Genomic DNA, 57,671 nt, shown 5'->3' with positions numbered 1-57,671 from the left:
CGACGGGGTCTGCACCATCGCGTTGCATCTCATCGGCCGGAATCTCGTCGAAGAAGCGACTAGGCTTGAGCCGGATGTGCTCGCCGAATTTGCGGGTCAGCATGCTGTAGCTCATCCACAATTGCTCCTTGGCACGGGTGATACCCACGTACAGCAGACGGCGTTCCTCCTGCAGGTTGCCTTCTTCGAGGCTGACCTCGTGCGGTAGCACGCCGTCTTCGCAGCCGACGATGAACACGTAGCGGAATTCCAGGCCCTTGGAGGCGTGCATGGTCATCATGCGCACCTGATTGCCGCCGTCGTCCTTGTCGTTGCGCGACAGCAATGCCAACTGTGCGGCCAGGTCGCCGACACTGGCGCCGCGCGGGCCGCCTTCGAACCACTTGGCCAGTTCCTCCAGATTGCCACGGCGACGCTGGAAGCTGGCGTCGTCCTTGCACTGGTTGCGCAGTTCGCGGATCAAACCGGATTGCTCGGCGAGCTGGCGTACCACGTCGGCCGAGGAGATGGTGGTCGAAGCCGCGCGCAGCTCGTGCAGAATATCCACGAAATCGCTCAGTCCATTGGCCGCACGTGGCGGCAACTGTTGCAAGGCACCGACCGATGCAGCCGCGCGCGACATCGGCAGATGTTTGGCCGCCGCCAACTCGGCCAACTTGGCTAGCGAGGTCGCCCCGACCTCGCGCTTGGGGGCCTGCACCGCGCGCAGGAACGCGGCATCGTCATCGGGATTGACCATAAGACGCAGCCACGCCAGCACGTCTTTGACTTCCTGCCGTTCCAAAAACGCGGTGCCGCCGCTGATGTGATACGGCACAGCGGCCATCTGCAACGCTTTCTCCAGCGGCCGCGACTGAAAATTTCCCCGGAACAAGATGCAGAAGTCGCTCCACGGCACTTGCTTGGCGGTCCCCAGATACGCGATCTCGGCGGCGACCTTCTCCGCTTCGTGGTCACTGTCGCGGCATTCCCACACACGGATGCGCTCACCGTCGGCCTGGTCGCTCCACAAGGTCTTCAGGTGTTCATGCGGGTTGTGTGCGATCAGCGCATTGGCTGCGCGCAGCACGCGGTTGGAACAGCGATAGTTTTGTTCCAGCTTGATGATCTGCAGCGTCGGGTAGTCCCGGCCCATCTGCATCAGGTTTTCCGGATTGGCGCCGCGCCAGGCGTAGATGCTCTGGTCGTCGTCACCCACGCAGGTGAAATTGCCGCGCGGACCGGCCAACATTTTCAACAAACGGTATTGCGCATCGTTGGTGTCCTGACTCTCGTCCACCAACAGATAGCCGATGCGCTCGCGCCAGGCCATCACGATGTCTTCGTTGCCCTCCAGTACCTGCACGGGGAGCCGGATCAAATCGTCGAAGTCCACCGCGTTGAACGTCGTCAGCCGTGCCTGATAGCGTGCGTACAGGCTGGCTGCTTCCTGTTCGCGGTTGCTGCGTGCCGCGGCCATCGCCTGTTCCGGCGATAGCCCGGCATTTTTGGCACGCGAGATCAGATTCTTGGCATCGTCGACGGCATCGGGCTTGGCGCCGGGCATCAGATCCTTGATCTGCGCGGCGGCATCGTCGGCATCGAAGATCGAGAAACCGCGTTTCAGGCCCACCGCGGCATGCTCGATCTGCAGGAACTTCAGTCCCAGCGCGTGGAAGGTGCAGATGGTCAGGCCGTCGGCGGCATCGTTGCGGATACGCTTGGCCACGCGTTCGCGCATTTCCTTGGCGGATTTATTGGTGAAGGTGATCGCGGCGATGCGCTTGGCCGGGTAGCGCCCGCTCGCGATCAGGTGCGCGATCTTTTCCACGATCACCCGAGTCTTGCCGCTGCCGGCGCCAGCCAGCACCAACAGCGGTCCCTCATCATGCAGGACCGCGGCGCGTTGGGGAGGATTGAGACCTTGCATAGAAATTTCCCTTGAGCGCGTATTGTAACGGGCGCCGGCCTGCGTCACCGCCTGCATCGTCGCGCGCTGGCTGAACCGGTTTCCAGTGCTAGCTGGTGCATGGAATGCGCCGCGTCCGCGCTAGAATCCAAGACATGGCAAAACTGTATTTCTACTATTCGGCGATGAATGCCGGAAAGACCACGACGCTGCTGCAGTCGGCGCACAACTACCGCGAACGCGGCATGCGCACGGTCATTCTCACCCCAAGGCTGGACCATCGGGCCGGCAGTGGCGTGGTCGCCTCGCGCATCGGCCTGCGTGCCGATGGCAAGGGCTTTGCGAACGAGACTAACCTGCTGTCCTTGATCGAAACCGACATCGCCAGCCATGGCACGCTGCATTGCGTGCTGGTGGACGAAGCCCAGTTCCTCAACCGCGCCCAGGTCTGGCAACTCAGCGAGGTGGTGGACCGGCTGCGAATCCCAGTGTTGTGTTATGGCCTGCGCACAGATTTTCGTGGCGAACTGTTCGAAGGTAGCCAGTCCTTGTTGGCCTGGGCGGACGAGTTGCAGGAAATCAAGACCATCTGCCACAGCGGTAGCAAGGCGACCATGACTGTGCGTGTGGACGACAATGGCCGCGCGGTACAGGATGGGCCACAGGTGGAAATCGGCGGCAACGAACGCTACGTGTCGGTGAGCCGTGCCGAGTTCAAAAAGATCATGCGTGGCGAGGACCGCATCGATCCGCTGCAGATCGCGCCGTCGCGATCATTCTGATCATAAGCGGCCAGGCAACAGCAACAGCGCACAATACGCCAGTTTTCCTGCGGATCTCTATGCCATGAGTTATGGATGCGCATGCGCCAGATGTGTGTAGAATCGCTCCCACCACACTCATAGGAAGAGAAAAATGCAATCCTGGAAGAGAGGGGTACAACCGTTCAACGCAATGGTTCTTAGCAGCGCGGTATTGGCCTGCGCACTTTTGCTTGCCTCGCCCGGCGCATTTGCTGCGGCCACGACAGAGCGCACATTCGACGATATTCCGGCACAGGTGCTGACCGATGGCTTCCTCGAAGCGCACCTGGATCTGTTCTATCGCCGTGCAGGCATCCGCGCCGACAAAAAGGGCGACTATGCTGAGGCTAAGAAACAGTATCAGTTGGCTGCCCGCTACGCCGACAAGCCATCGCAGGCGCGGTTGGGCGAGATGTATTGGCAAGGCCAGGGCGTGGCGTCCGATCATGCAATGGGATTCTTGTGGATGGCATTGGCCTCCGAGCGCGGCTACGAGGCTTTCAGTGCGCGCAAGATGGAATACTGGAACCAGCTCACGCCGGAAGAGCGCAAACGCGCGACCGACCTCGACAAGCAGATGCTTGCCGAATATGGCGATCAAGTAGCCAAGCCGCGCCAGGAGGCTGTCCTGCGCCGTGAAGCAATGAGCAGCACCGGCAGCCTGCTCGGTCATTCCGGTGCTGGTGCCTTGTCGATCAACGGCCCGCGCGGTGGCAGCATCGATCCAGAAGTGTTCTACGCCAAACAGTTCTGGGAGCCGTCGGCATACTGGAAACTACAGGATCGGGTCTGGGACGGGCGCACGCCAGGTCGCGTCGATATTGGCGACGTCGAAGACATCAGCCAGAAAAGCGCCTCGCCACCGGCACCGAGTAAACCCTGAGGCGGTTGCGTCGCCATTGGCCGCGCGTTTGCACGCGCGGCACCTCAGCCTCCACATTGCTTCGCCCTCCTGTCGTGTGAGGAGGGCGACTTCAGCCGCGACCACCAGTGCGTCAGCGCAAACGACGATCCGCACGTTGTTTTGTGTAATGCCTTTCCTCGTGCCGGATCAATACAGCTTGCGCTCGGCGGCAGGCGGCGGTGTCCATTGGTACAACCAGGTTTCGGTTAGCGTGCTGCTGCCACTGCGCAGGAACAGGCGAATATCGATCTGCTCGGTACCGTCATCCGGCGGTACGACATCGAACATCGCGCGATAGCCGGCGATCTCGTGCAGCGGTCTGGCCGATACGATTTCGCTGCGACCTCGGCTGAGCTGCAATACGGCTTCGACCTTGGCGTCTTTTTCTTTGCCGAGCTTGGCTAGTTCGCCACCGGCGAAATCCACGGCAAAACGCCAGGAAAAATACTGGCGCTTCTGCCCCGCGACCCCACCCAGGCCGGTACGGCTGGCAACGCAATGCGCCAACGACGAGGATGCCGGCGGCTGCGCACCCCAGTACAGGCGGTAGCCGAACAGCAGTTCCTGGCCTGGTTGAGGTTTGTCCTGCGGATTCCAGAACGCGACGATGTTGTCGAAGGTCTCATCGACTGTCGGAATTTCCACCAGTTGCACGGAACCCTTACCCCAGCCGTGCTTCGGTTCCACCCACAGGCATGGACGTTTCTCGTAAAAAACCCCATCGTCCTGGTAGTGATCGAAATTGCGGTCGCGCTGCAGCAGGCCAAAACCGCGCGGGTTCTGGTCCACAAACATGTTGAAGCGCAGATGCGGTGGATTGCACAACGGCCGCCAGATCCACTCACCAACACCTGTCCACATGGCTAGACCGTCGGTGTCGTGGATTTCCGGGCGCCAATCCCAATCCATGCGGCGATCGTTCTCGGCGGTCTGATACATGCTGGTGCAAGGCCCCAATCCCATCCGTTCGATGGTCTTGCGCGGATACAACGCGGTGTCGATATCCATCAGCAACACATCGCCGTTGGTGATCGCGAAACGGTATGCACCAGCCACGCTGGGCGAATCCAGCAGCGCGTACACCACCACCGTATTCGAATTGGCCTTGGGTTGCTCCAGCCAATACGCGATGAAATCGGGAAATTCTTCCGGCGTGCCGGTCCCGGTATTGATTGCCAGACCGCGTGCGGACTGGCCGTACTGGCCTTCCTTACCCACTGCGCGGAAATAACTGGCACCGAGGAACGCAGCGAAATCGCGCTCGGTGTCCTGCTTGGTATTGAGACGGAAACCAGCAAAACCCAGGTCATTGGGCAACGATTTGCCTTTTAGGCCACTGCGGCCGTAATCGAACGCCGCGCTATCGTAGGCCAGTTGCTGCGCCTGCCCATCGACCAGGTCGAACATCTGCACCGGGGTTTTGAAGTACAGCCCCAGATGGAAAAACTTGACCTGAAATTTTGGGCCTTGCTCTGCCGCCCACAACGCATGGTCCTGGCGGTAGCGGATCGATTGATACTGGTCCCAATTCAACGCCGCCATTGACGCCGGTAGTGCCCGTTGATGGCTCTGGTATGGCGCGTTGGCGATGGCCTGGGCATGGCCCTTGAGCCAGGCATAGTCGAATGCTTGCGGCTTGCCCAGGCGGCGCAGGCCAACGGCATCAGCGGCCTGTCCCAACATCGGCATCGCTGGCAAACCCATGGCGGCGAAGGCGGCGGCGGCATTTTTGAGAAAATTGCGTCGTTGCATGAGCCTGGTCGATAAGCCAAGGAGAGACGTCCATCATAAGGTCATCGCCTCCTTAGCACCTCACCACGGTTTAACCTGAGCGTGCGGGTGCTGCGCATCGTCACCGAAGCCTGCGCATGCGCAGCAAGCTCGCCGCAGCATGGTTTCCGGATCGGCACCGCGAGTGCTGCTTCGCTAGGTTGCTGCGTGAGCGTGACCGTCAGTACCAACGTCGCCTCAGCGCTGGCAGTGCCCGCACCAGACGCTGGCGCGCTGGCCGATGCTGGCATGTCGCAGAAGACGTCCGCAGCGCTTGCAGGGTTCACCCTCGCGACCGTAGACCGACAACTCCTGTTCGAAATACCCCGGCGCGCCATCTGGACTGATGAAGTCGCGTAGCGTCGTTCCGCCGCGCTGGATCGCGTAACCAAGAATCGCCTTGGCCGCCTCGGCCAGGCGCGCGTAGCGTGCGCGCGACACCTCGCCGGCGGCGCGTAATGGACTGATGCCCGCCTGAAACAGACTCTCGGCGGCATAGATGTTGCCGACGCCGACCACGATGCGTTGATCCATCAAGAACGTTTTGACCGGTGCCTTGCGGCCGCGACTGAGCTGGAAGAGATAATCACCATCGAACGCATCCGATAGCGGTTCTGGCCCCAATTCGGCGAGCAGTGGATGCAACGTATCAGGCGCTTGCCACAGCAAACAGCCGAACCGACGTGGATCGTTGAAGCGCAGCACACGGCCATCCTCCAGGCTGATATCCACATGATCGTGCGTGCGCGCTGGCGTATCACCGGGCAGCACGCGCAGGCTTCCGGACATGCCTAGGTGCAAGAGCGCACTACCTGCTGCGGTTTCCAGCAACAAATATTTGGCTCGGCGATGGATACCGACGATACGTTGTCCCGGCAACTGCTGCGTGACCTCCGGCGGGATCGGCCAACGCAGATCCGGTCGCCGCAGAATCACGCCGTGGATGCGCCGGCCTGCCAAATGCGGTTCCAGGCCGCGCCGGGTGGTTTCGACTTCGGGGAGTTCAGGCATGAGCGTGCGGGTTGGGCAAGCGATGAAGAGACATTATCCGGGCACTGTAGCACCGGAGGTTTCGAAGTGAACGTACCGCATAGGCTCTGGGCGAGTGATTTCATGTTTATTCGTACACACGATGTCTGAATATATCTAGCGGTTGTGCTCGACTTTTTTCGAGGCAAGTCGTCGCCTGGGCGATGTGTGATCGCGCCGATACCGACTTCGTCTTTCAGGCTCTCAAATCACCGGGCGATTCACCCCTCGCCTGACACCCGCCCACACGATACTTTGGTATAGCGCAGACATGCTGATGTGCATGCGCAGATGCCTCACGCATGCTGGTGCACCTCTGCCTGGCATGCCAGACTTTCCGTCTCGCAACGCAGCGTGACGCGGGCCGTCAGCCACAGGTCGTAAGCCCCCATTCGTCGGCAATGCGTCATCTGACATGGCCGCTGTTGCGGCCACTTTCTTTCAGCCCACCGGAGATCGCCATGGACCCCGACCCGCATCGACGCGGCGCCATCGCCGCACTCCGCTCGCATTCTTTTCGCCTGGTAATAGCCTTGCGCTGACCCGGAAGACGCCCGTTGCCGTAGTGGTCGCGGTGTCCTTGCCGGCTATGCGCCGCAAGGAGGTCGTCATGTTCCTGTTCTTCTCCCGTCGTTTCCGCCTGCAACGCGGATTGCAGCGCGCTCTGCGCGCGGCCGTCGCCATGCGTCGCACCGAGGCGCTGCGCTATCTGCTGGCCGCACATGGCCCGCGCGCTTTCGCCAAGGCCATGTCCGCACAGTCCGCGCGGGTGCTGGCCGATGCGTTGTCGCTGCTGCCGCTCGATGATCGCATCCGTGTCCGTGCGCGCTTGTCGCATGCGGCGCAACGTCGCCTGCATGCGATCGGTGTATCCACTGTGACGTCGAAATGGAGTCACGCGGCGTTGGCCTGGTGGCCTTGTGCATCGCTCCTGCGTCGCAACTGAACCTCGCAGCGCCATCGCTGCTGATCGTATCTCGTCAGTCTCTCTTCCCACGCCAGATCGCCATGCGGCGCTGGCTCTTGCCATGGTGAGTGCCGTTTCAATGTATTGCTCTCGTGTTTTGTTGCTCATCGCGTGCGTGGTTCCGTTGCTCGCCGCCTGCCACGCGCATCCGCAGGCGGCGGACAGTGCCTCTGCCGTGTTGCGTCGTGGCACGCAATTGCGCGTTCCACCACAATCGCCGTTGCGCGGCGCGCTGCGCATCGGCACCGTGGTACGACGCCCGATGACGCCGACCATCCAAACGCCTGGGGTAGTGGAAGCGCTGCCGGAACGGCTGGTGAAACTGGTGGCGCCGGTCAGTGGACGCATCGTCAACCTGGCGCATGGACTCGGCGACTCGGTGAAAGCCGGCGAGCCGTTGTTCGTGATCGACTCGGTCGATCTGGCCAATGCCTATGCCGAGGATGGCAAGGCGCAGTCGGCGCTGCGCCAGGCGCAACGTGAGGCGCAGCGGCAACAGGCTTTGCTGAGTGGCGACGTCGCCACCAAGAAAGATGCCGAGGCGGCGCAACTGGATCTGGCCCAGGCACAGGATCAGGCGCGTGCCGCACGCGAACGTCTGGCTCAGCTTGGCGTCGATCCGCTGGCCACTTCGCACCGGCGCTATGCGATGCGCTCGCCGATCAATGGCCGCATCAGCGATATTGCCGTGTCGTTGGGCGGTTACTGGAACGACACCACGGCGACGGCGATGACGGTCGCCGACATCTCCAAAGTCTGGGTGAATGCTCAGGTGACTGAGCGCGATATCGGCCAGGTGTTTATTGGACAGCACGCGCAGATTCATGTCGATGCTTACCCGGATACGGCATTCGAGGGCACGGTCCAGCACATCGCCGATCTGCTCGATACCGATACCCGCACATTGACCGTGCGCATTGCCATCGACAATCGCGATGGTCGCCTCAAACCAGGCATGTTCGTGCGTGTCGGCTTGGCGGCGCGGTCGCGCTCGGCGCTGCTGGTGCCGACGACCGCTTTGATCCAGTCCGGGTTGACGACGCGGGTGTACGTGGAGACGGCGCCGTTCGTTTACGTCTCGCGTGTGGTGACCACTGGCGCAACGCTGGGCAGCGACACCGAGATGATGACCGGCCTGACCCAGGGCGAGCGCGTGGTGATCGGCAATGGAGCGCTGCTCGATGATTAAATCCATCGTCAGCGTCTGTTTCCAGCGGCGCGGCATCGTTTGGTTGGTGTTTCTGGCGGTCGCGCTCTATGGAGCGTGGAGTTGGACGCAATTGCCTTTGGAAGCCTATCCGGACATCGCCGACGTCACCTCGCAAGTGGTCACCCAGGTTCCGGGGCTGGCGGCGGAGGAGGTGGAGCAGCAGATCACCGTGCCATTGGAGCGCGCTTTGCTGGGCACGCCCGGCATGGAGGTGCTGCGCTCGCGCAGCGTGTTCGGCCTGTCGCTGATTACGGTGGTGTTCGCCGATGGCACGGATGGTTACTTCGCCCGGCAACGCCTGCAGGAGCGGCTCAACGAGGTCACGCTGCCCTACAACGCCGCGCCTGGCCTGGACGCCTACACCTCGCCGACGGGCGAGATTTATCGCTATACGCTGGAGTCGAAGACCCGCAGCCTGCGCGAGCTATCCGAATTGCAGACCTGGACGGTTATTCCACGGCTGAAGAAAGTGCCTGGCGTGGTCGATGTCAGCAACTTCGGCGGCCTCACCACGCAATTCATGCTGGAGCTGGACCCGCAACGTCTCACCCAATACGGCTTGAGCCTGCAGCAGGTCAAGGATGCGATCAACGCCAACAATGCCAATGGCGGTGGCAGCGTGATCGATCGCGGCGAGCAAAGCTACGTGGTGCGTGGGGTTGGCCTGCTGCATTCGCTGGAAGACATGGGCGCTGTCGCGGTGACAACGCGCAATGGCGTGCCGGTGTTGGTACGGCAACTGGGCACGTTGCGCTACGGCAATGTCGAGCGTCGCGGCATTCTCGGTAAGGACGCCAATCCCGACACCATCGAAGGCATCGTGTTGCTGCTCAAGGACGCCAACCCTTCGGCAGTGCTGGACGGCGTGCATGCGGCGGTTGCCGAACTCAATGCTTCGCTGTTGCCCAAGGACGTGAAAGTGGTGGCCTACCTGGACCGCACCGCCCTGATCGATGCCACGCTGCACACGGTTGGCTCGACCCTGGTCGAGGGCATGCTGTTGGTCAGCGTGGTGTTGTTGCTGTTTCTCGGTAGTCCGCGCGCGGCCGCCATCGTGGCCTTGACCGTGCCGCTTTCGCTGCTGATCGCCTTCGTGTTTATGCATCACCTGAAGATTCCAGCCAACTTGCTATCGCTGGGCGCCATCGATTTCGGCATCCTGGTCGATGGTGCGGTGGTGTTGGTGGAGAACATCCTGCGCCAACGCGAGGCCGATCCGTCGCGGCCGTTACAGCCGCAGGACGCCATCGCGGCAACCTTGCAGGTGGCGCGGCCGATCTTCTTCGGCATGGGCGTCATCATCTGCGCCTACCTGCCGCTGTTCGCGTTGCAGCGCATCGAGTACAAGCTGTTTTCGCCGATGGCCTATGCGGTCGGCGCGGCCTTGCTCGGTGCGCTGGTCGTGGCGTTGACGTTGATCCCGGCACTGGCCTGGCTTGCCTTCCGCCGTCCGCGTCCGGTGGCGCACAACCGCGTATTGCAAGCGCTGACAGATGCCTACGGGCGCTTGCTGGCGCGCAGTGTCGGCGGCAGGCGTTGGCTGCTGGTCAGTTGCGCTGGTGCGTTGTTGGCGTTGGGCCTGCTGGGCGGCAGCATCGGCCGCGACTTCCTGCCGTATCTGGACGAAGGCTCGCTGTGGTTGCAGGTGCAGATGCCGCCGGGAATCACCCTGGACAAAGCCGCGACGATGGCCAATGCGTTACGGCGTGCCACGCTGGCGTTTCCGGAAGTCAGTTACATGGTGACTCAGACCGGACGTAACGATGACGGCACCGATTACTGGACACCATCGCACATCGAGGCCAGCGTCGGCTTGCGCCCGTATGCGCAGTGGCGGCCCGGGCTGGACAAGCAGAGTCTGATCGCCGCGCTCGCCGCGCGTTATGCGCGCATGCCCGGTTACACCATCGGCTTCATGCAGCCGATGATCGACGGTGTCCAGGATAAGTTGTCCGGCGCGCACGGCGATCTGACGGTGAAGGTGTTCGGCGACGACGTGACCCAGGCGCGGCAGATCGCCGAGCGGATCGCCGGGACGCTACGCACGGTGCCGGGTGCGGCGGACGTGACGGTGGATGTGGAGCCACCGCTGCCGAACTTGAAGATCGAAATCGACCGTGCCGCCGCCGCGCGCTACGGCATCAATGCCACCGACATCGCCGATCTGATCGCCACCGGTATCGGCGGTAGTCCAATCGGCCAACTCTACGTCGGTGAACGCAGCTACGCGATGACCGTGCGCTTTGCAGCGGCCACGCGCGACACCGTGCAGACGATCGGCACGTTGATGCTGACCACGCCCAGCGGCGCCAAGTTGCCGCTGTCGGCGGTGGCGCATCTGCGCACGGTGTCGGGCGAGAGCGTGATCGTGCGCGAAATGGCCCGACGCAACATCGTGGTGCGGTTGAACGTGCGCGGTCGTGATTTATCCGGATTCCTGCAGCAGGCGCGCGGCGCGATCGCGCAGCAGGTGCGGTTCGATCACCAGCGCTTCCAGGTAGTGTGGGGCGGTCAGTTCGAAAACCTGGAACGCGCCCAGGCACGCCTGCTGGTGATCGCGCCGATGACCCTGGGCATCATGTTCCTGCTGTTGTTCGCCAGCTTCGGCAACCTGCGTCAGCCGTTGCTGGTGTTGGCCGCGGTGCCGTTGGCGATGCTCGGCGGGCTGGCCGCATTGCACCTGCGCGGGATGACCTTGAACGTGTCCAGCGCGGTTGGTTTCATCGCCTTGTTCGGCGTGGCCGTGCTCAATGCGGTGCTGTTGCTGGCGCAGATCAACCGCTTGCGTAACGAGGAAGGCAAGCCGCTGCGCGAGGCAGTGATCGAAGGCGCGCGCAGCCGCATGCGGCCCGTGCTGACCACCGCCACCGTGGCCGCGTTGGGGCTGACCCCGGCGATGTTGGCGACTGGCCTGGGTAGCGATGTGCAGCGTCCCTTGGCGACGGTGGTGGTCGGTGGACTGGTCACCGCCACTGTGCTGACCCTGCTGTTGCTGCCGTCGTTGTATCACTTCATCGAAAGCATGGCCGCCGCCCGCGCACAGCGTGCTGCGGTGAGCGCAGGAGATGCCTCATGAGCACTTGCCGCATCGCGCCCGCGTTGCTGTCCCTGGCCCTGCTTGGCGGTTGCCGGGTGGGTCCGGATTTCGTGCGCCCGCCGCTGCCGAACGTGGACCGCTACACTGCCGCGCCGTTGCCGCCGCAGACCGTCGCGGCAGCGGACCCGGCGGGTGCCGCGCAACACTTGTTGCCAGGTGAAGCGGTGCCGGCACGTTGGTGGAGCGCGTTCGCCTCGCCCGCGCTGGACACGCTGGTGGACGCCGCACTGCAAGCCAATCCGGATCTGCAGGCGGCCGACGCCGCATTGCGCGTGGCGAACGAAACCGCAGCGGCGCAGCTCGGTACTCTGGTGCCGGCGGTCGATCTGCAAGTCAGCCCGCAGCGCCAGCGGCAGGCGGGCAGTAGCCCATACACCTTGCACACCGCGCAGGTGAACGTGAGTTACGTGCTGGACGTGTTCGGCGGCAATCGCCGGCAACACGAGGCACTGGCGGCGCAGGCACAGGTGCAGGGTTTTCAACGTCAGGCCGCGTACATGAGCCTGACCAGCAATGTCGTTGCCACCGCGATCCAGGAAGCCGGCTTGCGTGCGCAGATCGATGCGGCGCAGGCGCAGATCGCGCTGGCGCAGCGGCTGCGCGTGTTGTTCGCGCGTCAGTACGCCGCCGGTCAGGCCAGCGGTGCCGATCTGGCCGCGCAGGATGCGGCGCTGGCCCAAGCGCAGGCCGTCTTGCCGCCGCTGCAGCAGCAACTGGCGCAGCAGCGCGCCCGGCTCGCGGTTTTGGCCGGGCGGCCGCCCAGCCAGGACATCGCGCAACGCTTCACGTTGGAATCGCTGCACTTGCCGAGCGCGCTGCCGTTGAGCGTGCCGGCGCAGGTACTGGAGCGCCGCGCTGACGTCGCGGCGGCGCAAGCGCAATTGCATGCGGCTTGCGCACAGATCGGTGTTGCCACCGCCGCGCGTCTTCCCAGCCTGTCGCTGAACTGGAACATCGGCAGTTCCGCCGCAGAAGTGCAGCATCTGTTCGAGGGTGCCAGCGCGCAGTGGTTGCTCGGTGCCGACTTGATCGCCCCGCTGTTCCATGGTGGCAGCCTGCGTCACCAGCAGCGCGCTGCCGTGGCCGCCTACGATCAAGCCAAGGCCCAGTACCGCAGCGTGGTGCTGACCGCACTGCAGGACACCGCCAATACCTTGCAGGCGTTGCTGAGCGATGCGCAGACGTTGCAGGCCGCGGTCGCGGCGCGCACCGCCGCCGCGCGCAGCTTGGCGTTGGCGCAGCGTCAGCACGCGCTGGGTGCTGGCAGCGGCCTGCAGGTGTTGCAGGCCGAACAGGTCGAGCAACAAGCGCTGGCTGCGCTGGTGCAGGCGCAGACCCAGCGCTATGCCGACACCGTTGCGCTGTTCCAGGCGCTGGGCGGCGCGCCCCCGGTGGCCGACGATCCAGCGCCGCAGACCGCCGCGCGTTGAATCACGCACACCTAGCGCTGCAGATGCCACACCAACCCGGCATCATAGGCATCCCGGAACTGCCCATTTCTTATCCCGGAGCCATCATGATCGATCCTCTCGTCCTGCGGAATGCGCCCTGATGGAAGCGCTGCGCCTGTTCAATCCCGGCTCTTTGCTGGATACCTTGGTGAGCCTGTCGGCCGCGTTCGTGCTCGGCGCGATCATCGGCTTCGAGCGCCAGGTGCGTCAGCGCACCGCCGGGTTGCGCACCAATACCCTGGTCGCGGTCGGCGCGGCGATTTTCGTCTCCCTTGGCGACCGCTTGTTCGAGATCCACGGTGGCCCCCAGGGCGCGGTGCAGGTGGTGGCGTATGTGGTTTCGGGGATCGGCTTTCTCGGTGCCGGGGCGATCATGAAAGAGGGCGCTAACGTCACCGGGCTCAATACAGCGGCCACCTTGTGGGGTTCGGGCGCGGTCGGTGCCTGTGCCGGTGCCGGGCTGATTGCCGAAGCGGTGCTGGCGGCGGCCTTCGTGTTGCTCAGCAATACCTTGCTGCGACCGATGGTGAACCGGATCAACCGGCATCCGTTGAAAGAATCCTCGGTCGAAGCCACCTACATGTTCTATGCGATCTGTGCGCGCGAGGTACATGGCGAGGTGCGCGAACGCTTGATCGAATTGCTGGAGGAGGCCCATTACCCGGCGCGCGAAGTGGAACAGCATCCGTTCGGACACGAGGACGTGGAGATTGCCGCGACCTTGTACGCCACTGCGGTGCGCGCCGAGGAATTGGACGCGGTGGTCCAGCGCCTGGAAGGTGAGCGCGGTGTCCAACAGGCGTTCTGGAACGCCGGTGCCGAAGGCTGAGCAGCCGTGTCCGCGTCCGCTCCTTCAACCTTGCCGTGGTGCCGATGATCGCGTGTTTCAAGCCATTGCCGATCCACCGTCGCCTGCTCGGTCTGGCCGCGCTGAGCGTAGTGTTGGCGGTGATCTTCTTCGCCGACACGGTCACCGATTATGCGGTGGCCGCACCGCTGTTCTACACCGTGGCAATCCTCGGTGCGGCGCGGTTGCTGGCGCCGGCCGGGCTGGCACTGCTGGCTGGCACCTGTGTGGTGCTGATTGTGCTCAGCTTCCATCTGACCCATGCCGGTGCCTACCGCGTCGGCGTCATCAATTCGGCCATCAGTATCGTGGTGGTGGCGGTGACCGCCTCCATCGCAATGCAGATGGAACACGCCAAGGCCGCCGCGCATGCGGCGCAGGCGCAATTGCTGCGGTTGGCGCGCGTGCGTAGCTTGGGCAACCTGACCGCGTCGATCGCGCACGAGGTCAACCAACCGCTGGCGGCGATTGTCACCAGCGGTCATGCCTGCCAGCGCTGGCTCGACCAGCAGCCGCCAAATCTGGACAAGGCGCGCGCGGCGTTGATGCGCATCCTCGCCGATGCCGAGCGTGCCGGCGAGGTGATCGCGCGGGTGCGCAGCCTGACCAAGGGCGAAGCGCCGCAAAAGCGCGCTTTCGACCTCAATGCCGCCGTTGCCGAAGTGCTGGCGCTATCGCATGGCGAACTGGAGCGTAATGCGGTCACGGTGCAAACCGAGTTGGCCACCGCGCTGCCGCTGGTTTCGGCCGATCCGGTGCAAATCCAGCAAGTGATCGGCAACCTGCTGCTCAACGCGGTCGAGGCGATGGCGGCCACGCCGCCGGCACAGCGCACGCTGCGCATCGTCACCGAACGCGAGGATGCCCGCACGGTACGGCTGAGCGTGGCCGATGCCGGCGAGGGCCTGTCGGCGCAAGCGCAGGCGCATCTGTTCGATGCGTTCTGGACCACCAAACAAGGCGGCATCGGCATCGGTTTGAGTATCAGCCGCAGCATCGTCGAAGCTGGCGGCGGACGGATCTGGGCCGAGCCGGGCCGCCTGCGTGGCGCGGTGTTCTGCGTGTGTCTGCCCGCTGCTGCGAGCGGAGCGCGATCATGAGCGCCGCCGCGCCGCGTCCGGTGGTGTACCTGATCGACGACGACGCCTCGATCCGCGCCGCCCTGGAAGACCTGTTCGCCTCGGTGGACTTGCAGGTGCATGCGTTCGCCTCCACGCGCGATTTTCTGGCGCATCCGCAGGCCGATGCACCGGCCTGCCTGGTGCTGGACATCCGCATGCCCGGGCAGGGCGGCATGGAGTTCCATCGGCACATGCGCGAGGCGGGACTGGCATTGCCGACGATCTTCATCACCGGCCATGGCGACATCCCGATGAGCGTGGAGGCGATGAAAAACGGGGCGATCGAATTCCTGACCAAACCGTTCCGCGATCAGGAGCTGCTCGATGCAATCGAACACGGCATCGCCCGCGACCGCGCGCGGCGCGACGCCGAAGCCGCGCAAGCCGAGTTGCGCGCGCGCTGGGCGCGGTTGACGGCCGGCGAGCAGGACGTGGTGCAACTGGTGGTGCAGGGCTTGTTGAACAAGCAGGTGGCATCGCGGTTGCAACTCAGCGAGATCACCGTGAAAGTGCGGCGTGGCCATGCCATGCGCAAATTGCAAGTTGGCTCGTTGGCGGAACTGGTACGGCTGGCCGAGCGGCTGGGGTTGTAGACGTACAGTACGCGGTGTCATCTGGCATCCTAATACTGCACGGTGTTCGCCGATACTTCCCCCTGTTTCGTCGCTCTCGAGGTCTACATGTCGTTCCTGTTCCGGCGCAAATCATTCGATATGGTCACCGTCCACGAAGCCGGACGCCGACTGGTCCCAACCCTGCGCTGGCCGCATCTGGTGGCACTGGGCATCGGCGCGATTGTCGGTACCGGCATCTACACTTTGATCGGGGTCGGTGCGCAATTGGCTGGGCCGGCAGTGCTGGTGTCGTTCGCGGTGGCCGGTGCGATCTGCGCCTGCGCCGCGTTGGCTTATGCGGAGATGGCCACGCTGATGCCGGCCGCTGGCAGTGCCTACACCTATAGCTACGTTGCGCTCGGCGAGAGCATCGCCTGGGTGGTGGGGTGGAGCCTGATTCTGGAATATTCGCTGGTGGTCAGCACGGTGGCGGTTGGGTGGTCCGGCTATTTCGTCGGCTTCCTGCATTGGGCCAGCGCGCAGTGGGGCGTGGATCTGACCTTGCCGGCTGCGCTCGTCGCCGGGCCGCACGCCGGCGGCATCGTCAACCTGCCGGCGGTACTGATTACCTTTGCGGTGGCTGGCCTGCTGATGGCGGGCACCAAGGAGAGCGCGACGCTCAACGCGGTGCTGGTGACGCTGAAGCTGATTGCCTTGGGCATTTTCGTGGCGGCGGCGCTGCCGGCGTTCAACAGTCACAACCTGCAGCCGTTCATGCCCTATGGTTTTCCCAAAACGGTCGGGGCCGATGGCGTTGCGCATGGGGTGATGGCGGCGGCGGCGATCATTTTCTTCGCCTTCTATGGGTTCGATGCGATCTCCACCGCTGCCGAAGAGACCATAAATCCCAAGCGCGACTTGGCGATTGGCATCGTCGGCTCGATGATCGGCTGCACCCTGATCTACATGCTGGTGGCATTGGCGGCCATCGGTGCCATGCGTTACAGCGTGTTCGGCGCGAGCGCCGAGCCACTGGCGTTGATTTTGCGTGAGCTGGGTCAGGTCAAGGCGGCGGCGGCCATCGGTGTGGTCGCGGTGATCGCGCTGCCGACGGTGTTGCTGGCATTCCTGTACGGGCAGAGCAGGATCTTCTTCGTGATGTCGCGCGATGGCCTGCTGCCGCGCGGCCTGTCCAAGGTCAATCCGCGGACTGGCACGCCAGTGGCGACGACGCTCTTCACCGCCGTGCTGGTTGCGGCGCTGGCCGGGGTGGCGCGGCTGGATGAAATCGCCGCGTTGGCCAATGCCGGCACCCTGGCCGCGTTCATCGCCGTGGCGGCGTGCATGTTGGTGCTGCGCGTGCGCGAACCTGGGCGTGCACGTAGCTTCCGCACGCCGCTGCCGTGGGTAGTCGGGCCGCTGGCGATTGGCGGCTGTGTGTATTTGTTCTGTAGTTTGCCGCAGACCACGCAGGTGTGGTTCATGTGCTGGAATGCGCTCGGCTTGGTCGCCTACCTGCTATATGGCCACCGCAACAGCCAATTGCAGCCCGCGCAGATGCGCTCGTAACCGCGTTGCCCGATGGTGGTGTTCGCTGCGTTGTTCAGGCGTTCGCCAGTGCCGTCGCCGGCGAACGCGCCCACACCTGCGGCGGCGCTTTGCAGTAGTGGGCGATGAACTGCGCTTGCGATGGCATTTGCGCCACGCTGCGTTCGATTGGCGCACGGATCGCGGCGAGGAAGCGTTGCAGTTCCTGCTCCGGTAGTGCGCGCGCCAGTGGATGATGCGCGTTAGGCATGACGCCTTGGCCGAGCAGCACGTAGGCCCACGAATCTCCACGGAACAGTTCATCGGCACCCTGCCAGACGTGCGCGCGTGTGCGCCAGGCGTCCAGGCGCTGCTGCAACGACGCTGGCAATGGCATCTGCCGGCAGGCGCGCCACATCGGTTCCTCGCGCCGGGTCGCGTGGTAATGCAGGATCACGAAATCGCGCACGTGCTCCATCTCGGCGCGGCTGGCCGCGTTGTACAGCGTCTCCAGCGACGGAGCGATGCCGTCGCTGGGAAACAGCGCCAGCAGACGCATCACCGCCGTGATGGTCAGATGGATGCTGGTGGATTCCAATGGTTCGATGAAGCCGCTGGCCAGGCCCAGCGCGATCACGTTCTTGTTCCAGGTCTTGTGCCGGCGACCTGTGCGGAACGGCACCAGTGATGGTTCTTTCAATGTCGGTGCGGCGACGTCGCGCAGTAACTGCGCACGCGCCGCGTCGTCGGACAGGTGTGCGCTGGAATACACCAGTCCGCAACCGACGCGATGCTGTAGCGGAATCTGCCAACGCCAACCAGCGCCATGGGCGATGGTGCGGGTATACGGCACCGGTGGTGCCACGGCCTCGGTCTGCACCGCGACCGCGCGATCGCAGGGCAACCAGTGGCTCCAGTCTTCGTAGCCGCTGTGCAGGGTTTGCTCGATCAGCAGACCGCGAAAGCCGGTGCAGTCGATGAACAGATCGCCGTCGATCACTTGCCCGTCTTCCAGTTGCAACGCGGTGATCGCACCGTTCTGCGGATGCTGCCGCACCTGGCAGATCTTGCCTTCCACGCGGCGTAGCCCATTTTGCTCGGCGTGTGCGCGCAACAGCCGCGCATACAGGCCGGCATCGAGGTGATAGGCGTAATTGAGCGGCGATGACGCTTCGCGTGCGAAGCGATCCGCGCGTGCCGCCACGCTTTCCAGGCAGTAATCGCCCAGTTCCGAATGCAGGCCACGCCGCTGCGCCTCCAGCCAGAAGTGGTGGAAGGCGCAGACCAGCGTGCTCTGCCCGGTGATCCCGAACGGGTGCATGTAGCGCTCGCCCGCTTGCCCCCAGTGCTCGAAGGAAATCGATAACTTGAAGGTGCCGGCGACCGCACGCAGGAATTGCTGCTCGTCGATCTGTAAGAAGCGGTGGAACTGACGCAGCGGCGGCAGCGTGGCTTCGCCGACGCCGATGGTGCCGATCTGTTCGGATTCGATCAGGGTGATGTCGAGCATGTCGCGAAACTGATGCGCCAGCGCACAGCCGGCGATCCACCCCGCAGTGCCGCCGCCGGCGATCACCACCTTGCGTATCTGGGTCATTGCGATTTCTCTTCCGTCATCGTGATGTGCGCTGACCAGGGACGTTGGATGTCAGCGGTTGAGCCGGGACAGCAACATGGCGCGCAATTGCCGCCCCTGCACCTCGTCGATCGGCCCAAGCACCTGCCGTGCCTGCGCCGGCAGATGCGCGCCGGCCCGCTCGGCCGCGCCGAACACGTAGTAATCGAACAACGCACGCCAGGCCGCCTTCTCCGTCGGTGGCCGGTCGCGCAGCGCCCATAGCGCATGCTGCAACGCCGGCATCGGTGCCGGCAACTGCGCCGGTGCTTGGCTCCACCAGTAGTTCACGAGCACGTTGAACGACGCCAATGCTTGCACATGGTGCCACCACAGTGCTGGCAGGAACAGCGCATCGCCAGGTTCCAGCACTGCACTGCGGGCATGGGTCAAAGCCTCGCGAAAACGCGGGTAACGAACGAAATCCGGCGCGGCGAAGTCGACCACGCTGATCGCCTGACCACCGGGATTGAGTTCCAGCGGCCCCGGGTACAGGTTCTCGATCTGCTCCGGGGGAAACACCGTGAAACGGCGCCGTCCAACAGCGCAGCAGGCCAGATTGTGCGGCACGTCGTAGTGGCAACTGGCAGTGATCCGGTTGCCGATCCAGATGTTCGGTTGCGCGACGATGCCATGCGCGGCGAAGTCCACCGCGTTGCTGGCGCACAGCCCCGGCAAGTGCGCGTCCATCGGCAGTGAGGCCAGGTAATAGGCCGGTGGCTGCGCCGCGTCCAGATGCGTGGCGATGGCCTCCAGCAATCCATGCAGGTCCTCGTGCCTGACCTGGAAGTTCAACGCGGTGAAGTCAGCGTTGTAGAACGGTCGGCCACAAATTTCTGGACCGCCATAGGAATACGCCAGCACCTGCGGGGTGGCATGCGCGCGCAGCAACGCCATCGCCGCATGCGCCCCGTGCAGACCTGCCTGGACTAAGCTCCAGTCACGCGTCAGACCGCGCAGCACCACGGGTTCGCCGGCATCGCACAACGCTTGTAGCGGCAGTGCGTCGGCGCGGCAATCGGTACGTTCGGCAATCGGTGTCAGCATGCGCTGCGGCAACGCGTTCATCCTGCGGCCATGGCGCTGCCTTGCTGCAAGCGACGCTGTTTCTCGGCCATCAGCCAGCGCATGGCCTGCAGCGATGCCAGGATCAGGTAGGCGCCTTCCAGATAGCCGGCGCGATGCAGGCCGTGCAATGCGGCGGCATCCAGCGCGGCCAGGCGTTCGCGGTCGATGCCATACAAGCCGGCCAGATTCACCGCGTGTGCGCTGTCCAGTTGGACGTCGATGCGTAGCGGCTGGATCAGGCCCAGTGCATCGAAGGCGGCGAACATCGCATCGCTGCCTTCCACGCCATCGTGGATGCCACGCAGCACGCTGACGATGTGCTCCAGGTAGGCACTGTGTCCGCCCTGCGGCAGAAAGATCGATTCGCCTTCGCTGCGGCTGATTCGCGGATGTTCCAGATCGACATGGATCACCGGTTCGCGTCGCGCGATGCCGTCTTCGCGCCGTTCTTGAAAGCCGATCAGGAACGGACCCTTGGCGATGGCTCCGGGCAGGTACGCCGCGTTCCAGCGCTCGTCTTGCAGGAACAGATTTTCCTGTGCTTCGAAGCCCAGCAGCGCTACCGCGTGGAAACCACTGCCGCTGGCATTTTTACGCAGGAAAATTGGATATTCGCGTTGCAGGTCGGCGAACTCGGTCGGAAATGCCTGCACCATCCCGATGGCGTCGCCGAACGCGGCGCCAAAGCGCAGGATCACGCGCAGATCCTGATGGGTCACATTGTTGAGCAGTTCGAATCGGGCCATCGATGTTCTAGCTTGGCGTTAACCCTGCCGGTGTCGCTCAAAAGGTATAACGGACACCCACCGTGTAGCGCGGGCTTTGGTCGATGAGCTTGATGATCTGCTTTTGCGAACGCCCATGCCAGCGGACATCCTCGCTGGTGAGGTTGATTCCTTCAAAGCCGATCGACAGCTTGTCGGTGATCGCGTAACTCACGCTCAGGTCCAGTTGCTTGTACGGTTCGACGTAATACGGGTTGCGGTTGGAGCCGTCCTGGTTGGCGGCGATCAGGTACTTGTCGCGCCAGTTCCAGGCCAGGCGCGCGGTCCAGCCGTGTTTTTCGTACATCAGCATGGCATTGGCGGTGTTGCTGAGGCCGAGCAATGCGAATTGGTCGCGGTCCAGCACGGTATTGTTGAAGCCGACATCGCCCTTGACGATGGTGTAGTTGGCATAGACGCCGAAGCCGGTGTCGCCGAAGAAGTACTGCCCGCCCAGTTCCCAACCGTGGATATGCGCCTTGTTCTGGTTGACCGGGCGTGAGACATCGAATTCGTACAATGGATCGTTGGCCTGGCCGACCAGGTCGTAGGCGTTCTCCAGCGCCAGGCTTTGCGCCGAACTGCCGTTGTAGGCGGCTAATCCGCCTGTCTTCGCCGCATTGCGCAACAACGCCACGGTGGAGAAGAGCGAGGTGTCATTGGCCGAACACGCCGAAGTGGCGTCGCCACCGGCGGCGGCGACCTGCGCTGCACAGGCACCGCTGCGCAGGAACGCCAGCGCAGTCTGCGCGTCCGGGCCGGAGGTGGGATCGCGCAGCCCGTACAAGTTTTCGCGGTTGACGCTGGTGCCGATGAAGTTGGACACGCGCTTGTCCCAGAACGTCATCGAGACATAGCTGGTATCGGCGAAATACCACTCCAGCGCCAAGTCCACGTTGTTGGATTTCAACGGGTCCAGGCTGGGGTTTTGCGCGCTGCCGGCGGCACGCGTGGAGGGATTGATGAGGACCGAGCCGCTCGGAGTGCCAGGCGTCGGCCCAGGCACCAGGTTGTTGTATGGCGCACGCGCGATGCTTTGGCCGAACGAAGCGCGGCCCTTCAGCGCATCGGTGAAGTTGATGCTGAAGTCCAGATTCGGCAGCACGTAGCTGTAGCTGTGCTTCTCGCTGAAGGGTTGCACGTCGCTGGAACGCAGCAACTGGAAATCGTTGTTGGATTGCCACTCCAGCGCCACCGGCGTGGCGACCATGGCTGTGGCGACGACATCGGTTTTTTCGTAACGCACGCCGACGCGGGTATTGGTGCTCATGTTGCCGAGATGGCCGTCCAATTCCACTTGCATGTACGCGGCACGGGTTTTCTCGGTGACCTGATTGTCGGTGCTGAAGTGGTTGTTGTAGCGCGTACCCACACCGTAGGCATTGGCGCCCCACTGCGCCAATTGGTCGGCGTTGCCGCGCCAGGCGCTGGAGGCAATGCCGGCGGTATTGAAATCGTTGAACAGGCCGGTGATGCTCACCGGCTGCAACAGCGCCACCATGCCGGGTTCGTTGCCGGCATTGGACACGCTCCAATCGCCCAAGCCGGCGTAACTGTCGCTGATGCGCCGATGCGTGGTGGTCTTGGCGTCGTCCACGCCGAACTGGAAACGGCCGTTGTCGAAATCCCACTGACCATCGACGCGTCCTTCCTTCACCTCGGTCACTTGGCTCTGGTAATAGATACGCAGCACTTGCGAGCCCAGTTCGGCGGGCGTGAACGGCTGGTTGACCACCCCGTTGGTGCCGGCCAGCGAATCGGCCGCGCTCGGATACCACGTGCGGGTCCCGATCGGCAGGCCGTTGTTGAAGCGCAGTTCCTGCGCCCATTGCCCACCGCATTGCGGGCCGTTGCTGCAGTTGTTGGTGCCGGCGAAGCTGAAGTAGGTGGCGCTGCCGCCGGTGAGTGGGTCGTTGGGCAGGCTCTGGCTTTTGGAGTCGTGCGCATCGAAGGTCAAGCGCAGGCGGTCGGCGGCCTGCCAATCGGCGTTGAAACCAAGTGAGCCCAGTTTGTATTTCTGCATGCTGCGCTCTTGTTCCATGCCGAAGTCCTTTGCACCGTCGGGCACATCGCGCAGATACACCGGGGTGGCCACCGCCTGACCGGTGTCGAAGGTCAAATCGGTGAAGCTGTTGGCACGCTGCAGCCACATGCCCTGTTCGCCGCGGTTCTCGGTGATCTTGTTGGTCGAGTAGGTGTAGTCCAGGGTCAGGGTCAGGCTATCGGTCGGTGCGAACTGCAGCACGGCCTGGCCGTTGAGGCGTTCGCGCTCGAAATCGGCGAAGGCATAGCGCACGTCGTTGGGCATGCCGTAGAGCTGGCCGATCTGCGGGGCGTTCTGTACGTTCGCGCCCGGCCGCAGCGCCGGTTCGTTGCCAGTCCAGCGCTGGATGTTCCAGGCGTTCTCGGTCGACTGCACCGAGCCGCCGCGTCGCTTCTGGTAACTGCCGCTCAGGCCGATTCCCCAGGTCTTGTCCGGGTTGGTGTAGCTGAAGATGCCGGACAACTCCGGGGTGAGCTTGTGGGTGAACGGCTGTGAAGTGTCGTAGGCCGCCTTGACGCCGGCGCTGGCGACGGTGCCCTGATGATTGAATGGCCGGTCGGTGAGGATATTGATGGTGGCGCCGATACCGCCGCTCGGCGCGTTGGCGCGGCTGGTCTTGTAGACCTCCAGGCCGCTGATCGCTTCGGAAGCCAGTTGGGCGAAGTTGAACGCGCGGGTGCCGCCATCCACACCACCGATCGGCGCTGCGCCGGGCGCGCCGAACGCATCGGCACCGGGAATCTGACGTCCGTTGAGGGTCACGGTATTGAACTGTGGCCCGAAACCACGCGCAGTGACCTGGGCACCTTCGCCATCGCGGCGTTCGATCGAGATGCCGGTGATGCGCTGCAACGATTCGGCCAGGTTGGTATCGGGAAACTTGCCGATGTCCTCGGCGCTGATCGCATCGACCACGCCGACGTTGTCGCGCTTGATCCCCATCGACTGATTCAGACTGTTGCGCATGCCGGTGACGCTGACCGTGTCGAGCGTGGTGGCATTGGCGGGCGGGGTGGTTGTTTCTGCGGCCGGTGTCTGCGCGGCCTGCTGCGCGAATGCCGGATTGATCACCAGCACACCGCCGATGAAGGTGAACATGGCGCTGGAGCGGAACTTCTTCAACGGCTGACGCATTTGAATGTCCTCGGTGCTGGAGTCGAACGAGCAAGGCCAAGTGCGGCGATGGCCCGTATCGCGGCTGTCACTGGTACGCGACGCGCATTGCCCGACATGCCTGCGTGTGCATCCCCTTACTGTCCATTGCTGGATGGCGCCTTCCCCCGAAGCGCAGCGTGCGCATCACGCGCACGCTTGCAACACGAACGCCACGCGAGCCGTCCGTTCCTGCCGATCACAACGTACCGCTCGGCGCACAGCCGAAAGTGATAGCGCTATCAAAGGATGCGGCAAACTTAATCTTTCATCTCGATGCTTGTCACACTGCGCCGCAACAAAGCACGCAATGACATCCGATAGCTGTGATACAAGCCACGTTGTAAGCGTTATCAGGTGTTGGGCACGGTGATTCCACGTGTGCGCCCTGGCAATCGAATGCGCGACTACCTCGGCCTGGATTGCTGCCGCCGGTATGGCGCGGGGTGTCGATTCGGCGCGCATCGGCGCGCGCTGCTCTGGCTGGAAATGCCAGCCATCTTCTGCGGTGAGCGACACACTTGGTGTCGCCGCTCACCGATCAGACCGACCCATTGGATCAGTCCAGCACCCGGCAGAACACCGCCTTGAGGTAGCGCGATTCCTGCACGTGCGCCATGAACGGATGGTCGGCGCCAGCGCCGGCGACCTTCAGGATCTGTATGGTACGCCCGGAGAAATACGCGGCGCGGCGCAGCATGTCCAAGAACTCGTGCTCGGCGACTAGCCCGGTGCAAGAGAACGTGGCAAACAATCCGCCTGGGGCGACCACACCCAGAGCCAGCTTATTCATGTCCAGATATTTCTTCAGCGCCGGGATCACCTGGTCGCGGTCGCGGGTCATCTTGGCCGGGTCCAGGATCACCACGTCGTATTGGTCGCCGCGTGCGGCGGCGTCGCGCAGGTAAGGGAAGATGTCGGCCTGCACGAACTTGGGACGCACCTCGTTGAGCCGCGCATTGCCCTTGGCGATTTCGATCACATCCTGGTCGATGTCCACGCCGACCACCTCGGCCGCCCCGCGTACCTGCGCGTACACCGCGAAACCGCCAGTGTTGCAGCACAGATCGAGCACGCGCTTGCCTTGCACCTGCTGGCTCAGCCACTGGCGGTTCTCGCGCTGGTCGGCAAAGAAGCCGGTCTTGTGCGCGCCGGCCGGATCGGCACGGAAGCGCACGCCGTACTCGCTGATGATCGCCGGCTCCGGGCGCTCGCCGCTGCTGGAGACGGGGCGGTAATCGAAGCTCTCCTGCTTCTGCACATGCTCCTCGGCGAAGCTATAAAACCGCGCGCCAGGAAACTGCGCGCGCAGCGCGGCATAGATCCACTCGCGGTGGCGGAACATGCCGGCGCTGAAGAACTCCACCACGAGCAGATCGCCATAGCGGTCCACCACCAGCCCGGACAAGCCGTCGCCCTCGGCGTGCACCACTCGCCAGGCGTCGCTGACCGCGTCGAGCTTGAGTACCTCGCGGCGCAGCGCCACCGCGCCGGCGATCTTGCGCGCGAACCAGTGTTCGTCGATGGCGATGTCCGGATCGGTTTCGAGAATGCGCACGGCGATGCGCGAATGTCCATTGTAGAAACCGCGACCGATCCACACGCCGTCCACCCCGACTACGTCCACCAGCGCCCCCGGCTTGGGTTTGGCGGCGGGTTTTTCGACCAGTTTCTGGAAGATCCACGGATGACTGGAACGCCAGGCGTTCTTGAGGCGGACAATAGGCAGAGACGTATTCATGAACGATATTGTAGCCGCCCGGATTGACCTCGTTGGCTGGCTGCGGCAAGAATGCAGGCAGAAGGGGAGTAGCTCCCAACGTTGTCGCCGTCAATTCGAGCCTGCGGGCTCCGGTGCAACGGCAGCCGGATCGCCGGCTGCGAGCGAGACCTTCGCCGCTGCGGCGAAGGCATTCCCTGGACGACATCGTCGTCTCCGTCCGGAACGCTGACGCCATCACGGCCCCGAGTTTCCCTGTTCACTGACGGAAAATTCCCAATGCAAACGATAGGCAACGTGTGGTTGTGGAGCGGTTTCGCGACCGTGGTGGTCGTGGCGCTGCTGGTGGACCTGGTGCTGATGCGCCACGGTGGCCCGCACAAGGTCACGTTCAAGGAGGCGTTATGGTGGAGTCTGGGCTGGATCGCCCTGGCCATGGCGTTCAATGCCGGACTGTGGTGGTACCTGCGCGAGACGATCGACCCGACCACCGGCAATAGCCGTGCGCTGGAGTTTCTGACCGGCTATCTGGTTGAAAAATCGCTGGCGGTCGACAACATTTTCGTGTTCCTGATGCTCATGGGCTACTTCGCGGTGCCGGAGGAACAGCGTCAGCGCGTGTTGGTCATCGGCGTGCTCGGCGCGATCGTACTGCGCGTGGCGATGATCTTCGCCGGCTCGGTCTTGCTGAGCAAATTCCACTGGTTGCTGTACGTGTTCGGTGCGTTCTTGCTGCTGACCGGCATCAAGATGTGGTATTCGGCGGGCAAGCAACCAGACCTAGAAGCCAACCCGGTGCTGCGCTTCATGCGCAAACACCTGCGTCTGACCACGCAGTACCACGGTAACGCGCTGAGTCTGACCCAGGAAGGCAAGCGCTGGTTCACCCCGTTGTTCGCGGTGCTGATCCTGATCGCCATCACCGATGTGATCTTCGCGGTGGACAGCATCCCGGCGATCTTTGCGATCACCACCGACCCGTTCATCGTGCTGACCTCCAACGTGTTCGCGGTGTTGGGCCTGCGCGCGATGTTCTTTCTGCTGGCCGGCATGGCCGAGCGCTTCCACCTGCTGCCTTATGGTCTGGCAATCGTATTGGTGTTTATCGGCATCAAGATGTTGATCATCGACCTGTACAAGATTCCGGTATGGGTGTCGCTGAGCGCGGTAGTGGGGGTGATGAGTGCCACCGTGGTGCTGAGTCTGCTGCGTCCGCCCAAGTTGGCGCATTGAGTCTGTCAGCCGCAGGCTAGACTGGGTGCCGACTTCCGCCAAGGACTTGCAGACATGCCTCAGTGGTACTTTTTGACCGGCAGCGAACAGGCTCGCTCCGGGCCGTTCGACACCGCCGCTGCCATCGCGTTCGCGCGCAATCACCCCAACGCCCTGGCCTGGTGCCAGGGCCAGAGCAATTGGCAGCCGGTGGAGCGGATCGACGCCCTGCGCGACAGCGGCACCAGCGGCATGCCGCCGGAGTTGCCACCGCTGCCTGGCGGCGGATCCGATGCCATCGACTACCGCATCGTCGGCCACGAGATGCAGTTCGTGGAGATCGAACTGGACCCCGGCGAAAGCGCGGTGGCCGAAGCCGGCGCGCTGATGTTCAAGGACACCGCCGTGCAGATGGATACCGTGTTCGGCGATGGCTCCGCCAACCAAGGCGGGCTGATGGGCAAATTGCTCTCGGCAGGCAAACGCCTGGTGACGGGCGCGACCCTGTTCACCACCGTGTTCACCCACCAGGGTCACGGCAAGGCCAAGGTCGCCTTCGCCGCGCCGTATCCCGGCACGGTGTTGGCGATGAAGCTGGATCAGCACGGCGGTTGCTTGATTTGCCAAAAGGACAGCTTCCTGGCTGGTGCGCGCGGGGTGTCGCTGGGGATCCACTTTCAACGCAAGATCATGACCGGCCTGTTCGGCGGCGAAGGCTTCGTCATGCAGAAGCTGGAGGGCGATGGTTGGGTGTTCGTGCATGCCGGTGGTTGCGTGGTCGAACGCGAATTGGCCGCTGGCGAGCGCGTGGAAGTGGATACCGGCTGCGTGGTCGCTTTCCATGCCACGGTGGACATGGACGTGCGTGCGGTCAGCGGGATCAAGAGCATGCTCTTCGGCGGCGAAGGCATGTTCCTCGCCACGCTGACCGGTCCCGGCAAGGTCTGGCTGCAATCGCTACCGTTCTCGCGCTTGGCCGCGCGCATGTTCGCCGCCGCGCCGCAGGGCGGCAGGCAGAGCCGCGACGAAGGCTCGGTGCTGGGCAACTTCGGCCGCATCCTGGACGGTGACAATAACTTTTGAAGTGCCATCCGCGCGCGGCGCCCTGGCTAAGCGCCAGCCGCCGCGACGCTCAGGGTGCTGGCGGCATCGCGTTCATGACCGCCAGCGTCATCGCTTCCACGCCCGTGCGGATGCTCGGCTGTGGGACTGGCGCGAAATCCGGCGAATGGTTGATCGGAATGCGCTCGCCTTTTTGCTTGGCCTGTTGCAGCCACTGTGGGTCGAGCCCACCGATCCCGAAATAAAACGACGGCACGCCGGCGGCGATGAAGGCCGAGTAATCTTCGCTGGCCGCGCTCGGTTCGCTCTGGTGCTCGGCATTGCTTCCGAACGCCTGCGCGAACACCGCGCCGGTGCGCTCGGCGAGCGCCGCATCGTTAATCACCGCCTTGGAACCGTGCTCACCCAGCGCGATCTGTGGCACGGGTGCGCCGGCCATCTGGGCGCTGGCCAGCGCGGTGCGGCGCACGCCGTCGAGCAACTTGTCGCGGACCTGCGGATCGTCACTGCGAATGGTGCCGCGTAGTTGCGCGCGGTCGGGGATGATGTTGCCTGTAGTGCCCGCGTTGAACGTGCCGATGCTGACCACGCCGAATGCGGCCGGATCTTTTTCGCGGCTGATGACGCTCTGCACGTCGACCACGAAGCGCGCGGCGATGAGAATCGGGTCGATCGTCGCCGCCGGCATCGCCGCGTGCCCGCCCTTGCCTTCGAACACCACCTCAAGCGAGTCGGAGTTGGAAGTCACCGCGCCGGGTTTGTAGTAGACGTGACCATACGGACTCGGGCCGACATGCAGCGCGAAGCCATAGTCCGGTTTGCCGAACCGGGCGAAAAGGCCGTCGTCGAGCATCGCCTGCGCGCCGCGACCCTTCTCCTCCGCCGGCTGTGCGATGAACATCAGCGTGCCGTGCCACTGCGTGCGCAGTTGCAGCAATGCCGTGGCCGTGCCGACCCAGATCGCCATGTGGATGTCGTGGCCGCAACTGTGTGCCACGTAGGTGTCCCGATCCTTGGACTGCAAATGTACGGTGCTGGCGTATGCCAGGCCGGTGGTTTCGCGCATCGGCAGCGCATCCAGTTCGGTGCGCACCATGACCGTCGGTCCGGGACCGTTGCGATAGATCGCCACCAATCCGGTCTTGCCGACACCCTCGTTGACTTGAAAGCCTAGCGCGCGCATCTGCTTGGCAAGCCGTTGCGCGGTCGTGGTTTCCTCGAAGCCGAGCTCGGGATGCTGGTGCACGCTTTTGTATAGAGCCTCAAGCTGCGGATAATGCTGTTCGAGCACACCGTCCACCTGCTGCTTCACCGCCACCGCATCCAGCGCGTGACAAGGAAACGCGGCGCACAGCAGGAGCATCGACAGGGACCGCAATCGCGTGCGCGTCATGGCTGGCGATCCACGGATCGCGACGCGGTATCAGCACAAGCTGTCTGTTGTATCGAAGGCATGGCGGCACGATACCAATCCAAGCGTAGGCGAACAACGAACTTCATAGCGCGCAGCGTGTGCGGCAACGCGCAGTTCGGCCCATTGAACGATTTGCCATGGCATCCATCGCCGCTGTTGTCGTCGGCCCACCCAGTGGCTTACCGGCGGGCAAGGTGATGGCGTGTATGCTGCGCCGCTCATCCACATGACACCTCAGTGCGACCCCCGCCATGACCACCTTTCGTCGCTTGCGCTTTCTGCTGTCTCTGTCGTTGGTCTGTGTGCTCGGTGCCTGCGGTGGCGAGCCCAAGCCCGCCGCGCCAGCGCCGGTGGTCCACGATCTTGCACCGGCACCGACAACCAAACCGTTGCGGATTGGGATTGCGCTTGGCGGTGGCGCAGCCAAGGGGTTCGCCCACATTGGCGTCATCAAAATGCTGCAGGCCAACGGCTTGGAACCTGCGGTGGTCTCCGGCACCAGTGCCGGCAGTGTGGTCGGCGCGTTGTACGCCAGTGGCATGGACGCGTTTGAGCTACAACAGGCGGCAGAGGCGCTGGAAAAAAGCAGTATCCGCGATATGCACCTGTTCTCCGGTGGACTGGTGCAGGGCCAGGCGCTGCAGGATTACATCAACACGCAACTCAAGAACACCCCAATCGAGAAACTTGCACGACCATTCGCAGTGGTGGCCACGCGCCTGGAAGACGGCGAGCGCACGGTGTTCGTGCGCGGCAATGCCGGCCAGGCAGTGCGTGCCTCCAGCAGCTTTCCTGGCGTGTTCGAGCCGGTGGCTATCGGCAAGTACCACTATGTCGATGGCGGGGTGGTCAGCCCGGTGCCGGTGGATGCCGCGCGCCAGCTCGGTGCCGACGTGGTGATTGCCGTGGATATCTCCAGCAAAGCCAGCGGCAAGAATCCGAGCGGCATGCTCGGCATCGTCAACCAATCGATTGCGATCATGGGCCAGCGCCTGGGCCAGCAGGAACTGGCGCGTGCGGACATCGTCATCCGACCCAATGTCAACGAGATCGGCGCGACCGATTTCGCCCAGCGCAACGCCGCGATTTTGGAAGGCGAGAAAGCTACGTTGGCGGCGATGCCACAGATCAAGGCCATGCTGGCGCAATTGCAGCAACAACGCGCCGCTGCGGCTGAGGCGGCAGCCACTGCGGCGAAGGCCGCGCAAACGCTGCCCACGCCGCTGTGCCCGCCGCGCTCGCGCCTGGGTCGCCTGTTTGGCAGCGATGCGCCTTGCAAGCCTCAGGACTGAGTTGCGTCTGGCAGTAGTCGGTGCGGCCAATGTGCTTGATCGGATCGCGCTGCACCATGGACACCAGTCTATTGGTTCGCACCTGCTTTCTATGATGGCCCTGTACCGGCACTGTGGAAATTGGAAAGGGGCCGGTTCAATGATTAGGCTAGACTGCATTTCAAGACAGTGTAATTAGGAAGCCCCCATGGCAATGACTCGTCATCATCGGGCATGCGACACTGCTCGTCAGAGGGATGCTTGGCGTGGAGCTGTTCCGCGCCTTTTCCGCGCCAGCCTGCTTTTTTTAGTCTCCATCTCAGCTGCGACAGGATGCACTGCCATGAGCAATGCGGACACATCGACCGAACCATTTCGAGATCAGCAATCCACGACAGAAGCCAAGGCCCAGATCGGACACTGGATCGTTCCCGAGATGAGGCTTGCTGATGCCATGCTCGCCCTTGCTGCGCGAGGCTTCTCTTGTAAGCCTGCTGAGCCAGTGTCGGGAAAATTCCAATCCTCGGTTCTGTGCTTGCGCTCGACACCGGCATCTCCACCACCGGACCAGCGCATCACGGCTCCAGCCACGCCGATCCATTGGTTCGTCACACTCAATTCCAAGGATGGCGCATTGGTCACCGACGTTGAGGTGGCACGCACACCCAGAGAAATTGGGGGCTAGCCATGCCAGGAGAGGAAGCAAAAATTATCGTGGGGACAAGTCCGACTGCCGCTGACCGACGGCACGCATATCTCATCTTCCAACGATCCGATGGTAGCCAGATGGTCGTGCGCGCTGGTCCGGATGTGGCCATAGAAGGTAGCCCGCTACCCGAATTCCTAGAAAGTACGCTGCTCGGCTCCAACAAATTTGGCAACATCCGTGTTGATGCCGCGCCCTATGTCCCGCCATACGACGCCGTGTACCAGAGGCAACCCGATGGCTCCATTCGCCCAATACCGGTCGATCAAGCCAAGCCCGACGACCCAGCCTTGTTTCGAGATGCGCAAGGAAACGTCGTTGTGCAACGCGAAGTGGCGCCAGATTGGCCGCTCAATGGAGAAAAGCACGAACACCTGGTCGTGTGGCAAGGAACCGATCAGGAACTTGAGCGGAAGCTGCATTCGGCGCTTGCTGCAGGAAAGCAGATCAACGATGCAAAGCTTGAATATTCACCGCTGTACAACAATAGTAACGGTGTCGCCAGCACGCTATTGAAGGCCGCCGATGTCACCCCGTCACTGCCGCTAGGCAAAGACGGTAAAAAAGTAGATGCGCCTGATTTTGGCGAGAACTTGTATCAAGACGTTGGGCTTGCTTCCAGCCGCAGTGGCTATTGGTTCGACGGTAAGCAGTGGTACGACGCTGACGACCGCAAGATCAAGCCTCCGCAATCCGGCGAGCCGACCGTCCCGCTTGATCCAAACGACAAGAGAAAATCGCAATCGGGTTCGTTGCATAGCAGCCTCGATCATCCACAGCAAGAGGGACAACACGAAAGGCAAGCTTTCGCTACGGGCGACCACGATCTTGATCGACTGGCTGCCGCGTTGTTCGCTGACGATGATGCGGAGATTTCGCGTGTCTGCGGACAAATCGAACAGTCACCTCACGTCCAGGCCCACGCGCAATTGGGACGAGATCTGGTTGCGGCACAGCAACCAGAAGAACTTCAGCAGCAAGAAATGGCTAGGCAGATTCAAGGTCCCATCATGAAAATGTGATGGCCCATCGCATCGTCATTGGAACGCACATGTCCAGCGAGCAAGAACTCCCCAGCCTACTGGCATCGCTTCAAAGCACGCTCAAGCTGCAATCGGCGTTGATAGCCAAGTTCGAGCAACGTGAGGCAAGGATGCAGGCCAACTTCGATCAACAAATGCACGCATTGCAAGGCGATCTGGCGCAGTTACATCGCCGTGTGGATAGCATTGTGGTTGGAGCCAGCTCTCAGATTACCAAGCAAGCCAAGGACGCGATTGCGCCGGTTGCGGCGCGATATGACCTCGCCGTATCGGCCACCTCTGCGCAGTTGCAAAAAGCCAACAAGACCGTGTGGCTTTGGTTTGTGGCCGCAGGTGTGATCCTGCTGCTCGTTCTTCTCGTCGGTTGCGCTGTATTAGGTTATTACCGCCGCGAACTTTCGGCTGCCAGGGAAGAACTCCAGCGCTACGAAAACGCTATCCCTATCCTCCAAGCCTATTCCGCATCCGATGCGGTTATTTGCGGTGGCCGGATATGCGCCGATATCGATGCCAATGGGCAGCGCACGGGGGACAAGCACCAGTATCGGCAGGCCAAGCCGCGCCCCGTGCAATGAGGGTTGATGTGCGGATGCGGACAGATTCACTTCTCTACCACCGGTTCCTGCACAGCGCATGTGGTGAATGGAGTGGCACAGATGGAGTGACACAGGCCGTATCCAGGGTTTGCATCCTGACAGTGGCTAACAAAACGTCGCCAGTGGCTGTCGGGTGAGCGTTGGCGGTTGTGGAGGGCAATCCAATCGCCGATCACGCGCAGGGCATACACCTGACTTTCGAAGCGATGCCGGTGATGCACGGCTCCTCAAGGGGACGGATCACCCGTTCCAGCATGCCGTTGCGATGCGGGCAGTGCGTGGGGGCGCTACTCAGCATCGGGTGGACGTCGCTCCACCACCACGTCGATCAGATCGCCGATGCGGCAATGCGCTTCCAACGGGTGCCTGAGCGGCACCCCGCGCACGATGCTGTAGGTGTTTTGGCGTCCGTCGCGCTGGCGCTGCAGCACCCCGGCCGCTTCGAGTTCAGCCACGATGCGCTGGACGGCCCGCTCGGTAATGCCGACCTTGGTCGCGACTTCCCGCAATGTCTGCTGCGGGTCTGCAGCTAGACAAAAGAGCACATGGCTGTGGTTGCTGAAGAAGGTCCAGCCGCTGGAGTCCATACCGTTCGTCCCGGGTACACTATGATCAAAGCCTAGTCTATTGACGCGAACCATGTAACGCGATCTATAATGCACGACACACATGTCGTGTATAGGAGATCGTATGTCAGCACTGCTCAATCCAGCCGCCGTTCACCTGCCCGCCCGGACCATTGCCGTGGCCGAAGGAGACGGCATCGGCCCGGAAATCACCCGTGCGGTGCTGAAGATCCTGACGGCAGCAGACCCAGGGCTGTCGTTCACGCCACTCACCGTCGGGCTTGAGGCGTACCGGGCAGGGCATGCGGCAGGCTTTGATCGCAGCGTCATCGACGCGGTCACCGAGCACGGCGTGCTGCTCAAGGGGCCGATCACCACGCCTCAGGGCGGCGGCTACAAGAGCGTGAATGTCTCGCTGCGAAAGACCTTCGGTCTGTACGCGAACCTGCGCCCCTGCGTGGCCTACCATCCCTTCGTCGCCACGCATCATCCGGGCATGGATGTGGTCATCGTGCGCGAGAACGAGGAAGACACCTACGCCGGCATTGAACACCAGCAGACCGACGAAGTCGTGCAGTGCCTGAAGCTGGTGTCCCGCCCGGGCTGCGAGCGGATCGTGCGCTATGCCTTCGAGTATGCGCGCGCGCATGGTCGCCGCAAGGTCACCTGCATGACCAAAGACAACATCATGAAGTTGACCGACGGCCTGTTCCATCGCGTATTCGATGAGATCGCGAAGGAATATCCAGAGATCGCCAATGACCACATGATTATCGATATCGGAACGGCGAAGATGGCGGTGGATCCGCGTCGCTTCGACGTGGTGGTCACACCCAACCTCTACGGCGATATTCTTTCGGATGTCGCGGCTGAGGTGGCGGGATCCATTGGCCTGGCTCCTTCGTCCAATATCGGCCGCCAGTGCGCGATGTTCGAAGCAGTCCACGGCTCGGCGCCGGATATTGCCGGGCGCGATCTTGCCAACCCATCCGGGCTGCTGCTCAGCGCAGTGATGATGCTGGTCCATCTGCAACGTCCGGCAGCGGCCACCGCGATCCACAATGCCTGGTTGCGCACGCTCGAAGAGGGGCTGCACACCGCCGACATTTTCGGTTCGCACAGTCAACGGCAAGTCGGCACGCAGGAATTTGCCGACGCGGTCATCGCGCGTCTTGGCCAAAAGCCACAGCAAATCCCCTCCGTCGATTACCCAGAGCAACCCACAGCGTCAGCCGCTGCTCCGGTCATTGAATCGGCACGTGCGAAGGTCGCCAAAACCCTGGAAGGCATGGATGTCTTCGTGCATTGGGATCATCCAGGACGCGATGCCGACACGCTGGGCAACCAATTGCAGGCACTGGCCGGTCCGGAGCTTCGGTTGGCCCTGATTACCAATCGTGGGGTGAAGGTGTACCCGAGCGGCTTGCAACAGACCACGCGGACCGATCATTGGCGCTGCCGGTTCCTGGCTGCGGACGGAACCACGCTGAAGCCTGCCCACCTGTGTTCGCTGCTGCTGCGTCTGTCCGAGGCGGGCTTTGAAACCGTCAAGACCGAGAACCTCTACGCATTCGACGGCGTCAGGGGTTACTCGCAGGCGCAAGGCGAGTAAGCGCATCGCCCAGCGCTTGCATCCGCTTCGATCGACGCTGGCCGCTCGGCGGCGGCGTTGACGCATTACGGCAAGGACGCCGTAATGGGGGCACGTTTGGGAAAGTCATGGACTGCTATCTCGTCCATGTCGGGTGGAGACGCTAGATTTCAGTGATCCACCCAGAGTTATCTAGACACGCCGTTGCCTATCTATCATTCGATGTATTCGTAAGCGCAGAGCTACCGCTCCTTCCGCCAATTCAGCGAGCCACGTTTCTCCACTGTGGTCGATTCCACTTCTGCATCGAAGCCGTGGCCCAGCAGATATTTCAGTGTCAGTACCGAGCCACTGCCGATTAACGACACGCCATAACTCACATAAAGTTTCGGCGAGAGATATTTGCCGAATCCGACCACCGAACCGCCGAGCGCACGCGACTGGCTGACACCCGCGTCGTCGAAGCCGAGTCTGCCGCCGAGCTGCGAGGCGAGCAGGCCGCTACCGGCCGACAACGCACTCGCGGTGGCGGTCACTTGGTTGGCTTCGTCGCTGCTGGTGTTGCTGAGGCTGCGGCCCAGCACCAAATAAGACATCGCTTCGGATTGCGACATCGATGGGTCCGACCACACCTGCGCACGCGGCGCGGTGGCGCGGCCGGTCACGTCGATCCCGGCGGTGACGTCGGCCACTTGGCGTTCGGCGCGAATATTGATGCGTGGGTCCGACACGATGTTGTTGCTCTAGGCCAACAAGCAGAAGCACCGTGCCGTAGGACTTTGGCTCCATCGATGCAGCGAGCGCCTGATGGCGAAACATCCCGCGGGAACTCTTCTCCGCTCTACCAGGCGCATCTTGATCCATGATCTGTCTCTTCCCTATCAACTACCTACTCGCGGCAGAGTTCCCCGGTAAACTCTGGATGACATCGCCCTTGTCATTGATGAAGTCCAACGATGCCTTGCCGTTAGGCTCGACGGACATGATGATTCTGGGCTTTCCCGCATCGTCCGCGAGGATGACGGCGGACGACTTTCCATACGTGCGCCCAACAAAGAGCCTCTGGGTCTGCTGACCGCCTGCCTCCTTCCATTGCTTCAACAGCGCATCCTTCTCCACACCTTTCGGGGCAGCCAAGTATTTCTCATACAACCCCTTGTATTGCCGAGAGAGACCGCGATCAAATATGGAAAGACCCGTCTCCATGGACCCACCATTCTCGTAATGATGCAGGGCCAACTGCTGATCTCCGCCATACCGATCCATGGAGAAATGCACGCCGCCATTTGGCTTGCCGTCCTTATCGATATAGCCGTCATAGATCAGCCCGCCGACCTCGTCGCCTACGCCATTGTAGAACAACATCCCGGGCATCTTCTTGCCGCGATCGCTTTTCTCGATCTTTCCGTCCAACACAATATCCGGCAGAAATCCGCGTGCCGCCAAGACCATGGATCTCGATCCATCGTCGTTGACGATATTGATGCGATTGACATCGATTTCGGAGAAGACCTGCCTGCGAACCGGACTACGCGCGCCCATCATCATAAAAATGAAAGGCAGCGCCAGCGCCAGCGCCAAGAACGCCTTCAGAATCCGATTTTGCGTGCGCAGCTTGGCGACGACATCTGCCACGCCGCGACCTTCACTTTTCTTGTCTACCATGGAGACACTCCTAGTTTGTCGTCAGTATTTCATCCAGCATAAGCACTTCATTCTTCTTTTCATAAGTCAGGCGATTCAGATAAAAAATAATGCCCGCACCTCGACTCGCCAGCGAGCAACTTATCTTCGGCGAGTTCCTGCAAGGAAAGCATATCCCAGAATCCTTTTCTATCTTGAAAAGATTCAAACTGCGGGTAGACCGCCGTTGCCAAGCGCCGGTCGCTATCATCCTATAGGAATTGCGCGGCATCCAGAAGGTGATCGATGCGCAAAAGGGCGGCTTCAAGCTCACCGCCGCCGACTGGGATTTCTACGCCGAGGTGCGCAAGGCCAAGTACGATATCGACGAAGCGCAGATCAAGCCGTACTTCGAACTGGACAACGTGTTAAAGAACGGCGTGTTCTACGCCGCCACCGAGCTGTACGGCATCACCTTCAAGGAACGCACCGACATCCCGACCTACCACGACGGCATGAAGGTCTACGAGGTGTTTGACCAGGACGGCAAACCGATGGCGTTGTTCTACACCGACTACTTCAAGCGTGATAGCAAGTCCGGCGGCAGCGCTGCTTGACTTGGCTTGGCACACGCTACCGGCGGATGCGTCGTTGCAGGGCGTAGACAAGTTCGGAGCCGACGCGCTGAAGAAATACAAAGTGGATTTGGCGGTGGTGTATGCGCGCTGTCAGCGGTGGGTCAGATTTAAATCAGCGCTGACACAATTTATAACCTATGTAAAAAATTTCTCAAGATGATGCGATTGTAGTGCTGAGCGAATTTTCCCCTACCGCTCCTTCCGCCAATTCAGCGAACCACGGTTCTCCACCGTGGTCGATTCCACTTCTGCATCGAAGCCGTGGCCCAGCAGATATTTCAGTGTCAGTACCGAGCCGCTGCCGATTAACGACACGCCATAACTCACATAAAGTTTCGGCGAGAGATATTTGCCGAATCCGACGACCGAACCGCCGAGCGCACGCGACTGGCTGACACCCGCATCGTCGAAGCCGAGTCTGCCGCCGAGCTGCGAGGCGAGCAGGCCGCTACCGGCCGACAACGCATTCGCGGCGGCGGTCACTTGGTTGGCTTCGTCGCTGCTGGTATTGCCGAGGCTGCGGCCCAGCACCAAATAAGACATCGCTTCGGATTGCGACATTGATGGGTCCGACCACACCTGCGCACGCGGCGCGGTGGCGCGGCCGGTCACGTCGATCCCAGCGGTGACGTCGGCCACTTGGCGTTCGGCGCGAATATTGATGCGCGGGTCGGACACGATGTTGTTGCTCCAGGCCAATTGGCCGCGTGTGATCGTCAGGTCCTGGCCGTAGGCCTTGTACTTGCCGCTGACATCCAGGCCACCGGTGGCGGTCATCTCGCGGCCCGGGCGCGAGCGCACTTGCATGACGCCGGTCAGTGCGCCCTTGAGGCCGAAACCGGCCATCTTGACCTGATCGCCGAGGGTCACCCGCAAGTCCATTTCCAGCGGTGAACTCGCCGTTGCTTGCGGATCGGCCGGATCCAGCACCACAACGTCTTCGGACAGCGAAGTGCCGCGATCCAGGCGTTCCAGATTGATATCGGCCGAGGGCACGGTGACCTGGCCGCTCAACGACATGGTGTTGTTGGCGATGCCGAACTGCAGGTCGGGATTAATCACCGCACGCAATTCGACGGTGTTGGAGGCCAGCACGTTGTTGCCGTGGATGTTCAATTGCAACGGGGTGCTGTCGCCGTACCAGGATAATCCGCCGTCGACGTTGAGCGTGCCCTGGCCGGATTTTACCGAGGCGACGATGCGCGCCGAGCCGTCCGGCTGTGCGTCGAAGCGGCCCTGGCCTTCGCTCAGGGTCAGGCCCAATGCGGGCAGTTCGCCGGTGAAATTGCTGAGCGTGGCCTGGCCGCCCATCGCCGGTTGCGCGCGGGTGCCGCGCAGGCTGACATGGCCTGCGACCAGTCCCTTGGGTTGGACCAGATCGGGCGAGAACAATTCCATCCAGTACAGCCGCGCGATGTTCATGTAAATCTCGCCGGTCAGCGGCGCGGAGGCGTCCCATCCGGTGTCGACGGTGGCATCGATGAAGCCGTCGCCCTGGAAGCCGATGCCGAGTTTGGAATGGATGTGCTGTGCGGTTAAATCGGTGACGAAACTAAATTGGTCGTAGCGCAGTAACTCGTCATGCGCTTTGTCGCCCAGGCGCAGGCCGCCCGTGCGCGAGGCCAGGCGCAGTGCGCCTTCCCAGGCGTTACCCGCAGGTTTGATATTGCCGTCGATGGAGAGATCGCCACGCAGGTATATCTGCCGACCGCTGTTGGGCGGTAGCCACGGCTGCACCAATGCCAGTGGCAGCGCGTCGCCTTGCAGCGTCAGCCCCTGCTTGGGCCAGTCGGCCCAGACGCACAACGTGCCACCGCCACTGTTCGGCGCCAGGCAACTACGCGACAACGTGAAGGTGCTGCCGGCCACGGCAACGTTGGCGGCTTGCTGCAACTGCCACGGCTCACCCTTGGATGGCGCGATGCGTAGCGTGTTCAACGTGCCCTGCCAGCGCGCGCCGTCGTGGCGGATTTGTCCGGCCAAGGCCAGTGCGCCCATGGCATTGTGGATGTCCGTATCCAGTTGCAGGTTCTCCACCGCGCCACGCGCATCCACGCGCAGTGTCTGCAACAGGATGCCGGCGTTGATCGCACTGCCACGCAAGGCCAATGTGCCACCGCTGCCGCGCCACGGCAGGTGTCCGTGCAGGCTGATGCTGTCGGCGCTGTTGCCGTCCCACTTCAGGCCGCTGCCGTTGAGGTCGGCGGTGAGGTCGGGCGTTTCGGGACGGCCTTTCAGTTGTACGCGCCCGCGCAGGCTGCCGGCCGCGCCGGGTAGCAGGTCGGCCAGTTGCAAGGGTTGCAGTTGCGCGTCGAGGTCGAGTTGGTCGCCGATCTTGCCTTGTGCCTGCACTTGGCTATCGCCCAAGTGCAATTGCAAGGTGCCTTCGCCCTGTTTGCCTTGCAATGCCAGCGTGGCCTTGGCGTCGAGCGGGCGGCTGCGCAGACGCCCGCTCAAGCGCGGCACCGTCAGTGTGGCTTGGTAGCCGGCAGCGCTGCCATCGGCGTGGGTCGGCAATTGCTTGCCCTGGGAGGCGAATGTGCCGGACAGCGTGCCGTCCCAGCCGGGTGCGAAATAGCCCGGATCGAATCCCGCCAGCGTGCCATGCACATCCCAGTGCAGGTCTGGCGCCCAGGCGAGGTGGCCGCCGAGGTCGAGCGTGCCGCTGGACATGCGCGCTTGCACTTGCGCCAACTGCGCTTGGTGATCGTCCCCGCGTACATCCAGGTGCAGTGTGGCGCTTTCTTTGCCGCGCGCGACGGTGGCTTCGCCGTAGGTGGCCCATTGGCGCACGCTGCCCGCCAGGCCGAGGTGGGCGTCGACCAGGGTGATCGGGATCGCCGGAGCATGCGGGGTGGATGGATCCGGTGCTGGGGTAAAACGCATGCCGCTGGCGTTGATCGAAAATGACAGGCGCGCATTGGCCGGATCGCGCAGATCGGCGTTGCCGTGCAGCCGCATCTGTCCGTCGAAGGCGTGCAGTTGCAGGAGTGCGACGGTGAGGACCTGGTTGTCCAGGCGCAACCGCGATGGATCCAGCACGACCTTGTTTCCATCGCGCGATACCTCGCCTTGCAGCGTGGCGTCGCCGCCTTTGCCCGTGGCCCGTAGATCCAACGCCAACGGCACGCCTGCGGCACCGGCATTGGTGTCCGGTGGCAAGAATAAGGAGGGGTCCAGAGACGCACTGTGCGCGGCGAATGCCCAGGTGGGATCGCGACGACCGGTGAACACGAGAGTGGCGCGCAGCGGTGCCGGTGCGTTGCCGGCGATGGCTATCTCCATCTTGTCCAGGTCGCCGCGCGCGACCAGTCCCAGGCGCGCTGGCGTGCGCCCGCGCGCGGCCGGCAGCACCGCACTGGCGGTGAGGTCGGTCTGGTAGTCCTGCGCCGGCACGTAGTGGCCGTTGACACGGAAATCGCCACGGTCGCTGTTCATGACCAACTGAGTGGCGCGCAATTCGCCGTTGGCCACTTCCACCGCGCCACGCAGCCGCTGGATCGCGATCAGCGGTTGTTGGGCCTGGGTGATGCGCAGACCATCGATGGCGATGCGGTCGGCCTGCAATGCCAGTGGCATGTCGATCTGCGGCAGCGACTGCGGCCAGCGCGGCAGTTCGAAGGGGGTGTCGCTCTTGGCCAGGTTGAGCGTGGCGTTGCGCAGTTCCAGCGCATTCAATTGTAGCTTGCGTCCCAACAACGGACGGATATCCGGATCCAGAAACGCACGCTCTGCGGTGAAGTGAATCTTGTCGTAGCGAAAATCCAGGTTGTACAGGGTCAGCGGTCCGGCCAGCGGTCCGTCGGCGCGTTCCCAGGTGAGGGTCGAGCCGGTCGGTAACCGCGCCACCAACTGCGCCAGCAGCACGTCGCGCCCGGCAACGGTTTGCAGCAGCCAGTACAAAGCGATCACCACCAGCAGGCCCAGGCCGGCAATACTCAGTGCCGATCCCCACCAGAAGCGCTTGCGCCGGTAGAAGCGCGGCCGACGTGGCGGCGGCGTTGTAGGCGTGGACAGACCGGCTGACGCGCTCACAGGTTGGCTCCGATGTTGAGATAGAGCTGGAACTGAGAGTCGGGCCTGTTCAAGCCGTGGGCGATATCCACGCGCACCGGACCGATCGGCGAACGCCAGCGCAGGCCCACGCCCACGCCGGTGTGCCAGTCGGGTGTCGTGTCGAAGGCACTGCCACTGTCCACGAACACCGCTCCACCCCATGGCCCGCCATTGAAGTAGTGCTCGTACTCGGCACTGCCGGTGAGGACGTATTTGGCGCCGAGTGCGAAGCGATCCGGTTGCGGCGGCGTGCGCGGGCCGACTTCGCGGAACGCATAGCCGCGGATACTGTTGTCGCCGCCAGCGAAGAAACGCAGGCTCGGTGGCATTGCCATCAGCGCATCGGTCCAGGTGCTACCTGCTTCGCCGCGCAGGATCAGCCGATCGTTCTCGCCGAACCCATGGAACCAGTTCAGCCGTATTTGTGCTTGGGCGAAGCTGGCGTTGGAGCCCAACGCCTTGGTGCCGCCACGCAGGCTGACGTTGCCGCTGAAGCCTCTGCGCGGGAATACCTTGTCGTCCACGCCCACGTAGTTGGCTTCGATCTGCGGGTAGAGCAGGGTCGCAGTTTCGTATAGCGCGCCATCGAATACCTTGTCGGTGGCGTAGCGCCAGCGTTCGCGCAGTGCATTGAGCGAGGCGATGGCGATCCAGTGCTCGTTGATCTGGCCGCTGCGGCTGCCGGTCAGCTTGATGTTGCGCAGGTCGATATAGTCGGTCTGTTCGTCGTAGGCACGAAACGACGCGGTGTACCACCCGTCGAGCCAGCGAAATGCGGGAATCCGGTAGCTGGTGATGAAGCTTTTGCGCTTTTGCGCGTAATCCAATTGCGCGCTGAGCTTGTGCCCGCGTGCGTTGACATAACGGCGGTCCACACCCAGGCGCACGCCGGCACCGCTCTCGCTCCCATAGCTCAGGCCGCTGGTGTAGATGCTGCGTTTGGCCAGGGTGAGTTTGACATCCACCGGCACCTCGGCGTTGGCATTGGCCTGCTCCGGTTTGGACTGGATGTCGATGGTGCTGAAATAGTCGAGCTTCAGCAGCGACTCGCGCAGGCGATCAAGTTTGCCTTCGTGGTAGTAGCTGCCTTCTTTCCAGTACACCAGTTGGTCGAGTAGGTGCGGGTTGAAGTAGTCCTGATGAAAGCGGACCGGCCCCATGTTGTAGCGGCGACCGCTGTCCCAGCGCAGATCGATGTCGGCGGCGTGGTCGGCGCGGGTGATCTCGACCTTGCGTTGGGTGGAGTCCGCATCGAAGTAGCCGCGCTCGGCCAGGCGCCGGCTGATGGCGACCTTGCTGGTTTCGTAGTCATTGCTGACGAAGATATCGTGCGACTGCGGGCGGAAGTTCTTCAAGTCTTCGCCCAGGTAGTGATCGTCCTCGCCTGGGCCGGTGATGGCGACGTCGAAGTGACGCACCCGCACCGGCTCGCCCTTGTCTACGTGGATCACCACGGTCAGCTTGTTGCCTTGACGCGGGGCATCGACGCGGATGGTCGGAGTGAAGTAGCCGAACGGTTCCAATGCCTGGCAGGTTTGCCGCTGGGCCTGGCTCAGCAGGTACTCCAGGCGCGACTCGCCCTGGACCTTGCCGATCGTCTCGTACAGCGAGAGCGACACCTGGATGTTCTCGATCATCGCGGCGTCTGCGCGCTTCTCCAGGCCCTGGATCTGCACGTTCTCGATGGTGCCGTTGGCCTGGGCGAAGCCGGCCAGCAGGAGCAAGGACATAAGCAGGGCGAGTCGGGAAAAGGCGCGCATGGGAGCCAGAATACCGACACATTGGGTGAAGCGGTGAACCAGTTCGGGTTGCATCTGGACACCGCTGCCGTCTCTACAGCGGATGAGGTGAGCGCCAAACAACCAGGCACAGATCGCTGACACGCCCGCGCAGCATGGCTGGACCGCCACGACCATCCGGCGACGCGCTCGTGTGCATGCAACGCGCAGCATCCCAAGCGCTACGGTATGACCCGTGATGCCTGCAACTGCGCCACGCTCTCGCGCAACGCGGCCACCTCGGCTTCCAGCGCTTGCACGCGTCCTTCCAATTCATCGTGTGCCGATGCTGTTGCTGTCGCGCGGGATTTGAACGTCGTGGCGAGCGTCTGTGCATCTACTGGCCCGCCGAGCAGATGCATATAGCGATCCTCCCGTTGTCCACTGGCACGCGGCAAATGCACGGCTAACTGACGTTGCGCCAGGCGTTCCAGCGAATGACGCACATCCTCGGCATCAGCAAAACGTGCCATGCGCTCGGCTCGTGTCAGTAACTCATTGACCGTCTGCGGACCACGCAGCAACAACAATCCGAGCAACACCACCTGTTGCTGAGTCAAATCCAGTGCTGTGGTCACTCGATGTTCGTAGCGTTCCGCCCGCGAGGAGAATTGTTGTCGGACCAAGCCACGCGCTTCCAATTGGCGTAGCGCATGTTGCACATCGCCTGAATTCAGTGCCATCACCGGTTCGCGCGAGTTCTTCTGATTGGCCGCCATCACCGTCGCATTGACCGTGAGTGGATACGTATCCGGTGTGGTTGCCTCTTTCTCTATCAGACAGCCGAGCGCACGTGCTTCGATGGCGGAAAGAACGGGAACGGTAGGCGTGTCGGTCATTGCGGCTGTTTCCAATATGGCGAAGGTCGTTCTCAAGATTCAAATGCAAGAGGCAATTTGAAGGCTGTGATCACGTTTTCCATCGCATCTCATCAGGTGTCCCTCCCGACGGGCGCGCCGTGGGGGCTGGGTGGGCAGTGTAATGGAGCCAAGTTTGCTTGGTGTCGAAGATCTGGTGAAGCATCGTCGGACAGGCCGCACGCACGCGGAGCGGGCGCAAGCGTTGGCATGGATCGGCAGGATGCTTTGCATCGATCTGCTGAAGCGATCACCGCCACAAGACCTGACGATCAGGCATGCGCTGCTGGAGTCTAACTGTCTCGATCAACCTTCACGGTTACGCATCGAGACGAGGACGCGACTGAGATGGAGCATCCGTGGCAGTGACCGAGGACATGCTCTCGTCTTAACCTCAAGAGCCTATCGCTCAGCGTCGAGGTACGTTGGCTCAGACGCGTGGAGATCGAGTGTGAGCGTTGCGCACGAGGCCTCTCGATTGGATCACGATAAGCCTTCGAGCACTCGCACGACAGTCGCGTTTCGACATCCAGACACCTCGCCTTTAGCGGCAAGACGTTGGATCAGAAATGGAGCCGGCCGGTTTGGACGGCTAGGCGAGTTGGCTGACCTTGACGGTCGGCTTTCAGAGTGAGTGCCTTGCAACGCGTTGACCGCCTGATGCCGGTACGGGTGGTTCGCGTTGTCGGCATGCTCACTTACATGCTGCCGCGCCGATCGGGCGCGGCAGCGTTCACTGGCCGATGATGATCGCAGGAGCGGGGGGAGGGGACGCTCCTGCGATCTTTCGCCGCTGACTCAGCGGAACTTATCGAACAAGCCCTGACGCACGGCGATGGTGCACTCGACTCCGGTCACCAGGTGCTCAAGTGCGCTGTTGTCCTTCGGATCACCGGAGCCCAGGTCGAGCATGGACACCTGATTGCTGCCGTGGGCCTTGAACGCGGCGATGGCGGTCTTGGCGTTCTTCAGCGGCACGGTGGCGTCGTTGTCGGAGCCGCACAGCAGGGTCGGGGTACGCGGCGCCCAGTCGATCACGTTGTTGCGGGTCAAGTCGCGCAGGAACGGATTATTGATGTTATTGGCGAAGTCGCTGTAGAAACCGGGTTGGAAGTAGCTGCGGACTTTGTCGATACTGGGCAGGATGTCGCTGAGGAACAGCTCGGTCTCAGTGTATTTGCCTGGGAACAGCGGCTCGACCTTATCGGCCCACGGATCCTGGAACACCTGCGACGGGTTGCTATACAGATTGTGGTAGGTGTGTTGCATGCCGACGATGGCGTAGCTGGCCAGCAGGATGCCGAAGGTGCTCTCGCCCACGGCGTTGCGACCGCTCCAGCTGTCACGGAAGGTCTGGCTAAGTGCATACGGGCCGGAGATGGGAGCACTGGCGACCAGGTTGAACTCGCTTGACAGGTTCGCTTCGATCTCGCGCTGTGTGGCCATCGCCGCATGGCCGCCCTGCGAGAAACCGCTCAGCATGACCTTGCCCGATAGTGGCGTTTTCAGCTTCTGCAACACCTGCCGTGCGGCGCGCATTGCGTCGATGGTGGCGCTGGCTTCCGAGCGCGCGTGCAGGTAAGGGTGGAACGGATAGTTGGATTGGCCGATGCCCAGGTAATCGCTGCTTACCACCACGTAACCTTGGGTGGCGAGGTGGGTGAGCATGGTGTCGTCGCCCTTCTCGTCTTCGACAATTTCCTTGGCTTGCTCGGCGGAGCGCCTTATCTCGGTACCCTGGTCATAGCTCACCAGCGGGAAAGGACCGCGGCACTGTTCGCCGCCGGGGACTAGCAGCACCGCCGAAGCAGTGGCCGGCTCGCCGTAGACGCCGATCGTGGAGTAGGTGAACTTGGCGACGCGCACGTCGCACTTGGCCTTGTCGTTGGTTCCACCGTTGGCGAGCAGGGTGGCGATCGCCTCGTGGGTATAATTGGTCAGGACCGAGCTACTGAGCACGGTGCCGCGCGCCGGGGATGCCGATGCGGCCAGGGGCAGCAGTGCTCCGGCGAGCATGACGGAAAGAGCACTCAATGCCAGACGGTTTTGTAGCTTTGCCATGGGGAATCTCCTCGTGCTTGAAATCCCCATCCGTGGGGTGGGGTGGTTTGGGTGGCAAACGCTACTATGGCGATATGGTGATTTCTAAGACAATGCAGTCGGGTGTTTATCTGCCGTATCGATTCACTCTTGGTGATGGATCGTGGCGAATGAACCACAACAATAGAAAAGGTGTTTCTGTACGTTGACAGGACGGCGATGGTTTGCATAAGCGGCGCGATATTTGTCGATAATCCGCCAATTTATTGTTTATTTTCTCCTATTCCGTCAAAACTGTGTGATCGTCCAGGCATGGTGTTTCAGCCATGCCAAACTGGAATTTGGATATTCAATTATTAAATAATCGTGATTTTGAGATAATCGCGATGGCCACGGTGACGTGGCGTGTGCACGCTATTTCTATGCGCTGTATCGCGTTTCACTCTGTCGTGAGACAGGCGCAGTGTTTGCTGGTGTGTTGGCCCATGCCCTGCGCGTCGGGGGCTCGGCGGTGCTTGTACAACACCGCAGTGTCAGGCGTGGATTCGGATCCCAACACGGTGCTTGGTCTTCGCTGCGTGCCACACCGGAGTTGTCCGGCGAGCAGGGTGATGGGGGACGCTGTCAGCCACGGTGACACGTACCGATTTTTGCCATCTCGCTATTACGATGGCTACCCAGGTCTTGAGGGCGTGGGAGGCCGCTCTTGCCTTGCCGCTCAGCGATACGGGCCGGGTCCGCGCCAGACCAATTCGCCGTGATGGTAGACCTGCAACATGGTGATGACCTGGCGTGCATCGCCGATCGTCTTCAGTTCCGGCGAGTCCTGCGGCAGCGCGCGACATTTGCCGGAGCCACGGGTAAGCGCGATTTCCAGTGGGCAGACCATGCGGTACTCGGTTCCCGGCAGCAGGATGAACAGTTCCTTCATGCCCTGCCGTTGCCAGGCGCGCAACTGCGTTTCGCTGCCCAGGTCGTAGTAGACGAGGTAGCCGCCGACTTCCAGGCTGGGCTGGGAGGCGTCCAGGTCGTGTCGGTTGCCACGGTTGCCTGGGCCCTCGGTCAGGCCGCTGTTGTCTGGGGCGGTGTCGGTGTCGAGCGCGCCTGGCGGGCGTCCGGTCCAGGTCTGAGGCCGGCGTTCGGTGGGCGGTGGCGGTGTGCTGGCGGTGGTCTGGCTCGGCGTCGGCGCGTCCTGGGCCGGGGAGGGAGCGTGTGCCGTGACGGCTGTCGGCTCCTCGGAGGGGGGTGTCGGGGCGTTTTCGGTTGATTGGGTGGCGGTGTCGGTCGGCGGCACCGGGTCGTCCGCGTGTGCGACTAGAGTGGACTGCACCGGGCTGGCCGCTCGCGCCGCACGTCGGTGAGCTGGCGTTTGCGCGGGCGGGGGTGTCGGTCGCGGTGGCACCGGGTGATCGGGGCGCTTGGTCTCGCCGATGAAGTCGACTTTGATCCGGCTGCCACCAGCCGCGCCTTGCGGTGTGGACATGGTCGGCTTGGCGGCATACAGCAGCAGCACTGCCATCAGCAGATGCAGCAACGCGCTGATCAGCAAGGCGATCCAGTGCTGCCAGCGTTCCTTGCGGGATTGTGCCCTGGCGGGCTCGCGGTTCGACGCGCGGCTCATGCCATCGTGGCTGCGTCGGGGGTGCGGGCCTTCACTGAAATCTGCGCAATGGGCGGATATGGGAAGGCGCCATCCTAACCTGTGTGCAGGCATATGCCGTGGTTTGGCAGGCACCGCCGGTCATCGCCCGACACCTTGCGTTCACCCGTTGCCGCCATCGGTTGCCGCCGAGACCAGGCGGCAACGCTGGCTGCGCTCTGCGCTCAGACGTAGGCGCCGACCTTGAACACTTCCACCGCCTGGGTGAGCTGTGCCGACTGTTCCTCCAGCGAGCGCGCTGCGGTGCTGGCCTCTTCCACCAGGGTGACGTTCTGTTGGGTGGCTTCGTCCATCTTGGCGATGGTTTGGTTCACCTGCTCGATGCCCTGTGCTTGCTCGCGTGAGGCCGCCGAGATGTGGCCCATGATGTCGGTGACGTGCTGCACGCTGGTGACCAACTGGCCCATGGTGGTGCCGGCCTTGTTGACCAGCGCGGCACCATGGGTCACGCGCTGTACCGAGTCGTCGATCAGCGTCTTGATCTCCTTCGCGGCGCTGGAGGCGCGGTGGGCGAGGGTGCCGACTTCCGAGGCGACCACCGCGAAACCCTTGCCTTGCTCGCCGGCGCGCGCGGCTTCCACCGAGGCGTTGAGCGCCAGGATATTGGTCTGGAAGGCGATGCCATCGATCACCGAGATGATGGCGGCGATGCGCTTGGACGCTGCCTCGATGCCGCTCATGGTTTCCACCGCCTGACTCACCACGTCGCGTCCGTTCGTTGCCACGCTGGCTGCGCCCAGTGCAAGTTGGTTGGCACGCTGGGCGTGTTCGGCGTTTTGCTTCACTGTGGAGGTCAGCTCCTCCATCGCGGCGGCGGTTTCTTCCAGGTTGGACGCTTGTTGTTCGCTACGCTGCGCCAGCTCCTGATTGCCGCTGGCGATATCCTCGGCGGCGAAGCCGATATTGTTGGTGGTGCGCTGGATGTGGGCGACGATGTCGGTAAGGCGGTGCACGGTGCTGTTGGCATCGTCGCGCATGGTGGCGAACACGCCATGGAAGTTGCCGGACATGCGTACGGTGAGATCGCCCTCGGCGATGCCACGCAACAGTGCCGAGAACTTGCCCAGGTTGGTATCGGCTGTCGCCATCATGGTGTTGAGGTTCTCGACCATGGTGCGGAAGGCATGCTCGAATTTCTCCGGTTGCCCGCGGTGAGCGAAGTCGCCGGCGCAGGCGGCTTCGGCCAGCGTCTGGATCTGCACGTTGATCGCATGCAGGTTTTGTTTGACATGCCGCATCGTGGCGGTGATCGCGGCCTTTTCGCCGGGGTAGTCCGCGATTTCCTGACGCAGGTCGCCGACAGCGTAGCGGCCCATGACCTCGGTGATGCGCAATTGCGTCTGCACATGGGCATCGACCAGGGCGTTGGTGCCGGCGACCATCTGTCCGTATTCGCCGGGGAAGCGTTGCGCATCCATGCGGTAGCTGATCGCACCGGCATCGTGGCGCGTGGCCATTTCGCGTTGCGCCGAGATGACTTCATGCAGGCGCCGCTGCATTTGCTGCATCGCCCGCAGTAATTGCCCGGATTCGTCGTTGGCGGTGGAGGTGTCGGGGCTGCTCAGATCGCCAGCGCCGATGCGCTCGGCCAGACGGAGCGACTGCCGCAGCGGCAATACCACCCGGCGGGTGAGCAGAAAGGCGATGCCGGAGCCCAACAGCAAGGCCAGCACGGTGCAGCCGACCATGAGCACGGCGAAGTCATGCGCGGTGGTCATCGCCTCCTTGGCGGCCTGGCGGTTCTTGGCTTCCTGCAGGTCGATGAAGGCGTTGATGCTGGCCAGCCAGTCGACGAAGGCCGGACGCGCTTGCTGCAGCAGCAAGGTTTGCGCCTGGTCTTTGTCGCCGCTGTCGCGCAGGCTGCGCACTTGCACGATCAACGGCATGGTGCGCTGCTCGATTGCCTGAATCCGCTGCAGGATGGCCTGTTCTTTGGGATCGTTGGAGGCCGCAAGCATGTCGTTGAGCGGCTGCGCCGAGCGCGCATAGTCGGCGGCCAGTTTGTCGATCAAGTCCTTGGTGGTTTGACGGCTGGCCGGATCGTCCAGCAGCACCACGTCGCGCAGTGCGATCGCGCGATCATGGACGCTGCCACGGAAATTGATCGCGTAGCGTTGCTTGACGCTATTGACCGCGTTGATGGCGGTCAGGCGTTGGTCGATGCTGTGGACGCGCTCGATGCCGACGACTGTGAGCAGGACCATCAGCACGATGATCGAGAGAAAGCCCAGGGCCAGGCGTTGGCCGATACGCAGATTCGAGAAGACGTGCATGGGGGTGGATTTCGCCGACGTGGGGTGGGAAGCGGGGATAACAGACATGGTGGGGGGAGCGAATTGTCGACGGTCGCGCGACTGCGCTTGGCCGGGTGAACACAGCAGTAGCGGCGTGCCGCAGGTGAACTGAAGTACATCGCTGCCGCATGGCGATGCCATGATCGAGGCTGGACAGTAAATTTATGTGATAAATAGCGCGCAAATACGCCAGAGTACGGTGGTTACTCCCATGGAAGCCTCTCTGCGGCAACGCGGCGTCCTATTTTCAATTCCACAATCCACGATGTCACCCTGATCGTCGGTCGCCTGACGCCCAGGCTGTACTGCTGAAGCTGGCTGATCGGCGCGTAGAGCCAGGGGATTGGCGGGCAGCCTGCGCGCGGCACCGAAACGGCGTCCTCCAGGCGACTCGGGTACCATGCAGCCCCTCTTACGTGCGTTTCTTCTCGATGGCCGATTCCAAACACACTCCTGTTTCTTCCGTGACCCAGGCCCAGGCCGAGGAAGCGGTGCGTACCCTGCTGCGCTGGGCCGGCGACGACCCGACCCGTGAAGGCTTGCTGGATACCCCGCGGCGGGTCGCCGAGGCTTACGGCGATTGGTTCAGCGGCTACCGCGAGGATCCGCGCGAATATATGTTGCGTACCTTCGAAGAAGTGGCTGGCTACGATGAGCTGATCGTGCTGCGCGACATCCATTACGAAAGCCACTGCGAGCACCACATGGCGCCGATCATCGGCAAGGTGCACGTCGGTTATTTGCCGCGTGGCAAGGTGGTGGGCATCAGCAAGCTGGCGCGGGTGGTCGATGCCTACGCGTGTCGCTTCCAGGTACAGGAAAAGATGACCGCGCAGATCGCGCAATGCATCCAGGACGCGCTGCAACCGCTGGGTGTGGGTGTAGTGGTGGAGGGCTCGCACGAATGCATGACCACCCGCGGCGTGCACAAGCGGGGCGTGAGCATGGTTACCTCGAAGATGCTCGGTACCTTCCGCGAAGATGCGCGCACGCGCGCCGAATTCCTGCGTTTCATCGATTGCGGCGCGCGTTGAGCGTGCCGCATGCGGTGCTGGGTTAGCATGACCGCGTCGTTGCAATCTTGTCGTTGCTTGCGCTCGGCACACACCCGATGAAACACCGCGCCCGTATCGCCCGCTATCGCGCGCTGCGCGAGCAGCCGTTGTGGAAGCTGATCGCGGCCGATCAGGCACCGGAAATCATCGGTTTGCTGCAAACCTTGCTGCTGGAGAACGAGCGTCGCTTGCCGACGGCGGTCCTGCACGAGCGGCTGCAGCGCATGCTCGACGATCTCAATGCCGATCAACTGGCACGCGACCTACCGCGCACCGCGCAGGCCTACCTGGCTCACTGGCTGGCCCAGGGGTGGTTGGAGCGCCGGCTGCCGGAGGGCGCGCAGCAGGAAGACTATGAGGTGTCGACCCAGGCTTTGCAGGCGATCCGCTTCGTCGATGGACTGGAACATACGCGCGGTGCCGCCACCGAGAGCCGCCTGGCGCTGGTGATGCAGCAATTGGCGCAGTTGGCGGCGTTGACCGAAACCAATCCGGATGCGCGTTTGTCCGCGTTGCGCGACGAACGCGACCGGATCGATGCGGAAATCGCGCGGGTTTCCGCCGGCAAAGTCGCCTCGCTGGATGGCAAGCGCGCACTGGAACGCACGCGCCAGGTGATCGCTCTGGCCGACGAGTTGACCGAAGATTTCCGCCGTGTCCGCGACGATTTCGAGCAACTCAACCGCAGCTTCCGCGAACGCATCATCGATGACGATGGCGAGCGTGGCGAGATTCTGGGCAAGCTGTTCGAAGGCGTGGACGTGATCGGTGACAGCGATGCCGGCCGCAGTTTTCAGGCGTTCTGGGCGTTGCTCAACGATGCCGAACAAAGCGCGCAGTTGGATGCGGCGCTGGAGACATTGTTGTCGCGTGGTTTTGCGCGCAAGCTTGATCGGCGCGAACGCGGTTTCCTGCGCGGGCTGACCGCCACCATGCTCGAACGCGGCGGCCAGGTCCACGATGTGATGCAGCATTTCGCGCGCAGTTTGCGTGGCTTCGTCCAGAGCCGTGGTTATCTCGAACAGCGCCGCCTCAATCAGTTCCTCAAGCAGGCACAGGCCGAAGCGCTGGCACTGCGTGATCGCATTCCCGCGCAGCGCAGCATCGGCCGCGACCTGAAATTGACCAGCAGTCGCCTGCGCTCGCTGTCGCAGTGGCGCTTGCACGATCCGCGCCAACAACAGATCGATGGCAGCATCCAGCGCAACGAGGCGGCGGCGATCTCCCTGGACAGCGTTGGCGATCTGGTCGCGCAATCGGAGATTGATTTCCGCAGCTTGCGCCGTGATCTGTTCGAGTTGCTCGCCGCGCATCGGCAGTTGTCCATCGCCCAGGTGCTGGCACAGCGTGAGGCCAGCCAGGGCTTGGGCAGCGTGATCGGCTATCTGTCGCTGGGCACGCGCCATGGTGTGGTCCTGCCCGAACAGCACGAACACGCGCACTGGCGTGGTGGCGACGGTCAGTGGCGTAGTGCGCGCATTCCGCTGGTGTGGTTCACCCAGGAGAAACGCCATGAATTGGCATGACCATGCGGATGCGTCCGATGCGGCAGGCGATGTGGATACCGCGACCGCAGCAGATCCCGGCAACGGATTATTCGCAGGCGACAGTGGCGCTCTGCCGCTGGATGCGCGGCGTGTGCTGTGCCAGTTGCTCAGCGGCCCGAGCGTGGACGCACAGCGGCATAGCACGCTGTGGCCGGCGCTGCTGCGCAACGAGGCGGCGATTCGCAGCGCGCTGTCGGAATTGTTCCTGGAGTTGGTGCTGGATCGCGAAACCGGCATCGCGTTCACCCGCCAGGCCGACACCGGCGAATTGGAAACGCCGGTATTGCTGCGCTCGGCGCCGCTGACCTTCATCGACTCGGTGTTGCTTTTGCACCTGCGCCAACAGTTGGCCGAAGCCGATGCGCGTGGGGTGCGCGCGGTGGTCGAAGAGGCGCAGTTGAGCGACGCGTTGGCTGTCTATGAAAAAAATGTGTCCACCGACCGCGCCGGCTTTCTGCGTCGCGTTGGCAATGCCGTGCAGAAAATGAAGGACAACCATGTCCTGACCCGTTTGCGCGGTGAAGAGCAGCGATACGAAGTTTCGCCAGCGCTCAAACTGTTGTTCTCCGCCGAGGATGTGGCCGCACTGGCCCAGGTCTACCGCGAACTACGCGAGGCGCCGGAATCTGCGGACAACGGCGATGCGGCTGCGGATGTGTCTGGTGACGGCTAGTGTTACCACGCCTCATCACCACCACCTTCGTAACGCTGGCGACCAACGCAACTCAATTCCAAGTGCATACACGCTCTAGACTGTGCCGATGAAATCCTCCGCGTCTTCCGGCTTGTTCGCCGCCGATTTGCCCGATCCGCGCCTGCAGCAGTTCCGCATGCGGCGCTTGCAGGTCTACAACTGGGGCACGTTTTCCGGCCTGACCGAGGTGCCGATTGCCGCGCGTGGCTTCCTGTTCGTCGGCCGTTCCGGTTCCGGTAAATCCACCTTGCTGGATGCGATGTCGGCATTGCTGACGCCGCCGAGCATCGTCGATTTCAACGCCGCCGCGCGCGAGGCAGAACGCAGTGGCCGCGACCGCAACCTGGTGTCTTACGTGCGCGGCGCCTGGGCCGATCAACAGGACAGTGCCTCCGGCGAAATCGCCACCCAGTACCTGCGCAAGGGCGCCACCTGGACCGCGCTGGTGCTGGAGTATCACGACGGCGAGGAGCGCGTGGTCAGCCTGGTACGGCTGTTCTGGATTGCCGGCAGCGGCGCTGCGCCGGGCGATGTGCGCAAGCACTACATGGTGGCTGAGCGTGCGTTCGATATTGCCACCGAGCTGGCCGGCTTCGACCTGGACCTGCGCAAGCTCAAGCAACGTCTGCCTGATGTGCATCACTTCGACAGTTTTGCTGGCTATGCCGAGCGTTTCCGTCACCAGCTTGGTATCGGCAACGAAACGGCGCTGCGCTTGCTGCACAAAACCCAGTCGGCGAAGAACCTGGGCGATCTCAATGCCTTCCTGCGTGGTTTCATGCTCGAAGCGCCCAAGACTTTCGATGCCGCCGAACGGCTGCTTGGTGATTTTGCCGAATTGGATGGCGCGCATCAGGCGGTGGTCACCGCGCGCCGCCAGGTCGAAACCCTGGGCCCGGCACGCGGCTATCACACCGAGCTGATGGCCTTGCGCCGCCAGCGCAGCGAACTGGAGGAACTCAAGCTCGGCCTGGATCCTTATCGTGAGCAGCGCCGTCTGGCTTTGCTGGATGCACGCTTGCAAGCGCTGGACACCCAGGATCGCGGGCTGGCCGGCGAAGAAGGCCAGCGGCGTGCCGCATTGGAAAATCACCAGCGCCGTCTCGATGATCTGGAAGCGCAGCGGCGCGAACAGGGTGGCGAGCGCATCGATGCGCTGGAGCGCGAACACACGCAAGTCCAGGCCGAGCGCGACCGCCGTGCGGCCAAGCGGACCCACGCCGAACAGGCTTGTGGTGTGCTGGAGCAGGTGCTGGCCGGCAGCGCGCATGGTTTTGCCGAACAGGCCGCGCAGGCGCGCGCGGCGCTGGAGGATGGCCAGCGGATGGCCGCCGAATTGGACGAAGCGATCCTCCAACGCATGGCCGGCAAGGCCGAGGACGAAAAACGCTTCGCCGAGGTGCGCGCCGAGATCGAAGCGCTCACGCGTCATCCTTCCAACATTCCGGCGCCGATGCAGGCGCTGCGCGCGCGGCTGAGCGCCGATACCGGCGTGCCGGAGGCGGCGCTGCCGTTCGTCGGCGAGTTGATCCAGGTCCGTGACGATCAAGCCGCCTGGCGCGGGGCGATCGAGCGCGTTTTGCATGGGTTCGCGCAATCGCTGTTGGTGGATGAGCGTCATTACGCCGACGTGGCCGATTGGGTCAACCGCAACCACTTGGGAATCCGCCTGGTCTACTACCGGGTACGCGACAACGCGCAAGCGCTGTCCTCTGCCAACGGGCCTGGATCGGCGTCGCTGCTGCACAAGCTGGAACTGCGCGAACATGCCTTCGCCGGTTGGCTGCGCCGCGAACTGGGCAAGCGTTTCGATTACGACTGCGTGGACAGTGCGAAGGCGTTGCGGCATGCCGAACGCGCCATCACCCGCGAAGGCCAGGTCAAACATCCCGGCGAGCGTTACGAAAAGGACGACCGCCATGCCATCGGCGACCGTCGGCGCTGGCTGTTGGGTTTTGACAATCGCGACAAACTGGCTTTGTTTGAGCGCGAAGGCCAGGAACTGGCCGCGCGCATCGCCGCCTGCGATGCCGACGTGGCGACGCTGCGCGCACGTCGCGAACGCGCGGGCACGCAACGTCTGGCCTGGCACACCCTGGCCAATCTGGGCTGGGACGAGATCGACGTGGCCGCGCCCTTGCAGCGCCTGGACGACATCGCGCAGGCACTGCGCCAGTTGCGCGAAGGCGACGCCAACCTGCGTGCCCTGGGCGAAGCGATCGATCACGCGCGCGCGGACATCCAACATGCCGACCGCACCTATCAGGATCTCCGCAGCGAGCGGATGGCGCTCAGCAAAGAGTGCGCACGCCTGGAAAAGCAGCGTCTGGAATGTGCCGATGCCGACGCGCGTGTCCTCACGCCGCTGCAACGCCAGGGCCTGGGCGAGCGCCTGGAGGCGCTCGGCATGTTGAGCCTGGACAACCTGGCCGATCTGTTCCGCAACCTGGAACGCGGTATCCAAGCCCAGCTCGGCGCCAGCCAGCAGGAACACCATCGCTTGGAGCAGTTGCTGCTCGGCTGCTTTCGCCGCTACTGCCAGCAATGGCCGGAAGACAGTGGCGATTTCAGTGTCACCCTCTCTGGCGCCGATGACTTCCTCGCCCGCTTGCAGCGCTTGGAACGCGATGGCTTGCCGCAGCACGAGGCGCGCTTTTTCGAGCTGTTGCAGAGTCAGAGCAAAAACAATTTGCTGGCGTTGCAACGGCATGCTGCGGAGGCGCGTAAGTCCATCGCCCAGCGCCTGGATGAAGTCAACGCCAGCCTGGAACAGGTACCGTTCAATCGCGGCACCTTGCTGACCATCGAATTGAGCGACCGCCGTTTGCCCGAGGTGATCGAATTCCAGCAGTGCCTGCGCGAAGTGCTCGGTCATTACCAGACCGAACAGCGCGAACTGGCCGAGCAGCAATTTGCGGTACTGCGTGCGCTGGTCCACCGGCTAGGTTCGCAGGAGGGCGAGGACAAGCGCTGGCGGGAGCTGGTGCTGGACGTGCGCTTGCACGTGGAGTTCGTCGGCGTGGAACTGGATGCCGCCACGCGCCAGCAGGTGGAGATTTATCGCAGCGGCGCTGGTAAATCCGGCGGCCAGCGACAGAAGCTGGCCACCACCTGCCTGGCCGCAGCGTTGCGCTACCAGCTCGGCGGCGAGGACGGCGAACTGCCGCGTTATTGCGCCGTGGTGCTGGACGAAGCGTTCGACAAGGCCGATAACGAATTCACCGCGTTGGCGATGAATATCTTCGAGAATTTCGGCTTCCAGATGGTGGTGGCCACGCCGTTGAAATCGGTGATGACGCTGGAGCCGTTCATTGGCGGTGCCTGTTTCGTGGAGATTAGTGGCCGTCATGATTCGGGCGTGTTGCTGATCGAATACGACGAGCAGGCCAAGCGATTGAAGCTGCCCGAACGTGCCCGCGCGACAGACACGGCTGCGGCTGCGCCGGTCGAAATCGCAGCGCCAACCGGTAGCCGGTCGCGCCGACGCGTCACCGCCGACGCACCATCCAAGCCCTGATCCGGATGACGCGCGCGCTGAGACGGTGCGCCTCAGTGCAGCACATCCCACCCCATCTTGCCGATCAGCACCACCACCAACATCAGGAACAATCGCCGGATCAACGGTGTGCCACCGCGCAGCGCCAGCCGCGTGCCAGTTACCGCGCCGGCCACGTTGGCCGCCGCCATCGGCAGTGCGGCGGCCAGCAGCACTTTCCCACTGGGCACGAAGAAGCACAGGGCGGCCAGGTTGGTCGCCAGATTGACCACCTTCGCCGCCGCCGAGGCGCGCAGAAAATCCAGGCCGAAGAAACGGATGAACAGGAAGATCAGGAAACTGCCAGTGCCCGGGCCGAAGAAACCGTCGTAGAAGCCGATTGCCGCTCCCATCGTCAGCGCGATCGCCAATTCGCGGCGGCCGATGCGGCGTGGTCGGTGCAAGGCGCCGAAGTCCTTCTTGAGCAGGGTGTACCCCAACATCGCGATCAGCAGCACCAGGATCAGCGGACGCACCGCCGATTTCGGCAACAGGCTGACCGCGGTGGCGCCGAGGAAAGAGAACGCGAACGCCGCCGCCGTCGCATACAGCACGGGTCGCCATGGCAAGCGCACATGGCGCGTGTAGCGCCAGGTGGCTGCGCCGGTGCCGGCCATCGAACTGAACTTGTTGGTCCCCAACAGCAGGGCCGGTGCCTGCTGCGGCAGGGTCGCAAATAGCCCTGGCAATTGGATCAAGCCGCCGCCGCCGACCGCCGCGTCCACCAGTCCGGCGCTGAAGGCGATGCACAGCAGCCACGGCAGTTCGGTGGGTAGCGATTCCAGCACGCGAAGGCTCCGCGCAAAAGGGTGGCCAGCATAGCGGTGTGCGCTAGAGCGTGTTATGAACTTTGAAGTAGAGACGTTGCATTTCCAAGCATGAGCATTGAGAAGACGACGAAG

General features: G+C 62.9%; 38 protein-coding genes and 4 pseudogenes (1 of these 42 running past the window's edge). 23 read left to right on the top strand and 19 right to left on the bottom strand.

The annotated features are described in order from the left end of the window. Positions 1-1,909, bottom strand: partial view of a UvrD-helicase domain-containing protein gene (locus XALGPE39_RS14700; protein ID WP_045728818.1) — the 5' portion only. The gene continues 68 nt to the left of window position 1, outside the view; 1,909 of the gene's 1,977 nt are visible here — the first part of the coding sequence; the start codon lies at positions 1,907-1,909; its stop codon lies off the left edge, out of view. A 134-nt stretch (positions 1,910-2,043) separates the two neighbouring features. On the opposite strand from XALGPE39_RS14700, the gene XALGPE39_RS14695 reads away from it, so the two are divergent. Together XALGPE39_RS14695 and XALGPE39_RS14690 are read left to right on the top strand one after the other, a co-directional pair. Next, positions 2,044-2,670, top strand: coding sequence for a thymidine kinase (locus tag XALGPE39_RS14695; protein ID WP_045728817.1), 627 nt, complete (start codon positions 2,044-2,046; stop codon positions 2,668-2,670). 133 nt (positions 2,671-2,803) lie between these two features. Beyond that, positions 2,804-3,574 (top strand): sel1 repeat family protein, encoded by a 771-nt coding sequence (locus tag XALGPE39_RS14690; RefSeq protein WP_235429834.1) that lies wholly within the window; start codon positions 2,804-2,806, stop codon positions 3,572-3,574. Positions 3,575-3,742: 168 nt separating this feature from the next. Here XALGPE39_RS14690 and XALGPE39_RS14685 read toward each other — a convergent pair whose 3' ends face one another. Both XALGPE39_RS14685 and mutM read right to left on the bottom strand, forming a co-directional pair. Beyond that, positions 3,743-5,347 carry a glucan biosynthesis protein D gene (locus XALGPE39_RS14685; RefSeq protein WP_045728815.1) on the bottom strand — a complete coding sequence of 535 codons (1,605 nt, stop codon included), beginning with the start codon at positions 5,345-5,347 and terminating at the stop codon, positions 3,743-3,745. 216 nt (positions 5,348-5,563) lie between these two features. Further along, positions 5,564-6,376, bottom strand: coding sequence for a bifunctional DNA-formamidopyrimidine glycosylase/DNA-(apurinic or apyrimidinic site) lyase (gene mutM, locus XALGPE39_RS14680; RefSeq protein ID WP_045728814.1), 813 nt, complete (start codon positions 6,374-6,376; stop codon positions 5,564-5,566). 87 nt (positions 6,377-6,463) lie between these two features. Between mutM and XALGPE39_RS15860 the strand changes: the two are divergent. From XALGPE39_RS15860 to XALGPE39_RS14640, 9 genes and pseudogenes are all read left to right on the top strand, one after another. Beyond that, a pseudogene (locus XALGPE39_RS15860) lies at positions 6,464-6,606 on the top strand (DDE-type integrase/transposase/recombinase); the annotation flags it as partial. Between the two features lie 398 nt (positions 6,607-7,004). Further along, complete coding sequence (locus tag XALGPE39_RS14675; protein ID WP_045729265.1) at positions 7,005-7,340, top strand: hypothetical protein; 336 nt, start codon at positions 7,005-7,007, stop codon at positions 7,338-7,340. Positions 7,341-7,440: 100 nt separating this feature from the next. Next, on the top strand, positions 7,441-8,550 hold the full coding sequence (locus XALGPE39_RS14670; protein WP_045728813.1) for an efflux RND transporter periplasmic adaptor subunit: 1,110 nt from the start codon (positions 7,441-7,443) through the stop codon (positions 8,548-8,550). After that, positions 8,543-11,647, top strand: coding sequence for a CusA/CzcA family heavy metal efflux RND transporter (locus tag XALGPE39_RS14665; protein WP_045728812.1), 3,105 nt, complete (start codon positions 8,543-8,545; stop codon positions 11,645-11,647). The genes XALGPE39_RS14670 and XALGPE39_RS14665 overlap by 8 nt, the downstream gene beginning before the upstream one ends. Further along, positions 11,644-13,098 carry an efflux transporter outer membrane subunit gene (locus tag XALGPE39_RS14660; RefSeq protein WP_045728811.1) on the top strand — a complete coding sequence of 485 codons (1,455 nt, stop codon included), beginning with the start codon at positions 11,644-11,646 and terminating at the stop codon, positions 13,096-13,098. The genes XALGPE39_RS14665 and XALGPE39_RS14660 overlap by 4 nt, the downstream gene beginning before the upstream one ends. 121 nt (positions 13,099-13,219) lie before the next feature. Beyond that, positions 13,220-13,948: an MgtC/SapB family protein gene (locus XALGPE39_RS14655; RefSeq protein WP_045728810.1), complete on the top strand. Its 729-nt coding sequence runs from the start codon at positions 13,220-13,222 to the stop codon at positions 13,946-13,948. A 44-nt stretch (positions 13,949-13,992) separates the two neighbouring features. Then, entirely contained in the window at positions 13,993-15,066 is a 1,074-nt protein-coding gene (locus tag XALGPE39_RS14650) for an ATP-binding protein (protein ID WP_045728809.1), read from the top strand. Beyond that, the gene (locus XALGPE39_RS14645; protein ID WP_045728808.1) at positions 15,063-15,680 is read left to right on the top strand and encodes a response regulator; all 618 of its coding nucleotides are present in this window, start codon (positions 15,063-15,065) and stop codon (positions 15,678-15,680) included. Before XALGPE39_RS14650 ends, XALGPE39_RS14645 begins: the two co-directional genes overlap by 4 nt. A gap of 87 nt (positions 15,681-15,767) precedes the next feature. After that, entirely contained in the window at positions 15,768-17,210 is a 1,443-nt protein-coding gene (locus tag XALGPE39_RS14640; protein WP_045728807.1) for an amino acid permease, read from the top strand. A 34-nt stretch (positions 17,211-17,244) separates the two neighbouring features. Here XALGPE39_RS14640 and XALGPE39_RS14635 read toward each other — a convergent pair whose 3' ends face one another. From XALGPE39_RS14635 to XALGPE39_RS14615, 5 genes are all read right to left on the bottom strand, one after another. Continuing rightward, positions 17,245-18,771 carry a tryptophan halogenase family protein gene (locus XALGPE39_RS14635; protein WP_200893928.1) on the bottom strand — a complete coding sequence of 509 codons (1,527 nt, stop codon included), beginning with the start codon at positions 18,769-18,771 and terminating at the stop codon, positions 17,245-17,247. A gap of 45 nt (positions 18,772-18,816) precedes the next feature. Next, on the bottom strand, positions 18,817-19,851 hold the full coding sequence (locus tag XALGPE39_RS14630; RefSeq protein WP_045728805.1) for a cupin-like domain-containing protein: 1,035 nt from the start codon (positions 19,849-19,851) through the stop codon (positions 18,817-18,819). Beyond that, positions 19,848-20,597: a SapC family protein gene (locus XALGPE39_RS14625; RefSeq protein WP_045728804.1), complete on the bottom strand. Its 750-nt coding sequence runs from the start codon at positions 20,595-20,597 to the stop codon at positions 19,848-19,850. Before XALGPE39_RS14625 ends, XALGPE39_RS14630 begins: the two co-directional genes overlap by 4 nt. Positions 20,598-20,634: 37 nt before the next feature. Next, positions 20,635-23,793, bottom strand: coding sequence for a TonB-dependent receptor (locus XALGPE39_RS14620; protein ID WP_045728803.1), 3,159 nt, complete (start codon positions 23,791-23,793; stop codon positions 20,635-20,637). A 577-nt stretch (positions 23,794-24,370) separates the two neighbouring features. After that, positions 24,371-25,552 (bottom strand): class I SAM-dependent rRNA methyltransferase, encoded by a 1,182-nt coding sequence (locus tag XALGPE39_RS14615; RefSeq protein WP_045728802.1) that lies wholly within the window; start codon positions 25,550-25,552, stop codon positions 24,371-24,373. 258 nt (positions 25,553-25,810) lie between these two features. Here XALGPE39_RS14615 and XALGPE39_RS14610 point away from each other — a divergent pair, with 258 nt between their 5' ends. Continuing rightward, positions 25,811-26,764 carry a TerC family protein gene (locus tag XALGPE39_RS14610; protein WP_045728801.1) on the top strand — a complete coding sequence of 318 codons (954 nt, stop codon included), beginning with the start codon at positions 25,811-25,813 and terminating at the stop codon, positions 26,762-26,764. A 54-nt stretch (positions 26,765-26,818) separates the two neighbouring features. Beyond that, positions 26,819-27,826, top strand: coding sequence for a TIGR00266 family protein (locus XALGPE39_RS14605; protein ID WP_045728800.1), 1,008 nt, complete (start codon positions 26,819-26,821; stop codon positions 27,824-27,826). 49 nt (positions 27,827-27,875) lie between these two features. On the opposite strand, the gene XALGPE39_RS14600 is transcribed toward XALGPE39_RS14605, so the two are convergent. Further along, positions 27,876-29,198, bottom strand: coding sequence for an amidohydrolase (locus XALGPE39_RS14600; RefSeq protein WP_045728799.1), 1,323 nt, complete (start codon positions 29,196-29,198; stop codon positions 27,876-27,878). Between the two features lie 272 nt (positions 29,199-29,470). On the opposite strand from XALGPE39_RS14600, the gene XALGPE39_RS14595 reads away from it, so the two are divergent. The 4 genes from XALGPE39_RS14595 to XALGPE39_RS16260 all read left to right on the top strand — a co-directional run bounded on the left by XALGPE39_RS14595 (position 29,471) and on the right by XALGPE39_RS16260 (position 32,814). Then, complete coding sequence (locus XALGPE39_RS14595; RefSeq protein WP_045728798.1) at positions 29,471-30,511, top strand: patatin-like phospholipase family protein; 1,041 nt, start codon at positions 29,471-29,473, stop codon at positions 30,509-30,511. A 322-nt stretch (positions 30,512-30,833) separates the two neighbouring features. Next, on the top strand, positions 30,834-31,175 hold the full coding sequence (locus XALGPE39_RS15855) for a hypothetical protein (protein WP_152624924.1): 342 nt from the start codon (positions 30,834-30,836) through the stop codon (positions 31,173-31,175). A gap of 101 nt (positions 31,176-31,276) precedes the next feature. After that, entirely contained in the window at positions 31,277-32,218 is a 942-nt protein-coding gene (locus XALGPE39_RS16530) for a hypothetical protein (RefSeq protein ID WP_235429831.1), read from the top strand. Further along, the gene (locus XALGPE39_RS16260; protein ID WP_235429830.1) at positions 32,218-32,814 is read left to right on the top strand and encodes a hypothetical protein; all 597 of its coding nucleotides are present in this window, start codon (positions 32,218-32,220) and stop codon (positions 32,812-32,814) included. The genes XALGPE39_RS16530 and XALGPE39_RS16260 overlap by 1 nt, the downstream gene beginning before the upstream one ends. A gap of 308 nt (positions 32,815-33,122) precedes the next feature. Here the strand turns inward: XALGPE39_RS16260 and XALGPE39_RS14575 are convergent, their stop codons facing one another. After that, entirely contained in the window at positions 33,123-33,422 is a 300-nt protein-coding gene (locus tag XALGPE39_RS14575; protein ID WP_045728797.1) for a winged helix-turn-helix domain-containing protein, read from the bottom strand. A 103-nt stretch (positions 33,423-33,525) separates the two neighbouring features. Between XALGPE39_RS14575 and XALGPE39_RS14570 the strand changes: the two genes are divergently transcribed. Continuing rightward, complete coding sequence (locus XALGPE39_RS14570; RefSeq protein WP_045728796.1) at positions 33,526-35,013, top strand: NADP-dependent isocitrate dehydrogenase; 1,488 nt, start codon at positions 33,526-33,528, stop codon at positions 35,011-35,013. A 221-nt stretch (positions 35,014-35,234) separates the two neighbouring features. Here XALGPE39_RS14570 and XALGPE39_RS14565 read toward each other — a convergent pair. Then, positions 35,235-35,735, bottom strand: a pseudogene (locus XALGPE39_RS14565) (translocation/assembly module TamB domain-containing protein); the annotation flags it as partial. 142 nt (positions 35,736-35,877) lie between these two features. Next, entirely contained in the window at positions 35,878-36,657 is a 780-nt protein-coding gene (locus XALGPE39_RS14560; protein WP_045728794.1) for a hypothetical protein, read from the bottom strand. A gap of 248 nt (positions 36,658-36,905) precedes the next feature. Here XALGPE39_RS14560 and XALGPE39_RS14555 point away from each other — a divergent pair. After that, positions 36,906-37,332, top strand: a pseudogene (locus XALGPE39_RS14555) (M3 family metallopeptidase); the annotation flags it as partial. 110 nt (positions 37,333-37,442) lie between these two features. Here XALGPE39_RS14555 and XALGPE39_RS14550 read toward each other — a convergent pair. The 6 genes from XALGPE39_RS14550 to XALGPE39_RS14525 all read right to left on the bottom strand — a co-directional run bounded on the left by XALGPE39_RS14550 (position 37,443) and on the right by XALGPE39_RS14525 (position 49,917). Beyond that, on the bottom strand, positions 37,443-41,270 hold the full coding sequence (locus XALGPE39_RS14550) for a translocation/assembly module TamB domain-containing protein (RefSeq protein ID WP_045729261.1): 3,828 nt from the start codon (positions 41,268-41,270) through the stop codon (positions 37,443-37,445). A gap of 14 nt (positions 41,271-41,284) precedes the next feature. Next, the gene (locus XALGPE39_RS14545) at positions 41,285-43,039 is read right to left on the bottom strand and encodes an autotransporter assembly complex family protein (protein ID WP_152624923.1); all 1,755 of its coding nucleotides are present in this window, start codon (positions 43,037-43,039) and stop codon (positions 41,285-41,287) included. A gap of 230 nt (positions 43,040-43,269) precedes the next feature. Continuing rightward, positions 43,270-43,926, bottom strand: coding sequence for a DUF480 domain-containing protein (locus tag XALGPE39_RS14540; RefSeq protein WP_045728791.1), 657 nt, complete (start codon positions 43,924-43,926; stop codon positions 43,270-43,272). An 816-nt stretch (positions 43,927-44,742) separates the two neighbouring features. Then, positions 44,743-46,005 (bottom strand): lipase family protein, encoded by a 1,263-nt coding sequence (locus tag XALGPE39_RS14535; protein ID WP_045728790.1) that lies wholly within the window; start codon positions 46,003-46,005, stop codon positions 44,743-44,745. Between the two features lie 697 nt (positions 46,006-46,702). Beyond that, on the bottom strand, positions 46,703-47,605 hold the full coding sequence (locus XALGPE39_RS14530; RefSeq protein WP_045728789.1) for a plasmid stabilization protein ParE: 903 nt from the start codon (positions 47,603-47,605) through the stop codon (positions 46,703-46,705). Between the two features lie 203 nt (positions 47,606-47,808). Next, complete coding sequence (locus XALGPE39_RS14525; RefSeq protein WP_045728788.1) at positions 47,809-49,917, bottom strand: methyl-accepting chemotaxis protein; 2,109 nt, start codon at positions 49,915-49,917, stop codon at positions 47,809-47,811. Between the two features lie 452 nt (positions 49,918-50,369). Between XALGPE39_RS14525 and folE the strand changes: the two genes are divergently transcribed. The 4 genes and pseudogenes from folE to XALGPE39_RS14505 all read left to right on the top strand — a co-directional run bounded on the left by folE (position 50,370) and on the right by XALGPE39_RS14505 (position 56,751). After that, on the top strand, positions 50,370-50,972 hold the full coding sequence (gene folE / locus XALGPE39_RS14520) for a GTP cyclohydrolase I FolE (protein WP_045728787.1): 603 nt from the start codon (positions 50,370-50,372) through the stop codon (positions 50,970-50,972). A 77-nt stretch (positions 50,973-51,049) separates the two neighbouring features. Beyond that, the gene (locus XALGPE39_RS14515) at positions 51,050-52,519 is read left to right on the top strand and encodes a DUF3375 domain-containing protein (protein ID WP_045728786.1); all 1,470 of its coding nucleotides are present in this window, start codon (positions 51,050-51,052) and stop codon (positions 52,517-52,519) included. A gap of 43 nt (positions 52,520-52,562) precedes the next feature. Next, positions 52,563-53,213 (top strand): annotated as a pseudogene (locus XALGPE39_RS14510) (DUF4194 domain-containing protein); the annotation flags it as partial. 88 nt (positions 53,214-53,301) lie between these two features. Further along, positions 53,302-56,751: an SbcC/MukB-like Walker B domain-containing protein gene (locus XALGPE39_RS14505; protein WP_045728784.1), complete on the top strand. Its 3,450-nt coding sequence runs from the start codon at positions 53,302-53,304 to the stop codon at positions 56,749-56,751. A 32-nt stretch (positions 56,752-56,783) separates the two neighbouring features. Here the strand turns inward: XALGPE39_RS14505 and XALGPE39_RS14500 are convergent, their stop codons facing one another. After that, entirely contained in the window at positions 56,784-57,557 is a 774-nt protein-coding gene (locus tag XALGPE39_RS14500; RefSeq protein ID WP_045728783.1) for a TSUP family transporter, read from the bottom strand. Positions 57,558-57,671 lie beyond the last annotated feature (114 nt).

The organism is Xanthomonas sp. GPE 39 (assembly GCF_000963005.1).
GTDB lineage: Bacteria > Pseudomonadota > Gammaproteobacteria > Xanthomonadales > Xanthomonadaceae > Xanthomonas_A.
Note: the sequence above shows the minus strand (reverse complement) of the source record. Positions and strands in the feature narration are given on the sequence as shown.

Bases quoted from the DNA above. Each gene is read 5' to 3' on its own strand.
- XALGPE39_RS14560 (WP_045728794.1), bottom strand. From the start codon at position 36,657: ATGGTAGACAAGAAAAGTGAAGGTCGCGGCGTGGCAGATGTCGTCGCC.
- XALGPE39_RS14600 (WP_045728799.1), bottom strand. From the start codon at position 29,198: ATGACGCGCACGCGATTGCGGTCCCTGTCGATGCTCCTGCTGTGCGCC.
- XALGPE39_RS14690 (WP_235429834.1), top strand. From the start codon at position 2,804: ATGCAATCCTGGAAGAGAGGGGTACAACCGTTCAACGCAATGGTTCTT.
- XALGPE39_RS14640 (WP_045728807.1), top strand. From the start codon at position 15,768: ATGTCGTTCCTGTTCCGGCGCAAATCATTCGATATGGTCACCGTCCAC.
- XALGPE39_RS14610 (WP_045728801.1), top strand. From the start codon at position 25,811: ATGCAAACGATAGGCAACGTGTGGTTGTGGAGCGGTTTCGCGACCGTG.
- XALGPE39_RS14685 (WP_045728815.1), bottom strand. From the start codon at position 5,347: ATGCAACGACGCAATTTTCTCAAAAATGCCGCCGCCGCCTTCGCCGCC.
- XALGPE39_RS14525 (WP_045728788.1), bottom strand. From the start codon at position 49,917: ATGCACGTCTTCTCGAATCTGCGTATCGGCCAACGCCTGGCCCTGGGC.
- XALGPE39_RS14535 (WP_045728790.1), bottom strand. From the start codon at position 46,005: ATGGCAAAGCTACAAAACCGTCTGGCATTGAGTGCTCTTTCCGTCATG.
- XALGPE39_RS14595 (WP_045728798.1), top strand. From the start codon at position 29,471: ATGACCACCTTTCGTCGCTTGCGCTTTCTGCTGTCTCTGTCGTTGGTC.
- XALGPE39_RS14655 (WP_045728810.1), top strand. From the start codon at position 13,220: ATGGAAGCGCTGCGCCTGTTCAATCCCGGCTCTTTGCTGGATACCTTG.
- XALGPE39_RS14645 (WP_045728808.1), top strand. From the start codon at position 15,063: ATGAGCGCCGCCGCGCCGCGTCCGGTGGTGTACCTGATCGACGACGAC.
- XALGPE39_RS14650 (WP_045728809.1), top strand. From the start codon at position 13,993: ATGATCGCGTGTTTCAAGCCATTGCCGATCCACCGTCGCCTGCTCGGT.
- XALGPE39_RS14660 (WP_045728811.1), top strand. From the start codon at position 11,644: ATGAGCACTTGCCGCATCGCGCCCGCGTTGCTGTCCCTGGCCCTGCTT.
- XALGPE39_RS14615 (WP_045728802.1), bottom strand. From the start codon at position 25,552: ATGAATACGTCTCTGCCTATTGTCCGCCTCAAGAACGCCTGGCGTTCC.
- XALGPE39_RS14530 (WP_045728789.1), bottom strand. From the start codon at position 47,605: ATGAGCCGCGCGTCGAACCGCGAGCCCGCCAGGGCACAATCCCGCAAG.
- XALGPE39_RS14515 (WP_045728786.1), top strand. From the start codon at position 51,050: ATGAAACACCGCGCCCGTATCGCCCGCTATCGCGCGCTGCGCGAGCAG.
- XALGPE39_RS14505 (WP_045728784.1), top strand. From the start codon at position 53,302: ATGAAATCCTCCGCGTCTTCCGGCTTGTTCGCCGCCGATTTGCCCGAT.
- XALGPE39_RS14570 (WP_045728796.1), top strand. From the start codon at position 33,526: ATGTCAGCACTGCTCAATCCAGCCGCCGTTCACCTGCCCGCCCGGACC.
- XALGPE39_RS16260 (WP_235429830.1), top strand. From the start codon at position 32,218: ATGGCCCATCGCATCGTCATTGGAACGCACATGTCCAGCGAGCAAGAA.
- XALGPE39_RS16530 (WP_235429831.1), top strand. From the start codon at position 31,277: ATGGTCGTGCGCGCTGGTCCGGATGTGGCCATAGAAGGTAGCCCGCTA.
- XALGPE39_RS14620 (WP_045728803.1), bottom strand. From the start codon at position 23,793: ATGCGTCAGCCGTTGAAGAAGTTCCGCTCCAGCGCCATGTTCACCTTC.
- XALGPE39_RS14665 (WP_045728812.1), top strand. From the start codon at position 8,543: ATGATTAAATCCATCGTCAGCGTCTGTTTCCAGCGGCGCGGCATCGTT.
- XALGPE39_RS14695 (WP_045728817.1), top strand. From the start codon at position 2,044: ATGGCAAAACTGTATTTCTACTATTCGGCGATGAATGCCGGAAAGACC.
- XALGPE39_RS14630 (WP_045728805.1), bottom strand. From the start codon at position 19,851: ATGAACGCGTTGCCGCAGCGCATGCTGACACCGATTGCCGAACGTACC.
- XALGPE39_RS14545 (WP_152624923.1), bottom strand. From the start codon at position 43,039: ATGTCCTTGCTCCTGCTGGCCGGCTTCGCCCAGGCCAACGGCACCATC.
- XALGPE39_RS14575 (WP_045728797.1), bottom strand. From the start codon at position 33,422: ATGGACTCCAGCGGCTGGACCTTCTTCAGCAACCACAGCCATGTGCTC.
- XALGPE39_RS14540 (WP_045728791.1), bottom strand. From the start codon at position 43,926: ATGACCGACACGCCTACCGTTCCCGTTCTTTCCGCCATCGAAGCACGT.
- XALGPE39_RS15855 (WP_152624924.1), top strand. From the start codon at position 30,834: ATGAGCAATGCGGACACATCGACCGAACCATTTCGAGATCAGCAATCC.
- mutM (WP_045728814.1), bottom strand. From the start codon at position 6,376: ATGCCTGAACTCCCCGAAGTCGAAACCACCCGGCGCGGCCTGGAACCG.
- XALGPE39_RS14675 (WP_045729265.1), top strand. From the start codon at position 7,005: ATGTTCCTGTTCTTCTCCCGTCGTTTCCGCCTGCAACGCGGATTGCAG.
- XALGPE39_RS14625 (WP_045728804.1), bottom strand. From the start codon at position 20,597: ATGGCCCGATTCGAACTGCTCAACAATGTGACCCATCAGGATCTGCGC.
- XALGPE39_RS14605 (WP_045728800.1), top strand. From the start codon at position 26,819: ATGCCTCAGTGGTACTTTTTGACCGGCAGCGAACAGGCTCGCTCCGGG.
- XALGPE39_RS14670 (WP_045728813.1), top strand. From the start codon at position 7,441: ATGTATTGCTCTCGTGTTTTGTTGCTCATCGCGTGCGTGGTTCCGTTG.
- folE (WP_045728787.1), top strand. From the start codon at position 50,370: ATGGCCGATTCCAAACACACTCCTGTTTCTTCCGTGACCCAGGCCCAG.